Origin of the sequence: Schaedlerella arabinosiphila (assembly GCF_003885045.1) — a bacterium.
In the GTDB taxonomy this organism is placed as follows: domain Bacteria; phylum Bacillota; class Clostridia; order Lachnospirales; family Lachnospiraceae; genus Schaedlerella; species Schaedlerella arabinosiphila.
Window position 1 is genome coordinate 4,555,930 of sequence record NZ_RHJS01000002.1, and the last position, 57,671, is coordinate 4,613,600.

A 57,671-nucleotide genomic window follows, 5' to 3' on the forward strand; every position below is an offset into this window, starting at 1 on the left:
GAAAAAATTTTGTATCTGCGTAAAAACCCGGATGCTGCATTAAGGCAGAGAGCTGTAGGCGTTACTATGGACAATGTTGCGGAGGAAGAAGCACCCGTTTATGTGGAAGGACTGTTTTTTTCAACAGAGGCAGGCGATTTGGAATCTGTCTGTGAAATTCTTTCCTGGCTTCCATGGGAAGATGAAAGCAGGATTTCTCCCCTGTATCCGCGCCTGGAAGAATGGAAAAAGAAATATCCCCAAATACAAAATGAGATTTTAGCCGGATATGACAGGCTCTATACGAATAATCTCTATGTATGCCTTCAAAAGTGTCTCCATGCAGAAAAGTGCGGAGAAATCCAAAAATCATTGAATCTATGGACGATTTGTGCAGAAAGCTGTCCTCCCGGGTTTCAGTGGGAATTGATCGAAATTGCTGTGCGGAACAGTTTTTCACTGAATCCTCTGGTCAGCCGGATGAGCCCGGAAGTTTGGAACGAATATACCACTGCAACTGCAAAACATAAAGAAACCAAAACACTGGAACAATTTTATGAAAAGATAAACCCATTATTAGAAAAATACCCGTTTTATGCCCGGAAATTAGAACAGTGCTGTTTAGAAAGGCTTCTTACCAGTGAACTTTTGGAATCAGCTCGCCCGGCAGTGCTTCTGGAACAATATTGTGAGAGCGTGCTTACTGATGCGGAGGCATTATACCGACCGGAGGTGCTTGCAGCCCCGGAAACATATGCCCTTCCTTCACAGTATAGATTTGCTGCAATAGTGAAAGACGCTTTAGTGCTTTTCAATAAAGGTGACCTGACTGGCTGTATACCACTCTTAAATGCGGCAGTCCAGGTTTATCCCCGGATGTCTGTTGCCGTAAGCCAGCTATTACGTTCTCTGGAGGAACAAATGCATTCTTCACAGCGAACTGTTCCGGAGGAATTTTTGATCCTTGGAAACCAGGTAAAACAGGTACTTCATGACCTGATGGAAGAGAAACAGTGGGAAGAAGCCTATGGCGTATCGGCCCAGCTTGTCTCGCTGCTGCCGGATGATCTGGACGTCTTACGTATGAAACAGGAAATTCTGCATCATGGGACACCGCCCGTCAGAAAAAATTGGTAATAAGGAGCGTGAAAAAATGAGAATTGCATTATTTTATTCAGAAGTAGAATCTTTTAATTGCTTTACAGATTTGTTGGCTGCTGAATTGCATACACTTGGGCATAAAACTTTTATACTGGATCTTAAAAACCCGCCGATGGAAAGCCCCCATTCCTTTGCACATTTTTCAGAATTTATCGCCGAGAAAGTGGACGCAGCTATCTGCTTTGACGGCCTTGGGACCAGGGAAGATATATTTATTGATATCTGGAATGCTTACCGGACAGTTGTCGTAGATATATTGATGGACCCTCCTTTGCGTTTCCATCCCACATTAGAAAAGCATCCCCAGAATTACCTTCTGTTCTGCTGTGATCGGGATCATGTGGAATACGTAAAAAAATATTTTGGACAATCCGTAGCTTTTGTGGATTTTATGCCCCACGTTGGAATCATGCCGGATAAAAACGCTCCCGCTATTCCGTATAAAGAAAAGAAATATGACATTTTGTTTTCAGGTACTTATTACCGTCCGGAAAGTATGCTTGCAAAAATAGAGGATCTGTTTGAAAAAGGTACGGATGTATATAATTTTTATCTTTCTATTTTTGAGTGTCTTATAAAAGACAGCAGCCTTACAATAGAACAGGCTTTTTATAATGTGGCAAAGGAAAAAAATGTTTCACTCGGAGAGGAGAACCTGAAAATCCTGTTAGGCTGCTCGGAATCTATCGACTGGGCTATCCGCATGTATCAGAGGGACCGTGTAGTAAAAGCCCTTGCCGATGCCGGCCTTGAACTGCACCTTCTTGGACGCGGCTGGGAAAACCACAGTTCAGCCGGATATCCAAATGTACACCGAATTGATGACCGTATCCCCTATATGGAAACACTGGCTTATATGGCAGACGCCAGGATCAACCTGAATGTATTTCCATGGTTTAAGGCAGGAACGCATGACCGGATCTTTAATACACTGCTTCAGCATTCCCTGCCCCTTACCGATTCCAGCAGATGGATCACAGAAAATTTTACAGACGGAGAGGACATTGCCCTGTATGATCTCAAGCACCTGGAATTGCTTCCGGGGATTGCGGAAAAGCTTCTGCATGATACCGAACATGCAGAAGCGATTATCACCAGAGGGTATGAAAAGGTACTTCGCCATTTTACCTGGAAAAACTGTACGGATTGGATTTTGAATGCGATTCACGCAGCGTCCGAAGCCTATTCAGCCCCTCTCTCCTCTGCCTCGAGAATCCAGTCCATACGCTGAATATACACGCGGTAATCCCGAATCCCCATCTGCTCCAACTGCTTCTGGATTTCCTTGTAATAGAAGCTGCAGATGATCAGCCGGCGTTTCTCTTCCGGTATTTTCAAAATTTCCTCCGGCGGCCTGACAGGAATCCCCAGCCGCTTCCGTCCCCAGCGATTCTTATCATTGTCTGCCAGGAACTCCGGAGGATACTTCTTCCCCCACTTTTCCATGTAGTCCTCGAACATCAGCCCTGTACCGAATAAAATAACCTTCTTTCCTTCCGCGCCGTCCAGCATGTGGGTCAGCATCCGCTGGTAGTCCGTATAGGGCCTGTCCGGGTTGAAGATCCCGGAGTGTTTTGGCTTCCGCTCCTCTTCCGGAGGATACTTCATATAGTCCTTTCCGAGCGTCATAAACAGGTAATTGTCATACCCTTTTGGAGCCGGAAACTTACGGTTTTCAAAGTCAAGCATCGTAATTTCACGGAAGTCCTCTGCATTCAGCCTTCTGTGCTTATGGTAGCCGCTAAAAAATGCCACATCCTCCGAATTTTCATCCGTATACAGACGCATTGCACCGTTCAGCATGCGGCAGAGCTTTTCATGGCTATAAAGGCTGGCAAGCATCCGGTAGTTTTTCCATTGCCATGCGTTCATGTCGCCGTATGCCTTATAATCCTTCCCATAAATCTTTGCCAGTAAAAGGCGGTGGCAATGCAGTATCAGCTTTTCCTTTTCCTCGAACTTTTTATCATCCATGGTGCATACATCCAGCGGCAGGATATCGATCCAGATTCCCAGATTGCCTTTATGCTCCAGTTCCTTCAATTCAATTCCCGTCGTCCGGCTGTTCCGCACCCGCGCAAACCCTCCCCAGAATATATCCTTTTCCGTCTCTGGAGTGTGGAGAGACAAGGGCTCCTTAAGTTCCTTCCGGGCATATTTTAAAAATTTATTATAATCTTTTCTAGGCATTGCAATATCAATGTCATCATCCCATGGGATAAACCCTTTGTGTCGGACAGCACCCAGCAGGCTTCCATGCACCATAAACCAGGTAAGTCCATGTTCTTTGCAGATACGTTCCACATCTTCTAACATGGCAAGCTCTATCTTCCAGATTTTTTTCATCTTGTCGGAAATTTTATAATCCGCAATAACTTCTTCCTCTGTACTCAGATGCTTTACATTTTCCCGGATTTGATTTTGGTCTACCGCTGCCCAGCGATAAAACTGCCTGTATTTTCTGTGGTTCCTCACTTCATCCAGAAAGCGCTGTTCCTCCTGCATATAGATGTCCCAGGTCTGCTCCATACCATATTTTTCAATCAGCTTCTTCTTTGGGTAATACTGCTCCGCATTCGGGGTAAAGCAGTAAATATAGTGTATAGCACGGAACAGGACATATTTCGCTGGATAATTTTCCCGTACAAATTCCTGGTCAAAATAAAGAAATTCCTTTGTATCCGGGTTATAAAAGCAATTCAGAGGAATCAGTTCCATGTAAGCCTTTTTTAAGATCGGACCGCAGTCCAGATCCTGCAGCCCCGGCAGTTCGGCATCTGTCCCTGCAGATACAGTTTCGGATGCCTGCAGGATATATTCATAAATCCGGTCTATCAGAGATAAAAATTCCTCCTGGTCTTCCCTTATAATTCCCTTCATATAATTGGATAACGTAGGCCATGGTACAAAAGGCAGTTCCAGGCTCCCATCCGGCAGTATTGTATGCTCCGCTGCAGGAATCAGGTGCTGCTTCAGATCGCTTATATTCTCATACAGACGGCGGGCATTTTCTTTTCCCTCCGGAAACAGCGGTGCTTTTCTCACTATGCCGTTCTTTTGGATCGCAGTCGCATACCCCCGCTCACGTCCCCGATCTGTGGAAACTGCAGCATAGATTACACGATTCCTCTCTGCAGAATGTCCAGCGTCTGCCGATATGTTCTCTCCCTGGTTCACTGTCTCATAGTCAGAAATTTCCTGTGCCCGGAGTCCCTCCCTTCTGCCGCATTCCACGAGAAATGAATTTGCAAAAAAAGGAAATGTCCCGTTTTCCACTACATCCCGATACAACTCCTGCTCCGACGCCACCAGCGTATTATGATCCAGGTAATATGGAATCAGCCGCTCTTTTAAGTTCTGCTCCGGCAGAAAATCATCCGAATAGATCAGCTGGGGCAGTTTATAGTCAGGCAGCGGATAATAAAACTGCATCTGTACAAGCCCCGCCCGGTTTATGATGTCCTTCAGTTCACTTCGGCTGAAAGAGTAGGCGCGTGTCCCCTGCGGATAATGCGCAATTCCTTCGAACGCTTTTCCTCCGTGGGATTCTTTTGCCCCGCAGAAATATTTCAGCCCCAGACGGTTGTCAACTGCCAGAAGCAGAATGCCGTCTTCCTTCAGAAGGCCTGATACCTTTTTCAAATACCGCGCGTAATCATTCCTGTCTGCCGAACCGCCACAGGCACGTTCCATGATTCCGGTGATCACAATATAGTCAAACTTTTTTCCAAAGGCGATCTCACTCCATTCGCCGGCATAAACATGCAGGTTCTCCTTCGATCCCCAGCGCCTGGCAATCGCAGACGCGCGGTGGGCAGAGCGTTCTGTAGCAGTCACTGTCATGCATTTATCACACAGCATTCCCGTCAGGGCGCCGAATCCTGCTCCGATCTCCAGCAGGTCTGCATTTTTCCGGAAAGGATACCAACTCAATAAACCCGTCCTCAGGCTGGAGAGCTGATACCACACCGGAAAACGGTATTCATCGGAAATCTCCTCGTCATAATAATCCTTTGTCTGCACGTCCAGATAATTGAAGATGATCTGATCCATCTGCGTGCGGCGCTGGGTACTTAACTGTTCTTCATTTACATGCAATGTCGCCATGTTTTCCTCCCTGTGATCCGAAAGTAGTTTTTGGGTGTGCTCTCCCTGGTTCACTATCCGATCAAAACTTTTTTCCCTTCAAATGCGAATCCATACTTTCTGATTCGTTCCGGCGATATTCCCCTGGCTTCCAGTGAAGCAGCATACTGCATCTCATCGATCTGTGCTAATGCTGATTTCACCGTATCTTTCAGTGAGCCTTCCTCCTCAGGGTCATACACTTTAAATTCCAGGATAATGGCATCGTCCTTACTATGAAGCGGCTCCAATATGACATCATAACGGCCAAATCCGCTTTCCCGGTTCGAAGTCACCATATATCTGTCTGCCAGGTCTACGATCAGGCCAAGAACGAAGCCATGATAAAACTTTTCAGGTTCAGCTGCTTCTGAAGGCTTTTTTCCCGTATCAAAATAGCTGATCGTCTCAAGCGCAACCTTGTTCATATAGGCATTCATACTCTTCAAATCCGCGCGGAGCAATGCGCGGATAAAATCATTGTAGGATGGGGTAAAATCTGAAAACCATCCTTCTATCATCTGTTCAAACATCATGCGGACTTCCTGATTTGTCAATACAAGGTCATATCCATGCTTTCCTCTTTTCTCATTCGGAATAAATCTCTCCACCTTTAGATACCCGCTTGCCAGCAGCAGACTCCATACTGCACTTTCCCTGGTGTCCAACAGGCTGAACACCATCTGCTCATCAATATACGTATGAAGTTTCCCGCCTTTGAGCAAGTCTTCCATAACCATTTTCACGTCCCGACTTCCTTCACGGATCAGCTTTCCCACCAGGCTGTTGCTGCTGGTGTTCACCCAGTATGAAAAAAAAGTCTTTTTATCTAAATAGTTAATGATCGACCACGGATTATAAATATCTGTTTTTTTCCCAAACGTAAAGCCATCATACCAGGCTCTTACTTCCTCCTCCTTATCTGACAGCCCATATTCCCTTAATGCCTCTGAAACCTCATCCTGTGTAAAGCCAAAGGAATCCTGATATTTTTCCGAAATAATCGTAACTGCTTCCAGATTATTCAAATCAGAGAAGATTGATTCTTTACTCACCCTGGTAATCCCCGTCATGATCGCACGGCCGAGATCAGGATTTGTCTTAAAGGCTGAATTGAATATGCTCCTGGTAAATTCTGCCAGTTCTTCCCAATACCCATATACATACGCTTCCTGCATGGGAGTATCATATTCATCCAACAGAATGACCACTTTCTTCCCATAAAATCTGCAGAGATATTTTGACAATTCATGCAGCGCCAGAGTTGCCTCTGCATCTCCCATATCTGCAGAAACTCTTTTGAAAAAAGCCTCTTCCGATGGCGTTAAGATCCCGCTTCCTAACAAAAAAATATTTTCTGAATATAAATTTTCCAGCAAATAACAGATCTCCCCTGTCCGCATACTTTAGTGAAAAGAACTTTTCTACCATGTCAAGAGTAAGCGTCTTGCCGAAACGGCGTAGGCGGGTGATCAGGGTAACCTCATCCTTATTCTCCCACCACTCCTTGATAAACAGCGTCTTATCCACGTAAAAATTGTTTTCCGTAATCACCTTTTCAAAGTCCTGCATTCCAATACCAACTGGTCTTGACATAATATTGTGCCTCCTTTCCCAAATGCTAAATCCGCTTTCTTAAAATAATAGCATAAGAAAACAAAGGCGCACAATCGTTACTTTCTTCCTGCTGCCGGTTCTTTCCTTTCATCTGTCTCCGAGATCCATCTTCCCCCGGATAGCAGTCGAACTGGTAGCCATTGTATATTCAAAAAATTCCATATCCGCCCCCACTTCCCGAAGCTGCTCCAGGTCACGTGTCCAGTCCGCACCATGATCATTGCCGGAAAAGTGGCAGTCATAATGATATCTTTTCCAAGCGTCAATCTTATAAGTGTTGGAAAAGTCTACTGGTACTACACGATCTACATAGGAAACCGCTGACACGATCGCCGCCCTTTGTTCGTAAGGGATCACCGGCTTTCTCTTTTTAAAGTGTTCAAACAGCTCATCTGTAAGTACCCCGGCAATCAAATATTCACATCGGGATTTTGAGCGGCGCAGCAGGTTCAGGTGTCCCACATGGAACAGGTCAAATGCTCCCGGGACATAACCGATACGGTAGGGCTTCTGTTCTTCTTTACAATATCGAATCTTCTATCGGAACGGGCCTGTAATAAGGTAACCCGTAATTTCACCTGGTCGCATTGTACAGACTGGATTTTGAACGCGATACATAATGAAATGGGGCTGTCGGGAAATAGATAGCCCTACACAGTGGGAGGTGTGATCCATGCGGATCACACCTCCCACTGAAATTTATCCATTAAAAAAGAAAAAAGATGGCTAACAACAACCATCTTTTCTCCGCTCCATGTTATAATGGAACTATGCTAAAACAAGATTATTATAACAACTTTTTTGATATAGGGCAACAAAAAATCAACTTCAGTTTCTATGAATTGGGTTTACCCGACGACGATCCAGTCTATACCCTGAAAAAAGTAATGGAGGAATTAGATTTTTCAGGCCTTCTGGCCTGCTATTCAGATAAGGGAAGAACCGGGTATAATCCAATCATGTTGTATGCTGTGGTTACTTACGCAAATATGCGTGGAGTCCGGGCGGTTGACCGTATTGTGGATCTGTGCCGGAGGGATCTTGCCTTTATCTGGCTGACCAAAGGGCAGAAGCCCCATAGAGATGCTTTTTATGACTTTAAAGGAAAAAAACTGACGGGCGAAATCCTGGATGAATTGAACCATCAGTTTATGCGCCGCCTGCAAAAGGAAGGACTCATTACGCTGAAAGAACTCTACATTGATGGGACAAAGATTGAAGCGAATGCAAACCGATATACGTTTGTCTGGCGTGGAAGCATAAACTATCATCTTGCCGGTCTTTTGGACACCATAGATGCCCTTTATACAAAGTACAACGCATTTTTGTATGAGAATGAATATGGACCAAAATACGATCTTGGAGAAGCACGGATGTTCATGATCGAGGGGATGGAAAAGGTCAGGAAAGTGATCGAAGAAAACAGGCGGCGGAAACTGACAAAGCATAAGAAAATCTCGAACAATACCCTCATTGAGATTGATCACTGTTCTCCGCTTGAAATCTTAAAACTGCAGAAGAATCTGGTGGAGATTGCAAAAGGCGAAGGGATTCTGTTAGTCAGCGGAAAGGGAAAGCATAAATCAGAGCTCCAGAAGCTTTATGAGGAACTGGAAGAATGCGGCAGGCGTCTTATGGAATATAAGGAATGCTTTGAAATTATGGGGAAAGACCGTAACAGCTATTCCAAGACGGATCTGGAAGCAACGTTCATGCGGATGAAAGAGGACCATATGCTGAATGGGCAGTTGAAGCCGGCATACAATGTCCAGATCGCGGTAGAGAATTACTTCATTGTCCATAGTTATGTGAGCAGCGACCGGACGGATTACAATACGCTGATCCCTGTTTTGGAGAAGCATCAGAGAGCATTCGGAGATACCCTGGAGGCAGTGACTGCCGACAGTGGCTACTGCAGCGAAAAGAATCTGATGTATCTGGAGAAGAACGGAATCCGAAGCTATATCAAACTCCAGGATCATGAGAAACGGAAGACCCGGGCATACAAGGACGAGATCGGAAAGTATTACAACATGACATACGCCGTCTTTGAAGATGAGCATTATTACATCTGCCATGATGGAAGGGAGCTGCGCCATATCCGGACAGAAAGCAGAGAACAGGCTGGATATACCCAGACACTTGAGGTATATGAATGTACGGACTGCAGCGGCTGTGAGCACAAAGCGAAGTGTCTTTATAAATATGATGCCGAAAAGAAACCGGATCGAAGCAAGGTCATGAAGATCAACGAACGATGGGAAAAACTGAAAGAAGAATCCAATGCGAACATCCAGAGTGAGACGGGTATCCTGAAACGGCAGACACGCTCCATCCAGACGGAAGGACACTTTGGGGACATAAAAGAAAACGAGGACTTCCGAAGGTTCAATTACCGTTCAGCGGAAAAAGTATATAAAGAGTTTATGCTGTATGCAATCGGTCGAAACATCATGAAATACCACCGATTTATCCATCATGAAATTGAAAAATATGAAGGAAAAAAGGAGCAGAAAGCCGCTTAGCCAAAGGAGCGCTTCTCAAAATCCAAACAAGGGGATTTTGCGCCCTAAAATAGATGCTGCTGAAAGAAGGAAACAGTCCGGTAAAAATCCAGGGCCTTGAAAAAGCCTGAATTTTTACCGGACTGTTTTTTCTTACCTATCAGGGGCATAAATCGTTATTTCCCGACAGCCCCATCCATTGTCATTCCTGTCCCATGATATAATTGTACACTTCCGAGGATATGCTGACAATGGCCTGTCTTGCTGATGCTGTGTCCCCGAGATTTTCAGACATCACGCACAAAATATAGGGACTATTTTCCGTAACCACGACCGCGGCATCATTCTCTACACGATCCAGCTCACCGGTCTTATTGGCCACGGTCACACCGTCCGGTATCCCTGCCGGTATTTTTTCCACTCTTTCCTGCTGCTTCAGCAGGTTCATCATTTCCTCTGCACAGGGAATTTCTTTATTGTAAACGCGTTCCAAAAATACCGTACAGTCCTTTGCAGAAGTATAGTTCTCGGAATCTGTCCCTGTCTCCAGCAGCATCCTCCCCATGCTGGAATCGGCATAGCCATTTCTGGCACAGTAATCGCTGACCGCAGCCCGGCCTGCTGCCGCGTCGCCCTGGCCAAGCAGCTCCGTCAGAGCATTTGCAGCATTGTTGTCGCTGACCGTGATCATGCCGCGGAGAAGAGCATCAATATAGTCTTTTCCGTTTCGGCCTGTCAATGCATCGTAATTCTCATATACGGCGCCCATGATATAAAGCTTTATCAGGCTGGCGGCCGTCATTTGTCCGCTTCCGACTGCTTCTTCCGCATGGTCGGAAAGCCTGCGCACAGATACCTGCCAGTTTTCCCCGGAGTTCATCCGCTCTGAAATGACTGCCAGGATACTCTCACGGACCGGCTCTATGCCTGCCGGAACAGAAATGCTATTTTCATCCTGCTCCCCGCTCCCGCCGGCATCCAGGGTATGGCCACGTTCCTGTGAATCCAAAGCTTCTCTGGTTTTCTCCAGCTCCTCCTGCAGTTCTTTCTGATCCGCAGCAGCCTGCTCTTTCTTCTCCTCAAGGACCTGCCGCTCTTTCTCCAGTTCCCTGACCTGAGTCCTTTCCTGCTCCAGATTTCGATGCAGGTATACATTTCCTGCCAGACACAGCAGGATCAAAAATAATAAAATCACGATACCCTTGAATGCATTTCGATTATTTTTTTTCCTCATCCCTGTATCACCTTATCAATTGCCCGCGGCAAAGTACTGGTCAATCCCATTTGCAATCCCCTGTACCATCAGCACTTGAAAATCTGCGTTCTGCATATTCACGTCATCGCTTTCATTAGTCATAAATCCCATCTCTAAAATCATGACCGGCATCTGGCTCCAATTGATCCCCGTCATATTATCAGAAAGCTGTACTCCCAGATTGGCAAGTCCGCATGACTGGCAGTATGCATTGATCACATGTTCTCCCAATGCATAGCTCTTCTCATGGAGATGGGACACATATGGATTTTCCATGGACGGGACCATGGCAAGAGCGCCGTTCGCGCCGGAATCCTCGCTTCCGTTTGCATGGATCCGCACGTAGATATCCGCCCCAAAATCCGCTGCCAGAAGAGCCCGCTCGCTGTTGCTGACCGCCGTGTCGTTATCCTGTCTTGTGAGCAGAACCTCGTAACCGCGCGTCTCCAATTCCTGTCGAAGCTGCATGGATACTGCAAGGGTCAGCTCGTACTCCGGGACTCCCGTAAATCTTCCCTGAGTCCCTGACGTAGCTTTTGCTTTCATTTCCTGGGAGCCCGGTCCCATTGGCTCCAGGTCGCTCATATCCACATGATAGCCCTGATGCCCCGGGTCGATCGCTACCTTTTTCCCATTCGCACTGACCGGCGCCGCTTCATTCTGCGGTACTTCCTCCGAGTGATCTGCGTTTCGGGATTCCCCCAGCTTTCCTTTTGCAAATGTGATCTCTTCCTGGAGCTGCTTCCCTGCTTTCTCCTGATCCTCTGCTTCACTTTCCATCTGCATGACCTCTTTTTCCAGCTTTGCGGCCGTTTTCCGAACACTGACCGTCTCTTTTATGATATAAACAGAGAATCCCGCCAGAGCGATCAGAATGACCACCAATATCCCTGTCACAGCCTTATCCACTTTTTTCATCTTGTCTTTCTCCGATCACATACAGCATCTCAGTTCTGCTTTGCCCCGCACTTTGTACAAAATGCTGCCGCTCCTGGAATCTTGCTTCCGCAGCTGATACAGAATTTGCTCTCCGGCACGGCGTTGTTCTGAGCCGGAGCATTCTGATTCTCTATCCTGGTTCCGCAGCCGACGCAAAAAATCGTATCGTCGTCCAAAGGTGTTCCGCATACCGGGCATGTCTTTGTATTTTCAATCACCTTGATTGCTTTATCGATCTCATCGATCTTGTAATAACTGCTTTTGATCATTGCAACCAGCTCCTGAAGCTCCGGGAGCGGTTCATCACGCTTGAGGTCATAATACAGCTTCCCCAGGTTCTGATAATACTTCTCAATCTTTTTCTGCTCATCTGCTATCTGGCTTTTCATGCCTGTAATATCTGCTATCCCCTTCGCCTTATGCACCATAGTCTGACTGGTAACTGTAATCTTTTTACTGAAATCGCCGAATAACGCCATCCCTCTCCACTTCCTTTCTCTTTTTCAATCGCCGGAAACGCAGGTGTTTCCATACCTGTGCTGTCCGGCAAAAATGTGTAAATCTATTTTCATTTGTAACTGTTCAAAACAGCAGGCTGTCCAAATCCGATATCAATAAGAAATCCTGCTACTGCCGAAGAGGTATCTCACATCTTCGTCCAGATCGATCAGTTCTTCTTTTCCTCTATAAAATTCCAGGCTTCCTCTGTATGCTTCCATGCTGTAGTCTGTCAGCAGTGCCGCCTTGTCCGGTTCAAATGCTTTATATTGATATACATCATCTGCGATCAGCACGCTCTTTTTTCCGTCATATTTTTTCAGCGTAGCGGATTGTCTGGAGCTGCTGAAGTCCACCGCATAAAAGACCGTATCATCTACAAAGTCCAGTGTATAGGACTGCACATCGGAATCAATCTCCTCTTCATCGCAGTACAGGACGCCAGAGTTGTCCTTCATATCTGACATATAATAAACCTTGCCCTCATGAACTGTTTCAATATGATCCACATCCTCTGAGACAACTTCGCATTTTCCGTCTGCTTTGCTTCCCACCGTAAAAGACATCAGCGTTTTTCTGCCTTTATCCCCGCTGTCCTCATCCTCTTCACTGCGTTCTACTTTCAGACCATATCCTTTCTGTCCGTCCTCATCTACCGTTAATGCTTCCGTCAGTACTTCATCCAGCACCACTACTTCCCCTTCGGTACATACACAGGTCTCCACAGATTTTACCAGACTTTCATAATACTGGCTTTCCACATCGCCAAGATATTCCAGATCCGACAATCTGACCTTGGGGATGTCTTCCAGATCATAATGATTAAAGAGCAACGCTTCTGTCTGGCTGAAAGAATACAGATCCGCAAAAGCAGAATCCATCTGTTCTTCTTTTCCATCCTTATAGCGGTACAGCTCTCTTGTCTGGTTGCTGATCTCATACTCGTCCAATTCACTGCGCATATCATCCCTGTTCAGCTTTGCCCGGTATTTATCATATGCTTCATTGTATGCGTCATAATCCGTGGTTTCCGTCTTTTCATATTTTCCGGAATAACGGTTTTTTTCTACTTTTTCAATCTTGAAGTCCTCATACTCCGGCTCCGTGATCTCCTGATCCTGCTTGGCACAGTCATCCTCTACCAGGTCTGAGGCCATCAGCTTATTTTCCGCTTCCTTTATATAGTAAACGCATTCGTCATTATTGGAGACCACGCTCTGTACCCCGGAGGAGATCTTTTCCTTGTCTTTAAAATCTTCAATCAGATAGAGCGTATCCTCGTCCATGACTGTGATCTGCCTGAGATCATTTCCAACAAGAACCATGCCGACATCATCCGCCAGCTTTTTCTTTTCTTTTTTTAATGACAGCTCCTGCTGGTACACACTGATCTTATCTGCGCCTGCTTTTTCTGTCCAAACAATATTGTCTTCCTTTTCATCAATGTAATACTGCAGGACATCCGAAGCGATCTTTTCCTTATTGTCCTTGATATCATTCAGATATAAGGTATTGTTGCCGGATTTTATGTAGACCACCTTGTTATTCTTCAAAACAGTATACCTGCAGACAAAGCTGTCGATCTTGACCCCGCCTTCGCTTTTTCCTGTCTTCTGCATATTCAGAGTGTATTCTTGTCCGTTCTCTCCGAACTCCACATTCGTTGGATAGAAAATGTAGGCCCCGTCTTCCGAATAACATGCTTCCGCATTGCCGCGTCCCTCATAAATGCCTTCCCCTCCGTATCTGCCGCTGTATTCGACAGGTTCTCTTTTATAATGGTCCAGATCTGCCTGCGACACTCTTCCATCCTTCAGATACGCAACATACACATTGCTTCCTCGTGAGCGGCCGCAAGCCACTTTTATGCCGACTACCGCCGCCACTACGATCACAGCCGCTACTGCCAGCCATTTTACGGTCAGCTTCTTTTTAGGTGCGGCACTTTGCATGGCTTCCGGAGGGATGGGCGAAACAGCCGGCGGCATTATCTCCATCTCCATATTTTTCCCGCAGGAGAAGCAGAATACTGCATCAGCTTCGTTCTTCGTTCCGCAGTAAGGGCAGAACTTATCCCCAGCAGGGGTGTCCTCCGGAGTTGTATTTTGCGGTTCCAGCTCTGCTTGTATTTCGGGCTCCTGATCCGGCTTCGCCGGTTCTATTTCATTCACTGCTGGCTCCTCCGGTTCTGTTTCATTCGCTGGTGGCTCCTCCAGTTCTGTTTCATTTGCTGCTGGCTCCTCCGGCTTTGTTTCACTCGCTGGTGGCTCCAGGGCAGCAGTCACTTCCGGCTGCTTTGCGCCGCAGCTAAAGCAGAATTTTGCTCCTTCCGGCAATTCACAGCCACAATTTGTACATCTCATTTCCTTTTCCTCCTCATTTGCGTTCAATTTTCAAAGCTGATTTTAATGCGAGCAGTTCCAGCATCTTTCATAAATTCGCTGGCACTGCTTTTGTACTCTTTGATCACTGATCCAGCTTATAGCCTCCGCTTTCCATTGAAAATTCTTTTTTACTCAGCAGTTCAACATTTCTCTTCTCGAAATCGTTCAGCATGCTTTCCCGAAAAGCCGCCGGATCCACGGTTCCGTTATACCATGACTTGCTGTTAAAATATGTCTGCAGCTCTGCGGACTGAAACCTTCTTCCATGCCTCGCGTAGATTTCATTTTTAGCGTAATTGATCTGCTGTATATTCAGGCCGCTTAAGTCTGCGTCAGACAGGTATCTGCTATTGCTGTCCGGTATGATATATTCGTCCTTCCCCGCCGTATTCTGCACTTCCAGAAGCAGATCAAGAACCGCATTTTTATCATTTACCAGGGATTCGCTTTCCTCCAGCAGTTTAACTGCTTCATCCTTTTTCCCGGCTTTTACCAGCTTCTCACTCTCTGAATCCAGATAAAAAATATACTCCGCATCATATTTTTCAACCAGTTCTTCCAGGAACTCATCATCACCGTCAACCGCTTTTTTCAATGCTGTCAGTTCTTCTATGAGCGGCTTGAAATCCGAATCAGAAGCGAACTTTGCCAGCTTATCCCCCAGGTCTTTTTCAATGGTACTCTGAAATTCCAGAATATCGTCCGCCGCTTCCCCCTCTAGTTCCTCCGCGTCCAGATCCGCCAGAGCGTTTTTGGCTTCCGCATAATCCATTTCTTTCTTCTTATAATCTGCCTTTATCACTGACAGCAGGCTGTCTGATGCCTGTTCGTCATTGTCCGTGCCGTCCTCGCCTTGTTCTTTGTCCATATCCTCCTTTTCCTCTTCATACTCCTCGTCCTCATCTTCCGGATCCTCTTCTCTCTCATTGGATGCCTGAATCGCATATGGCTCATATGGAAATACAAACAGGGATCCCAACGTGCCTGCTGTAAAAAGAACGCTGAACAGAATCCCTGCAATGGAAATAGTCCATATTCCTTTATCCTGTAAGGAAAAAACAGATAGCAGCAATGCAATGATCCCTAAAAATACCGGGATCACATAAAGCAGATATGGGTAGATCTCCTCCAGCAGCAGGCTGTCAGTCAACGGGTCCCGCAGGACTGTTCTTAACAGTATATAAATGAGCAGCAACAATATGCTGATGCCCAGGGACAGATATGCCAGTCCTTTCTTTCCAGCATTGTGCTGCTCCGGAGATGCAGCCGCAGACTGCGCGGCATGTACAGGGGGAATGCTCCTGCTGCCCTCTTCTTTTTGTGCTGTCTGGTCCGGCGCCTGCATCAGAGACGGCTGGCCCGGGGCCTGGCCGTTCTGCTGCCTGCACGAACACACTTCTCCTTCCTGTAACTTTCTGCCGCAGTATTTACAAAACATGCAACCTCTCCTCCTCCGTATACTTTGTCGGACAAAATCCGCCCGTCCCGCAGGGCCGTGAATTGTGGGACGCCCTGAGGGATCGTCTCTCAAATCCCATGGTATAGACCACATTTAAATAATATTTTACAACATCAGACTGTGAGTTACAAGTTATACGTCCTATTTTCCTGCTTTTTCATTCCCTTGTGTTATAGGAAAAAAGCACAAGGAGACCTATTCATGAGAATTGTATTATTATTCAGAAGTAGAATCTTTCAATTGTTTTACAAATCTGCTTGCAGGGGAGCTACTTACCCGCGTGCACAAAACATTTATACTGGATTTGAAAAATCCGCCTGCTGAAAATCTACATTCTTTTGCGAAATTTTCTGCATTTATTGCAGAAAAGGTGGACGCAGCAATATGTTTTGACGGCCTGAGAACCCGTGAAGATATATTTATTGATATCAGGAATTTTTACCAAACGGTTGTTATCGATATTTTGATGGATCCTCCGCTTCGTTTCCATCCATCCTTGGAAAAGCATCCGCAGAATTACCTTCTTTTTTGCTGCGACCTGGATCATGTAGAATATGTGAAAAAATATTTTAGTCAGACGGTATCACATGTAGATTTTATGCCGCATGTAGGAATCATACCAAATAAAACTATTCCAGACATTCCTTATAGGGAAAAGAAATATGATATCTTATTCTCAGGTACGTACTAGCGCCCAGAGACTATGTTTACTAATATAGAAGAGATGTTTGGAAAAGGAACGGATACTTATCATTTTTATCTAAATGTTTTTGAATGCCTTGTAAATGACAGCAGCTTTACGATAGAACAAGCTATTATACATAACATTGAGAATTTAAATGTCGGTATCGACCAGAATAATCTGAAACTTTTGTTAGGCTGCTCTGAGTCTATAGAATGGGCTATCCGCATGTACCAGAGAGAGCGTGTAATAAAGACGCTTACCGATGCAGGTCTTGAACTGCACCTCCTGGGCTGTGGCTGGGAGAATCACAGCTCCGCCGGATACAGGATCGATGACCGGATTCCCTACGCGGAAATGCTGGCTTATATGGCGGATGCCAGAATCAGCCTGAATGTATTTCCATGGTTTAAAGCCGGAACACATGACCGGATTTTTAATGCTCTGCTTCAGCATTCACTGCCCCTTACCGATCCCAGCAGATGGATAACAGAAAATTTTACAGATGGCGAGGATATCGCACTGTATGACTTGAAGCATTTAGAACGGCTTCCGGAGATTGCCGAAGAGCTTCTGCGTGAAGCCGACCGCGCAGAAGCTATGATAAAAAGAGGGTATGAAAAGGTAAGCCGCCATTTCACCTGGTCGCATTGTGCAGACTGGATTTTGAACGCGATGCATACAATAGCAGATTGAAATGATCTGGGGCTATCTATTTCCCGACAGCCCCCTTTGGAAGATCCTTTTCGTCCGCACGCCACAATCCGTGATCCTCAAAAAATCTTAAATCTATACTTCCCTCAGTTCCATCACCATCCTTAAAAGTCACTGTGATGTCTTCTCCCCTCGCCCAAATATAGGCACTATTTTCTGACATATGCTTAAGGCTGGTCCATGAATATTCAGTCCCATCCGCAAGATTCACTTTCACTTCCTGAAGCGGATAGCTAAGTGATGCCGGATCAGTACATTTCTCTGATCCTGATGCAACCTGGGGCTGAGACTGCGACCTGGAAAAATACTATTTTGGCTACCCTTTGTTTCAGTTATCCTGTTATAACAGCAAACTTAGAACAGACATCCCGCTGCTCCTGCGTTTCACCAGCGCAAGGCGCATGATTCGGTCTGCTTCCTTGCTGCTTTCCATGAACTGAAAAAACATATGCCGGCAGTTTCCATTGAAAACATGTATCTGGACTCCGCAATGGACAATTACCCTACCTACTGGCTCCTCAAAAACAGGAACATACGGGCCGACCTGGAGCATTGATGTCCGTGTCGCCGGTAATCTTAAGTGAAAGTGACTTTTATTTACTCTTCCTCTCCTCTTTCTTCCGTCTCCAGTATCCAGTCCATACGCTGAATATACACCCGGTAGTCCCGGATTCCCATCTGTTCGAGTTGCTTCTGGATCTCTCTGTAATAGAAACTGCAGATGATCAGCCGCCGTTTCTCCTCCGGTATCTTCAGGATTTCCTCCGGCGCTTTGACCGGTATGCCCAAACGCCTGCGCCCCCATCGGTTCTTATCATTGTCTACGAGGAAATCAGGAGGGTTCTTTTTGCCCCATTTTTCCATATAATCTTCAAACATCATGCCTGTGCCGAATAATATGATCTTCTTCCCCTCCACGTCATCCAGCATATGGGTCAGCATCCGCTGGTAGTCCGTATAAGGCCTGTCCGGGTTGAAGATTCCAAAATGTTTCGGCTTACGCTCCTCCTCTGGAGGGTATTTCATATAATTCTTTCCCAGCGTCATAAACAGATAGTTCTTGTACCCTTTCGGCGCGGGGAATCTGCGATTCTCAAAATCCAGCGTCACCGATTCCTGAAAATCCCCGGCATTGAGCCTTCTATGTTTATAATATCCTGAAAAAAACGCTACATCTTTTGACTCTTCGTCCGTATGCAGGCGCATTGCGCCGTTCAGCATCCGGCAGAGCTGCTCATGGGTATAAAGTCGGGAGAGCAACCGGTAGTTCCTCCACTTCCATTGATCCATATCGCCATATGATTTATAGTCTTTTCCATAAATCTTAGCTAAGATCAGACGATGGCAGTGACGAATCAGCTTTTCCTTTTCCTCAAACTTTTTCTCGTCCATGGTACACACATCTAAAGGCAGGATATCGATCCAGATCCCCAGGTTGCCCTTGTGCTCCAGCTCTCTCATCTCAATCCCTGTAGTCTGGCTGTTCCGTACACGGGCGTACCCTCCCCAGAATATATCCTTTTCTGTCTCTGGGGTATGGAGCGACAAAGGTTCTTTCAGCTCCCTCCGGGCATATTTCAGAAATTTTTGGTAGTCCTTCCTTGGCATCGCAATATCAATGTCGTCGTCCCATGGAATAAAGCCTTTATGGCGGACAGCCCCCAAAAGGCTCCCATGAACCATGAACCAGGTGATTCCGTGCTCCTTACAGATCTGGTCTACCGCCTCCAGCATGGCAAGCTGCACTTTCCAGATTCTCTTCATCTTGTCTGATATCTTGTAATCCGCGACCACCTGCTCTTCCGAGCACAGGTGTTTGATATTTTCCGGAATCTGGTTCCTGTCCACTGCAGCCCAACGGTAGAACTGCCGATATTTCCCATGGTTACGCACCTCGTCGAGGAAACGCAGTTCTTCCTGCATATATATGTCCCAGGTTTCCTCCATCCCGTATTTTTCAATCAGCTTTTTCTTCGGATAGTATTGCTCCGCATTCGGCGTAAAGCAGTAAATATAATGGATAGCACGGAACAGGACGTATTTGGCCGGATAATCTTCCCGCACAAACTCCTGATCAAAATAAAGGAATTCCTTTGTGTCCTGATTGTAGAAGCAGTTCAAAGGTATCAACTCCATGTATGCTTTTTTCAGGATAGGGCCGAAATCTACGGAGTCTTTTATTCTGGATAATAATGCGTTCTGTCCTGCCGGAACTTCTTCCGATGCCTTTAAAATATATGCATAGATCCTCTCTATCAGCGACAGGAATTCCTCCTGATCCTCCCGGATGATCTCTTTGATATAATTGGAAAGCGTAGGCCATGGCACAAAAGGAAGTTCCAGGCTTCCATCCGGCCGCTTCGTATGCTCCACCACCGGAATCCGGCGCCGCTCCAGATCCTTGATATTTTCATATAAGCGCTCGACATTTTCTTTCCCCCCCGGAAACAGGGGCGTTTTCCTTACGATGCCGTCTTTCCGGATCGTCGTTGCGTATCCCCACTCTTTTCCGCGGTCTGTGGAGACTGCCGCATAGATCACACGGCCTGCGTCTGATGGTTCCGTTGAAAGCGCTTCTATTGCCGAACGTTCCCTGCCGGCCATAAATCCATCTGTCGGCCGCTCCCTTTCTTCCTTTCTGCATTCTGCCAAAAATGAATTTGCAAAAAATGGGAACGCGCCGTTCTCCACCACGTCCCGATACAACTCCTGCTCGGACGCGACCAAAGTATAATGATCCAAATAATACGTGATCAGCCTTTCTTTCAGGTTCTGTTCCGGCAGATAATCGTCCGAATAGATCAGCTGCGGCAATTTATAATCAGGCAGAGGATAATAAAATTGCATCCGGGAAAGCCCTGCGCGTTTCACGATATCCTTCAGTTCCTCCCGGCTGAATGAATATCCGCGTGTCCCCCGCGGATAATGGGAGATTCCTTCAAATGGCTTTCCGCCGTGGGATTCCTTTGCTCCGCAGAAATACTTGAGCCCCAAGCGGTTGTCCACTGCCAGGAGAATACAGCCCCCTTCTTTCAAGAGACCGGATACTTTTTTCAGATATTGTGCATAGTCATTTCGATCCCCGGATCCTCCGCATGCACGTTCCATGATTCCTGTGAGCACAATATAATCAAACTTCCTGCCAAATGAAATCTCGCTCCATTCACCTGCATAGACATCCAGGTTTTCTTTTGCGCTCCACCGTCTGGCGATCGCAGACGCCCGATGGGCAGAACGCTCTGTTGCCGTCACCCCGGCACATTTGTCACACAGAAGCCCGGTGAGCGCGCCGAAGCCTGCTCCAATCTCCAGCAATTGTGCGTCTTCCCGGAAAGGATACCAACTCAATAATCCAGTCCTCAGGCTGGACAGCTGATACCATACCGGAAAACGATATTCCTCTGAAATCTCCTCATCATAGTAGTCTTTCGCCTGCGCGTCCAGATAATTAAAGATTATCTGATCCATCTGCGTACGGCGCTGTATGTTTAATTGTTCTTCATCGATATGCAGTACTGCCATGTTTTCCCTCCCAACGTCGTTTCTTTTATCCAAACGTGAAACCGTCGTACCACTCCCTTACATCCGCCTCTTTTTCCCCCTGTCAGATGGCAAGCCCCTCAATTGTCAGCTCATTTTTTCCTTAATATTTGATGAACTAGTCGCCTTCGTATATTCAAAAAATTCCATGTCCGCCCCCACTTCACGGAGCTGCTGCAAGTCATGCGCCCATTCCGCCCCATGGTCGTTGCCGGAAAAGTGGCAGTCGTAATGATATCTCTTCCAAGCATCAATCTTGTAAGTGTTAGAAAAATCCACCGGCACTACACGGTCGACATAAGAGATCGCCGACACGATCGCCGCCCTCTGTTCGTACGGGATTACTGGTTTTTTCTTTTTGAAATGCTCGTAGAGTTCATCTGTGAGCACCCCCGCGATCAAATACTCACACCGGGATTTGGAGCGGCGCAGCAGGTTCAGGTGGCCCACATGGAACAGGTCAAACGCGCCGGGAACATAGCCGATACGGTAGGGTTTTGAATTCTTTGGGGATTCCCCTTTCTCTTTCTCATTTACCTGTTCCGCGGCGGCATCTTCTACCGGAACCGTCCTGTAGTAATGATAGTCCGTAATCCCCATGGACTCCAGCTGTTTTTCAATCGGCTCTTTCTGTGCGGCGCAGATCACTACATAAAAGGTATCTTTGTCCATTACCCTCAAAACCTCTGGAGACTTCACTTCTACGCCGCGCCGGACGCCGCCTGCCCTGGCAGGGTCGTTATCCACGGCAAACAGCGGCGTCCTCCCCAGTTCGCCAGCCTCACACAGCATGTAATTTTCAAAATATTTTCCTGTACCAAAGAGTATGATATCTTTTTTGACCATTAATGTTCTCCTTGTCTCCCGCTGTTAGATATGTTATATTAAAACAGAAAAGGGAAAGCCATAGACGCGGCTTCTTCAGCAGGCAATTATTATATTTTTTATAAATAACTCTATGAATACTTCTCTATCCGAACGAAATCTTTTTACATTTAACTATTGTTTCCTACTGTTAGATATGCTATTGTTTATCCATACTATAAACTATCAGCCGGAGGAACAATATGTATATTATTCATACTATCGATGAATTAAAAGAACTTTTCTCTTCACAAAAAAAAATTCATTTATACGGTGCTGGCAGCCAGACCGTCAATTTTTTATCCGCTTTAAATTCCTGTGGCATAATACCAAATATCACAGATATATTGGTAACAGATTCATCCAGAACCCCCGGGCATTTACAAAATATTCCCGTAATACAATGCAATAAGCCTACTCTTAGCAGGCAAGATTGTATCTTATTAACCGTAAACGATGTCCTGCAAGATAAAATTTCCGCTTATCTGGAAGATTGTAATGCAGAAATCGCAAATCCTCTGCCCGCAATTTATAACGATGTTTATAACAGCATCAAGCCCTTTGCAGAACATTATCCTGATAACCTCACAGGCTTCAACGCACCTGATCCCCAATATTCTGATAAAATCGTATGGACATGCTGGTGGCAGGGCGAGAAACATGCGCCCGACATCGTCAAAGCCTGCTGGCAAAGCCAGAAGAAACATCTTTCAAATGATATACAACATATCATCATCACTCAAAATAATTATTCCGATTATATAACCATACCGGATTACGTTCTGGACAGGTTTAAAGACGGAAAAAACGGCCTCTCCTATCTGGCGGATTATATCCGAGTAAGTTTGCTATATAAATATGGAGGTGTTTGGCTGGATTCAACTGTTTTGCTCCTAGAATCCCTGCCCAAACAGTGCTGGGAACTCCCTCTGTATACATGGCGGCTCAATGCAACACAATTTTGTTCCAAAACAATTTGGTGCGCCTGGTTTCTGGCCGCCCGCCAGGGAAGTCCTTTATATCAGTTTGTAATGGAGGCCTTTTTGTTCTTTTTTTCTAAATACGACAAAATAAAATATTATCTCACAATAGACTATTTTATATCCATTTGCACGAACATCGTTGACGGGGTATTGGAACAATTCCTACAGATACCATATAACAACGCCACAGCCGCTAATTTAGGATGCCATCTGCATGAGCCTTATTCTGAAGAGCAATTTCAAAAATACTGTAAGGGTTCGTTTTTACAAAAACTCAACTGGCATCTGAATGGAGAATATGCAGAAAATTCTATCCTCACCCATATAATCCGCGAAAATCTTACATAACAGCTAATCTAAGCCCTGGAATGCATCTTGGTAGGACTATACATCAACCTATCGAAATGCATTCCTTCTGACTTTCAAAAAGGCCGTATTAAAGCTTCTTACTTCTCTATGAAACAATATGCTTTTTCAGATAGCATAACATACTGTCTCAAATATAGAATCCGCATACTGGCGGATCACGATTTTATATTCCCTGCACATTTCTTTAATCAAAATGGGAATCTCAAACAAATCTTCTGGTTTATGGTAAATGCAGATTGCAAGTTTTGGTTTATATTTCTGTATGATTTTTCTGCACCCTCTTAACGCTTCTGCCTCTGAACCCTCTATATCCATTTTTATATATGTAGGCGCATCCTCAAATACTGTCTCATCTAATGCCCTTGCCTTCACCTCCGCATTTCCTGTCTCAGAAACATGGGACGCAAGATCACCGCTGGCATCAAATCTCAATACCGTTTCATGACTCCATACACCGTATGGATAAAAATCATACTTATAATCTTTCATACGTTCCCTAATTAAATTCTCTTTCGATATTTCAGGTTCAAAAATAATTATTTTTTTATATCTGCCATTTGTCCTGTCAATAAACTTCAACGCCGTATCACCGTTAAATCCGCCACAATCCACAAAAACTTCTTCGTCCGTTAATATAACTTTCCCGTCAAAATATTCTTCCTGCCCACAGCTTACATTCTGGGAGATTCCGCTATACAAATATGCCTTTTTAATCCGATCCAGATACACCTGTTTTGAAAAATCATCTTCCAGAAAACCGTATACTTTTCTATATTGTTCAACATTTATTTCCAAGAATGATACAGGAAGCCTTTCTACGATCACTTTTACATTAATCAGTTCACTGCTTTCAAAACCAAAATCCAGCAATTGTTGATAAACAGAAGCATAACCTGCGTTATCATAAACTGCAATCAGCACAAAAAACAACTCTATATCTTCTTTTAGTTCCTGCAAACCTGTAATTTCCATTCCTGTACGGCTATCTGTTCTCCCACTGACCAGGTTATCGCAAAAACATTTTACTGATATACCATACTCCTTTAAAATATGATACATCCTGTGCCCCAGTTCCCCAGCCCCAAATATCACGGCCTGCCTTTTTCTGCTTTTTTCCAGAACCGCTTTCATATTATCATTACTCTTATAATAATTTTTAAAAATCTCTTCTATTGCATCATTGAACCTTTGCATACACCTATTCCTCCAGATACAAAGTCTCACATTTTGCCCCTTTATCTTCTATCTGTTTTTTTATCGCAAGAGTTGCATTATATGACGCTGTAACAAGGCAGTTGTATTGTCCAAAACGTGTTAAATATTCATGTAATGTAATAATTCTTTTTCCTCTGTGCATTTTTCCAATCTTGTCTGCTGAATTATCAATAAAAAATTTTACATTTTCTTTTCCTAGAATATCTAATACTATGTCACCAATCCAACCGGCACCAAACAATGCAAAAGGCCTTTTATCATCAAACTTTTTACAAGCCCTACGAACTGCTATTTCCCAAATCCGATATGTGTCAAAATATCCATATGTAGGAACACGGCATTCGTCTATAAATGGATTTCCAATTACGATGGATTGTGCTGGCTCTTTCTGGGCAACCAGACATCCGTCATTCCAATCGTCCATCCATTCCCTATAATTTTCCATTTCGGGCACTCCCCCCACCGACGTATGGTGTACTTTCAACTGTGCCCACTTTGCTAAAGCAGCAAGACCATCAGAGAAATAACGATAGCAATCTTTCGGGGTTTTATGTTCTATCCCCGCATTTGGTGCTATAATCACACAAAATCCCGAGGGACTTAACACCCTCGCAATTTCTCTGATTGTAAGCCATGGATATTCAATATGTTCAAATGCCTGCCCTGAAATGACCAAATCAAATGTTTCATCCGGAATCTCCTCCCAATGATAAATATCTCTCGGCACGATATCAACATTCGACCCTGCTGCCATGTCCAAACCAGTATAACTATATCTGGATTCATCAAATATTTCTCTGTATGTCCCATTCATATCATAGCTTCCTATATCTAGGACGTTTACTTTCTTATCTTTTTTGATAAAAAATGGCTCATATTGTTTTATCAGACATTCCATTCTTAAAAATGATGATTTGTGCATAAGCATTCTCCTCAATTATATTTTACTTATAAATACCCCTGAAGTATGTAGTCATCAATATCTATTTTAAAGCGTAAATATCTCATCATTTTTACGAAATACATAACCCAATACACATCTTCACCCTATCCCCTCGGATTTCCATATTGCCAGCGGATTCGGATATGTATATGGCCTGACCCATGTGATCCGTTTTCCACAAATCCCCATGTGTTCTAAATCCCTCCGAATCCCATCCGCTACGTTTTCATCCATCACCGCAATCACAATCTGCTCATCAGATCCAACATCTATTTGGGATATGTCAGAAACCTCCAAAAGCCCTTTCTGTCTATAGGCTTCCGCATTTTGGTCTACCCACAGCACGACCTCATGTTCCGTATCGTCTTTCAGCCTACGGTAAAGGTCCTGTCCGAATTTCCCGGCCCCATAAAGCACAATCTTTTCCTCCAGCAGACGGAGCGGATAAAATGCAGCCCTTCCGTAGCGCTTGACCAATTCCTCCTGATGCTGTTCCCGGTCCTGCCGATATATCCTGCCAACTACAGAGCCATGTTCCCTCTTGCAGCGTTCGATCAAAGCCCGTTCCTCCTCTGTCGCCCTCAGGACTGAATAATTTAAGTCGGTTCCTTTATAGAAAAACTCAATCGGTTCGTTTGTCCTGCGGAGGAAGATTTCCTTAATCTCCTGTTGGGTAAGCCTAGGCGCATATTCCACAACCTCCTCCCCTCGCCCTGATTCACTGCTGGGCATGGAGGCGAAATATTCCAAAACATCTTTCGAGGGTTCCTGTGCGATATGGCGCAGGTACAATAAGACATTGCGCATGGAGCCAATATTTATGCCGCATGTTTCTGATACCTTGCACATCTCGTCTGCCAAGTCCAATATTCCTTTTTCATATTCATAAAAGCCATACTCGATCAATGCTTTATTCTCTGTTGTTTCCAAATCCGGCACAATATTATCCCCTTTGCGTAAATAGCCTCTTGTCTGTCCATGGGGCGCCCGGCACATCATCTCTATTGTAAGGTTATTGTCCAAAAATCCAGGCATAAATGTATCTGTTATAGAATTTTCTATCAGGTTTACCCTGTCAATCTTAAAGAAAAAAGTATGGATTGGTTTTGGATAGATCTCTTTAAGCAACTGCCAAAGACATCCCTGCGTCAATCCGCCTCCTGACACATCAACAAATGCAAACGCGTCATCGGCTACATCCACCTCCTGCGCCAAATATTGCTGCGCCAACTTCCTCTCTTCAGACAGATGCTTTAAATGATACTTCCTAAAATCATCATCTTTAGATAACCTTCTTGTAATATACTCCAATTCCTGACTTGAAATACAGGAATCTTTTTTCCTTTTTGCATATAGTCCTGGAAGGAAATCATATAACTCTTGTAATGGGACATGCAAAACATAGGATAGTTCACTTAACGACGTAATCCTATAAACATGTGACCACAAAATCAATTGATATAAATTATAATGTTCTTCTGTCAGTGACGGCATACGCCATGCCTTCCTCGAACCGTAAATATATTTTGTCGTAATATCCAGTCCTTTTTCCTTTAAAATTATATCAACTATTTCTTTAACCAGATATCCATCCCTTGCGATAAAATATAACCTTTTAAACTTCTTTTTTACAGCTTGTCCTACAATCCATTCTGCATAACTATACAGGACCGGACCTGCATATCTGCATCCAATGCGGAATGAATCAGCTTGATCAGCCCTGTTTGCAGAAACACGAGTTCTGCAACCGCTTCTCAATGCCGTTCCAACCATCAATTGAAGCCCGCTGTCATCCCCGTATGTTTCCAAAATCCCTTTTTCAAACCCTGTCAGTTCCACTTTTGAATATAATTCCACTTTCATCCCCATCCAATAAGGGATTTCTATATCCTGATGGAGATTATCCCCAATATGAGTCCACTCCCCATAATCAACCCGCTCTATCTCTTGCACCTTACGGTATAAATTTCCTGTAGTTTTACGCACGCCATACTCTGAAGAGACATAAATGGGAATCTCACGGAATACTTCATCCGTCTGCAGCAGCATCCTACGTATCGTATCTGTTGGCAGATACATATCTGAAACAAGGATTACCCTCTCCCCCTGTTCCAGAAGCCGCTTTAGCCTCTGGATATTTTCCTCTATTCCTACTACATTAGCAATTTCTGTTTCTGTTTCCAATTCACATAAATACTTTATCTGATCCTCATCTAGGCAGCCGCAGACAGCCATCGCTGTATAAATATCATAAAGCGTTACCTCTTCTTTTTTCTGGAAAGAGCCTGCTTTACGGCTAAGTTCTTCACTGTGGATTCTCAATTCAAAGAAATTATCAATCACATATTCTTCTAATTGATTCCTTTCATTTTCTATACGCAGCCTGTCTTTTATAAGCGCAAAAATCCCCCATGGATTTGCTGTGGTTCTGGTAATTAAAGTGTCAAATATGTCGAAACTATACATCTCTTTTCTCCGTCAGGGTCTTCTACATATCTACTGTTATTTTTATCAATATATAAATATGCTACTCCTCTTCTAAAGGATAGTAAAATTTCATATCTGTATATGCTGCTTTCAGCCTGCCTGAATTATGCATCACATATATTGATAAAAGATTCTCAACAAGAAAGCCCAAATAGCGATCCTTTCGCACCATTGAGATATTTCTGTAATAGCTGTCTACCTTTTCTAATACCCCAAAAATAAACGAACACATCTCATCAAAATATTTTCTTCGCATAATAAATATATTACAAGAAAAATAGCATTTTTCTTTTTCATATTTCAGCGCAGTTTCGTAATAAGATGAATCATATTCCTTTATATAATGCATCATTAAATCCCAGTCATACTCTAATACAAAACGTTCGCAGAAAGTTTCTTTTATGCCTTTCGGTATATATGTCGGCAACGTCAAAAAAATATCATATTCCTCTAACTTCTTTAAGCTGTCCTTTCCTAATGCCATCTGACGCCTGTAATGAAACAAACCTATATAATCCTGGCCGCTTGTGTTTTTCCATATCCAGTATATTGCCGTTCCCTCAGAGTAGTCTCCATTCTTCCTTGATATATTTTCTCCTTCATCATCTCGAACCGACGCAATCTGCACATCCGTAAGTGCTTTTCCGGCCTGTATCGGTATGATCCAATCTGGCAGAGGAGCCAATTCTGACTTCTTATCTTTATGGCACTTTACCAGATATACTTCAATATTTATATCCTTATTTTGAATTTCACGTAAAGCAACCTCTCTATAAGGCAAATAAGCAAAGCCGGGAAACTGCTTTTCATAATCCTCTACCATTTTACCACTTCGAATCACTTCCAATGACTCTTTCCTGCAAAGTTTTTTATCCCATATAGGAATTCTCCAACGATATATTTTTTGTTCCTGTTCCTTTTGAACTGCATAAAAATTCTTCTCGATATTTGCATTGTCTACAAAGTGAAATCCTGCTCCGATCCTTTCCCACATTAATTTCTTGTCTTCGGACTTCATTTGTTTCAATAGCTTATCGGGTATCAAAATAATATTTTCAAACCCACTATTACGAAGTTTTGTAATAAATTTTCTTTGCCGAAAAGTACTATTCATAGTCAATACAATTGTGCTCTCGGTACTTTTGCTTGTTATCTGTTTATAGTTTATAACAGGAATATCTACTTCCAAGTCCAACACTTCCCTATCTGTACATATTGACTCTATTTCAACTCCATTTTCACTCAGATATCGCGCAATCATTTCTCCTTCTATGTCATTGATATAAACTATAATATCCTTTCTTTTGTCTAACGCGTCACATAAATTTTCCACAGAGTCTTGATCAATCACAAAGTTACAGTAAATATCATTTACAATACTTGGTGATACCATAATAATATTTTTTACCTGTCTGGAAAGCAAAAAGTTCGTTGTATTCTTCATATCTTCTTTTTTTTCAACCCCCACAACAATACCAGATAATTCCTGTGGCTTAAGACTGTCCAATCCTATCACCGGTCTATGCAGGAGTTCATGAGGGTTTACTTCCGTATCCGTCACTACAAAAGAATCTACTATAATATAGTTTTTATCAAATAAATAGCACAAAGTCTTTGCAAATTTTCCGGCTCCAAATATTTTTACCGATTTTTCTTCCTTAACCCTATTTAGAAATGCTTCATATAACTCTCTCATGCCAAAATTAACCTCCAGAAAAAGCGTTCCAATACTTTACTTTCCCTCACAATATTAATCCACACACCTACTCCCACACCATATCTTATCTCTCCAATAATTTAGAGCATCTGCCAATATCTGCTCCAATCCTAATTTAGGCATCCACCCTGTATGAGCAGTCAACTTATCATGATTACCGCAAACCACAGGTGTATCGCACAGCCTCATCCTTTCCGAATCCTGCTTAACATCTATTTTTACTTTTGCCATATCAATCAGCTTGTCGAGTATCTCCTGAGCCTTGTATGTCGTACCGGAACAGATATTGTAAATCTCTCCGGCACAGCCTTTTTCCGCAATCAGCCTGACTGCTCTGCAAGCATCCTTTACATGAGTAAAGTCACGAGCAGATTCTAGATTGCCAACTGACAAATATTCTTTTTTTCCTGCTTCTACCTCTGCAACGCCAGATGCAAAATCTGAAATCAAATAGCCTTTAGTCTGTCCAAATCCACCAAGGTTAAAGAGACGAATCATACATATATCCATACCATAAGAACGCACATAAAGCTGAGCAAACAACTCCTGTGCCAGTTTGGAAATAGCATATGGCGTGATAGGCTTTACAAGCATATCCTCTGTGACATTTGCTCCCCGCTCTTCCAAACAGCCGTATTCATCAGAAGAGCCAACTGCTATAACTCTAATTTTTGAACGAACGTTTTTCACAGCTTCAAGGATATTCATAAGCCCAATCGTATTCAACTGGACTGTAAATTGTGGTTTTTTCCATGACAGCCCAACATCTGCCTGCCCTGCCATATTGACTATAACATCTGGCTTGCGCTCCTCAAGCACACTTTGAATCATTTCTAGATTCATGATGTCCATTAACGTTGTTCCATCAGAAGAGTCTAGATCACAACGGATAACCTCATATCTGTTTGCTTCAAATTCAGCAGTCAGATGAGATCCAATAAAGCCAGAACTCCCAGTGATTAATACTTTCATCCTACACCCGCCTCTTTCTTTGCCAGCTGAAGATCATGTTCAGCCATGATTCTGCATAGTTTCTCATATGATGTCTTCTGTGGATCCCATCCGAGCTTTGTCTTTGCTTTTGTAGGATCACCCCAGAGATTTACAACGTCGGTCGGCCGATACCATTTCGGATTAACACAAACAAGCATCTTGCCCGTCTTCTTGTCATACCCCTTCTCATCAATGCCTTTACCACGCCACTCCAACTCTATACCATCATTCTTAAAAGCAAGAGTAGTAAATTCACGAACAGTATGCTGCACACCAGTAGCAATAACATAATCATCTGGCTCATCCTGTTGAAGAATCAGCCACATGCATTCCACATAGTCTTTGGCATAACCCCAATCACGGAGAGAGTCAAGATTGCCAAGTTCAAGTTGCTCCTGAAGACCGCAGGCGATGCGGCCAGCAGCAAGAGTTATCTTTCGAGTTACGAAGTTATCTCCACGACGCTCTGACTCGTGATTGAAAAGAATGCCGTTGCAAGCAAAAATGCCGTAGGCTTCACGGTATTCCTTAATCATCCAATAGCCATACTGTTTGGCAACCGCATAAGGTGAGTAAGGATGGAACGGCGTATTCTCATTCTGAGGAGCCTCTTCCACTTTTCCGTACAACTCGCTTGTGCTAGCTTGATACACTCTTGTCTTTTTGTCTAATCCGGCCGTATGAACAGCTTCAAGAATCCTCAATACACCCAAAGCATTCACGTCGCTTGTATATTCTGCTGCATCAAATGAAACTTGAACATGGCTCTGAGCAGCAAGATTATAGATTTCATCTGGCTTAACTTGGAGAACGATACGGATTATGCTGGAAGAGTCCGAAAGATCACCCTCGTGAATAATCAGTTTATTGAGGATATGATCAATACGTGTAGTAGTAGAGACAGACGCCCTTCTTACAATCCCATGCACTTCATAGCCTTTCTCTAACAGAAATTCTGCAAGGTAAGAACCGTCCTGTCCAGAAATGCCTGTAATCAATGCTTTTTTCACTATATTTTCTCCTTTTATACTCTTGATATTATAAGGGAGCATTTCCCTTTTATAACCATTGTGTTATCTGTTGCCGGGATAAAGAACGTATCTCCTTCCGAAATAATCACATCTTCATCTATTTGTATCTTTCCCTCACCTTTAATGCATGTCACAGAATAGAAACTATCATCCGTCAGATGAATTTTTTTCTCTTCATACACATCAACGATGCTGACTTCAAAGTATTTACATCTGATTTTTCCATCTGTTTCTTCTAACTCAATCGGTTCATACGCTTTGTAGTTCAAAACATCAAGCGCTTTCTGTAAATGCAACTCTCGTGGATTGCAAAACTTATCGCAACGTCCATAGTCATATAGACGATAGGTACAATTACTGCTCTGTTGTATCTCACAAATCAAATTACCCGCTCCTATGGCATGAACTGTTCCTGCAGGGATAAAAAACACATCGCCGGGTTTTGTTGGACAGAAGTTGAGAATATCCATAATTGTATTGTCGGCTATCCTCTTTTTTACTTCATTCTTTGTGACATCTCTATTAAATCCCACATACAGACCAGATCCCGGTTCAGAATCAATGACATACCACATCTCGTTCTTTCCATACTCATTTTCATTTTCAAGAGCATAATCATCATTTGGATGAACTTGAACGGATAGATTATGTTTAGCATCTATAAACTTTATTAATAGCGGGAATGCTTGCAATGCTGCGCATTTCCAACCTAGCACCTGCTTCCCGACTATCTCCAGATATTTGCTGAAACTTAATCCCTTATGGCGACCTGATACAACTACACTATTCCCGGCGGGATGCGCCGATAGTTCCCAGCTCTCTGCAATCACATCAAAATCGCAAAGTTTGCCATAAACGTCCCGAAGCTTTGTGCCACCCCAGAGGTAATCCTTAAAGGCTGGCGAAAGTTTGATCATTGAATCGAGTTGCAATCCTAAATCCGTCTCTGTAACGTTCCCGAAACTATTCGAAAGAGTATCTCCTCCATGAAGCACGTTACCAACTGCAGTTTCAATGAACATAGCCAACTGCTCACCAACATTAGAAATCCTATGTGCTATACCAGGCGGTATGTCGATGTTATCTGATGAATAATAGGTTTTACTCTCGCCATCCAATGTGATCAGCACTGTTCCTTGAACTACTGTCCAATTCTCTTTGCGTTCCTCATGCCTGTGTTCATATATTGTCTTCCCTGGAAGCAGAAACACTTTTCTTATTCTATAATTTTTTTCTTCGATTAACTGTTCATAGTAACCCCAAGAACGATAGAATGTTGTTCCCTCATCTGTGAATGCTCCTATTTCAGGATTATCATGAATTATCTGCTTCAGCAGATGAGACTTACCTCTTCGGCCAATATACACAGCATCAGATGTGTTAACCACAAGAATGTTATCCAAATCATTTACAACAACTGCTTGCCGCGGTGACAGATTTAGAAGAACTGTATTTGCACTTTCGTTCTGGATGGCTATGCCGTCAGACTGATACCCTGTCTTGCTGAGATCTTCCAGACTTCCGACATCATTCCATCCAAACCCAATCTCAATACTATAAAGCTTATCGGTTTTTTCTATTACTGACTTTTCAATAGATATCGGCGTAAGCAGTTCTTGTACCTTTGCTTGATACAACACTCCATCCAACACCGCTTTACGCTTTCCATACGCAATTTTACTTTGATCATAGAGCATAGGCTCAATGCGATTCAGTTCATGAAGGAAAACACCATTCTGGAAAAGCATCATTCCAAGATTCTGAAATACATCAGTTCTTAGACTCAGTTCCTTAATAATTCTCCTGCCAGGTTTCTCATAAAATTGATCCGCCGTTATATATCCAAAACGATCAACAATCTCTTCGGCTCTTTTACCAAACAGAACGATTCTGCCTTCTGTAGCATATTCTTTCGCTTTCAAAATCGAAGTTTTATAGCTTAGACCATTACAGTCTGCTACATCGATCAAGTGGTCTGCAGCAACAACAAACACATATTCAGATGGCTGTAAACTAAGACAGGATAAAACAATTGCAGCAGTTGTATTCCTTGGCTGTTCTTCATAAACACATCGATAAAGTACCCCCTGAAACACCTCCATCTGATTAGCAATAATCGAGCGATACTCATAGTTAGTAACAATGATGAATTCATCACAGTACACAATATTTCTCGCAATTGTCTCTTGAAAAATGGAGTGATTTTTTTGTACCTTTATGAACTGCTTCGGGAAGTTTTTTCTGGAAAGCGGCCACAATCGTTCACCTCTGCCTCCTGCAAGAACGAGACATTTCATAACAATTCTTTTCTCCCCGCATCATTCAAAGCGTCAACAATCTTTTTCACTCCCTGAGCCTTATCTTTTCTACAAACCATAATGGCATCAGGGGTTTCTACGATAATTAAATTTTCTACATCCACAGCGGTAACTGTTCGGGAAGATGAATAAATCACAGTATCTTTCGTATCAACAGCAACCCCATCTCCAAAAATGATATTGCCATCCTCATCTGGGGCATGGAGAGTTTCCATCATGTCCCAAGAACCTACATCATTCCAGCCGCAGTCACTGGGGATGATAACAAGGACATCACCTTTTGCCGCACTCGGCTCCATAACTGCATAATCAATACTGATTTTCCTAATATTCGGATAAACCTTGTGGAGGACTTCCTGTTCATTCGGCGTGTTCATCGAATCACCTATAGTTTTAAAATCCTCATAAATATCCGGCACATATTCTTTCAGTTTATTCAGGACTAAACTTGCCTTCCAGATGAATATGCCACTATTCCAGACATATTCTCCTGACCCCACGTATCTCTTTGCCGTCTCTTCATCTGGCTTTTCCTTGAACTCTACAACTGGCTTTACATCGCTTTCTGCACTTGTCTCATATTTAATATAACCAAAACCTATTGATGGGAACGTCGGCTTAATCCCAATTGTCACTAATTTATCGTAATTCTCTGCTGTGAGGATTGCTGCTTTAAGAATCTCTGTCAATGCAGGAACATCCTCGATATAATGGTCAGCAGGAGTTATGATCATCACCCCATCGCCGTATTTACGGACTATTTCCATCGCGGAATATCCGATACACGCAGTTGTATTTCTTGCCGCCGGTTCCGCCAGAATATTCCTTGGAAATACTTTGCCTTGAGTTGCTCTAATCATTGAAGAGGCTTGAGATTCAGCCGTAACTATAAAAATATTGCTCTTTCCAATAACTGTAGACATACGCTCAACAGCCTCATTAACCATAAGTTCTTTCCCTGACAGGTTTAAAAGTTGCTTCGGTGTTTTTTGTCTCGACAGCGGCCAGAAACGTGTACCTCCTCCTCCTGCCAAAATAACTCCATAGGTATTCATCTGTATATTCCCCTATAATCCCATAATACTTTATTTTTATATCTTAGCCAGTCTTTTAGGCTATCCTTAAATTTTCGCTATCTACAGCTTACTAAGCACAAGTTGTTCTTTTTTGTTGAAAGGCCCAATCCCACTATCAACCATTTTTTTATCTTTCAGTGCGTCTATGTAGGATTGTTTTAAAGTATAATATGTCTTTCCATGTTCCTTTTCACCACACTGTATTGACGTCAGTGTTGAATCTTGATATCTGGAATACGTACTTTTTTGTCTATTTCGATCAAATGTAGGGTGACATCTATGTCCTGTATCTACCAATTTTAAATATTGTGCTGTTTCAGCATGAGCCCAAAAATCCTCGTTATTAACGTCTGGCCGTTTTCCATCACAACCATTAATATATATCTTATCGCAAAACGTATGTACGATAGGCAGCATATGAATATTCAAAGTGCTGTCTAACTTTGGAAGTGCAAACTGGTCTAACAAATTATAATTTTGTGTATCTAATTGCTGTTCAACAAGAATTATTTTCTTTTCAATTGCTGGACATTGTTCGATCAAAAGATACCCAAACGATGCTGTCGTTAAAAAATACACTTGACTGTCCGTCATATAGTTTAATAAATCTTTTCTGAATTTTTCAGCATAAAGGCATACACCTAAATGCGACACGACATCTCCTGCCGTAACAAAAAAAGGGTTAATATGATTTAGCAATTTCTTATTCTGAACGATAGAATTACATACAATACACAGACAATCCGAAAAATCATATTCATAGGAACTTTCCAAAGAAGGTCCCGTTCCAAAAACACAGCCCACATGTAAATTTCTCGCTTTTATCTGCTTTGCTGCATCGCAAAATTTTCTATAACTTTTTTCTATAATATCTTTTTTTTCTTGTTCTGTTTTAAAAAATTGCCAAATCAAACTACAATATCGTCCGTATTCCTTTGCCTCATCGTTCTCAGTGTCTACATCAACCACTATACCTCCCTTTAACTCCAGTTCTAGCCTTTCCTCATCCGAAATGTTCCTCCATACTAATATAACTTTAGATTTTTCTAAGTTCTCTTTATAATCTTTTACATCTTTCTCTATCACAATATGTTTTGTAGAAACATTACTGCTTCCCATGTAATCCGGTTTGCTTAATAAGTTACAGTCCTCAGCATATAAATAAACACTTTCTAATGAATTATTTTCCTTTGGCAAATACCAGCAGGCCCTATAATAATGGTTTGTAAGTTCATAATCATTATCAAAAACAGGATAATATATCACTTGTTCCCTTTTCACTTTCGTAGCATGACATATACTCTGCAGAATTTCATTAAATAAATATATTTTCTCGGGTAAAATCCCCATTGACAGCAACTGTAATTTTATTTCATCCGGATATTGATTCGCCACTATAAAAATACTATCTATACTTTTTATCATCTCCTTGTCTGGAAGATACACCTGTTTCCCTTGAAATAATGTTCCTGCTTTCCCTGGGGCATTGTCCAAAAAAAATAATGGTTCTATACCTAATTTCTTACAAAAATAATATGCCGATTTTCCCATGTTCCCGGCTCCAAATATTATAACTTCACTTTTTTGTATGAATCTTTTTAGTTTTTGATATTTTTCCATATTTCGCCTATACTTTCCCTCTTTTTTGTGTATACAATCTATATATTTTACCTTCTAAAGAATTAATTTCAATCATACATAAAGAGTGATAATACTTAATCCTATATTTTTTTAATTCTTCAATAATCGTATCTACATTATTCTTATTCGATATCAAAACAACTGTTAAATCCTTATTTTCTTTTCGTAGTATTTCTGGATTCTGAATTATTTTTCCTGACAATTTATCTTCTGTCCCAATTTTATTAGGACTGCTGTCCAAAATCCCTTTTATCTTTATTCTTTTATAGTATTTCGGATATAAGTCCAGATAAGCTCGTCCACATCCCCAGATATAAATATCTTTTCCTTTTATCTCCTTTCTAACCTTTTTCCAGGTTTCATTACTACACGTTAAAATTTGTGATATTTCAGCGTCAATATTAATACAATATTTCACCATTTCAGGAATCTCCTTTTTGACGGTAACGTAGTACCATTTTTTTATTTTCCCCCATAATTTAACACTGAAATTCCTTTTAGTTTTTAACTTTTGATTTGTAAAGTTGTCTTCCAAAATATGATGCAGACGATCTGCCTGTTTAAAAAAATCTGCGGTATCAACACATATAGGTTCTATTCGCTTTTCTTTCAAAAGCATCTGCATACTCTCACGTAACATAGATACATTTCCCATCTCACAGTAGGTTAACGCATCACCAGATATTTCACGTAAAACTGGCAGATCATAAACCACACACATGGTTCCACAATAAAGCGCCTCCACTGGCGGATATCCATATCCCTCAAAATGAGAAGGAAACAATAAAAGCTTTGACCTCTTAATTTCCTGAAATTTTCGATAGTCGCTTAAACCCTTTTCAAATTTTAGTGTTATCCCGTATTGATTTGCCTTTAACTTCGCCTGAGCCATAAAATCTTGTGGTATTTCCCCATTCCCCACAACACAAACACATGTCATTCCCCGTAAGTATTCTCCTAATAGTTGTAAAAAGTCATCTCCACCCTTATGTTTGTCTCTAATGCGTAGAAAAATCAAAATCTGATTTCCTTTTTCCTCTTTTACCTTATCTGCCATAATTGAGTTAATTGGTGGCGACCATACACAATACTCTGTCTGTTTGGGGAATTTATTATAATATTCCAACGCGTATTTTTGGGACTCGTTAGCTAAGCTAAAAATCAAACAACCATATTTACACATTCGTTTCAAAATTTTGTAATCTTTTTCCGGTCGTTTTATTTCCGTGCATGCCTGATACCAGTTTGGCGTTTCAAAGTTAACAAAAGCAAATCTGGCTTCTTTCATAATTGCGAAATACATACACGCATTATAAAACTTTTCTCCTTTGCCTATTGCTGGTATACATATCACATAATCTAACTTGCTCTCTGTAAATCTAAAATTGTAAAAATCATGAGCTAAAATAACTTTAATCTGCTTATGGTTAGGATACTGTTTAAAATCTTCACTAAACTCCGGTATATCATTAATAATCATATATACTTGATTACCTTCATTTGCTAAAGCCTCGGCCAGGACCCATGCGCAATAGCGCCCGCCAGAATATCCTTTTGCTGGCATTTGCCCCATTATCGCTACCTTAAATCCTCTCATTAGATTTTTCCCTTTTTCCTCTATAAATTTTTCATAACTCTGAGAAAGCATTTCTCTTACCCTATTTAAAAATGCCTGATTAGGCATTTCATAATAAGACCACACAAAATCATCTTGAAAAAACTTTTCATCTTTCGGAAAGAACATTTTTTTTACATTTGCAAAATAAATTTCTCTTAATTCATCTGGAACCATATCCCAAGCCCATGCAACAAGATGTATTTTATATGGAACATACCATCTGGCATATAGGTCATAACTATTAAATTTTTTATAGATCTCATTCATTAATCGAATCGCATCTATCATTCCCATAATACGAGGACTTTTGCTCTGTGTCATAGATTTATTATGAATCCTGAAATTGTATAACTGGCCATTATATACATACACATTTTGAGCAGAAAATAATACTTTAAGATTATGTGGATTATCGTCAAAATTTGAACAGTCTAAATCAAAATACAACTGGTTTTCCAAAACCAAATCTCGCCTGATTAATTTTGCCCATGGAAACGGATACTGTATAAAAAATTTATAATACTTTTGCTCCATTTTAAATACCTGGTCATCCGGGAAAAAACGTCTGTAACTATACCACCTGGGTCGTGGCCTAACAGTGTTTAAATCTGTCCTTACCTCTCGAAAAAAGAAGTAAACCAGATCTGCATTTTTATTTTCAGCGACATTTACAAGAGTCTCTAAAGCATTAGCATCCAGGTAATCATCACTGTCTATTAAATATACATATTTTCCTTTCGCATGGGTATATCCCCAATTTCGGGCAGCTCTTTGATTAGGTTCTTCCTGGTAATGTATCCTGATTCGCAAATCGTATGCTGCAAAATAATCCAATATCGCCTGGGAATCGTCTGTCGACCCATTATTTATACATATAAGTTCAAAAGACGTCAGTGTCTGCCTACATATTGAATTAATACTTGCTGATAAATACATTTCCGAATTATATACAGGCATTATCACAGATACTATCGGGTCTTTAACCGCCTCAATTCGATTTTCCCCTATCCGATCACAATAACTGTCAAATGTTAGTCCTTCCGGTAGCTTCAGCCCTTCAGGACAATGCGCCGTAATACCTCTCCATTGGCAAATATTTTTTATTATATTTTCCCATGGTTTTAAAAATCCTAGTATAAAAACCAACTCTGGTCTGTAAAAAGCAAGCATATCTGACAGATATAGAAAAAATAAATTTGTCACTGCCATAGTCTCTCTGACAGTATGATTATTTTCTGTTATAACAGGCCTAATCATCTCTTGATAAAATTCATCTGGAATATTTGGCAATTGCATCCCATAGGTTCTTACTAAATATTGATCTTTTATTATTAAATTAATATCTTGAAGAATAATAGGAAAATCTTCATATACTATATTCGGATTTTTTTCAATAATATTTTTTCCTGTTACAACAATATCATATAAATCAAAATCAATATTGTTCGGCACAGCCTCAATATTTGATACTATTAGTATTTTTCTCTTACCATTTTTTGCTAATTTAATCCATTCTCTTCGCGCATTAATTTTTGATTCTTTATTTTGTTCTGTAAAATATTTATCTGTAGTGTCATCAAATAAATTCTGAAACGAACCTTTTCTAATAACATCATACTGCTCTTTTAATTCCTGACTAAAATAATAATTATCTGGTTCTATCACATAAGGCGGCTTAATTGAATATGGCTTCCAATTTCCTCCAGCAAAATGAATGACAAAAGGTTTTTCACCTGTTCTTAAATGGTAAAACTCCTGAGGATATTTTTCCTCAACTACTTTCATTCCTCCATTACATATATGTACAATCGCCCCCTCCTGAACTAAAGCATATCTTTCCGGATGCTTCGCCCTATTTAATCTCACCAGATCTTGATCGTGCCATTTATACTTCGTAAATAATTCAATATCCAAGTAAAAAAAATCTATCTTCACATCACAAAACACTTGATAAAGAATGTTGACAGAGCCCATTATAAATCCAATATTTATTTCATTCTTCCCAAACTCTAACTTTGATGCGTCATATCGAGATGAATAGTGAAAATTCTTTTCCCATAAAGAAGTACCTGGCAACATTTCATTTTCTTCCTGCCAGTAATATATCCTGTCTGCATCCTGACTATAATAGTATTCAAACAATGAATGAACATCTCTCTGAAAATATAAATCATTATCGCAAAGTGCAATAAAATCATAGGAATCACCAAACTTTTTCACCCAGTCTAAGATAATAAGTTTGCTCATCCTTTTATTACGATATATTTCAAATGCCTGCTTTAAGCTTTCTTCTCTATCTTTTTCATTTATGAACTCCTCATATTCAGGAATACTTTCTGCAACCAGTTTCCAATTTTTCCATTCATTTAATGAACTTAGTCTATTAATTAAAAACTTTACTCCAATACTGTCAAGAAAATTTTGTGCTCTTACTGATAATCCCGTCGAAATCACCCAAATATCACCTTGAAAATTTCCTTTATTTTCATCTTTTAAAGAATCAAGCATTAGGCTTGCATGAGCCACATGCGGTGTATTTGCTGTAAATACAACAGCAGTCCTTTTTTTATTTAGCATAAAGCATATACTCCCTTTCAATATTCATAAATATTTAGTAGGTAAAGTTTGAATGACTTCTTACTGCACTCAATTTTATCAAATCTTTTCTAAAATCAGAGCAAACGGTTTATCCCTTACAAATTCTCTGAAGTTCTCCAGATAATATATTTTTATATTAAATTGATCTTTAAACTTGTTAAGTAACTCATCTTTCAATATTTTTGCTGAAAAATGTTTTGACTGTCTCTGGCATATTGTTTCATTTATGCTAATTTTCGCCCTGGGATCAAGTTCTGGAGCCTTTATATATACAGAATATTTATTCAACCATACTTTTGGTGATGTCATTATCACAAATTCATCTGCTAAATACAGGGGAATAATACATACTTTACCACCCCCCACCAATAACCTATGGGCTTCCTTAATAAAATCAAAATCTTCTTTGCCTTCAAAATGTTCAAACGAACAATGCAATGTCATATAATCAACGGTATTATCTGGCATAGGAATAGAAGACGCATAACTACCAATAAAATTACCGTTTACTCCCCATTTATATGATATATCCTGTTTATATGCCTTTATTCCGCAGAGTTTTTCAGCAATATAGGGAAATACAGAATGACTACTAGCTACATCCATATAAACGTCATCTTTCTTCATATCCAATAATTTATAGGATATATAATGTTGAAACGTTTTAGCTGACAATCCTTCTTTAAATTCATTTAAATATGCCGGATACCGGTCTTCATAATTTGCCTGATCCAGATAACATTGATAATCATTTTTATCGACATGATATTTTATTACATCAAAACCATATTTTATTAAATCTTCAGTAATTTTTTTATCATTAACTGTTATTTTTATATTTTTGCCAATACATTCATACTTATGGCAAAAGGCCTCATATTCTTTATGAAACATCTCTTTTATAATATCATCCGCAAAAATAATATTATCTTTTGAATATCCTGACTCTAATACACGCTTATATAATTGCTCCTGAGAATCATCTGCAATGATTATTTTCATTGTTTTCACTGCATCTTCTGCCATTAACTCCTCATATGTAATGAATTCAATCCCATTACATTCTTTTTCCAAATTTTTTGCACCATCTTCCACACAATATATAGGCTTATATTCCTCTAATTCTCTAAGACACTTACATACTGTATTTACAACTTCTCCTTTTCCGATTACTACACACTTAGTCATATTAACCTCCTCAAAACTTTTTTATAATTTATTTCCATATACCTTATCAATCAATTCCATAACAGCTACTGCATCTTCTATTGTACCGTTCATGATTGGCTTTTCGCCTTTTATAGCTTTATAAAACTCCTCAATTTCAAAATCCCATGAGCTATCCTCATCAAAGCACATCGTATACTCTGTAGGATTGCCTAATTTCCCACTTTTTTGTTCCAAATCCTTTCTATAATATGTAATACGTTCCTCGCCATAACTTTTAGTGGATGTGAGCAATCCATTCAGTGCAATGTACCCGTTTGTACACGTAATATCCATATCAAATTTATGTTTCCATTGAATTGCACTTGAATGCAGCGTAGCAACTTTTCCAGAATCCGTTTTTAATGTAATGAATGCCGTATCTTCACCTGCCGCTTCTTTCCAGACCAACTTTTCCGTAAATCCTTTTACAAACTTGAAATCTCCCACGAAATAACGTAATAAATCCAGCATATGGATTCCCTGATCCAGTAAAATCCCTCCTCCTGCAATCTCGATGTCATTTCTCCATTCAGATTTTTGGAGATTCCCAGCTTTCCCATATACTCCACGTATATTTACGACTTTTCCCAGAAACCCTGAATCAATCAAAGATTTTGCCTCTATTACTGAATAATGATATCGATGATTAAAGCCAAACTTTAATATCTGATTCTTATGTTTTAGAAAAGCTTTTTTCATAGTCAATGCATCTTCAAGAGTTTTTCCTGGCGGCTTCTCAGCAAATACATGACATCCTTTTTCCAGTGCATAACATACTACCTGAGGAATTACCGCATTCACAGTACATACCACTACAATCTCTGGCCGCTCCTGATCAATACTGCACTTCCAGTCTTCATACTTATTTATATCATATTCGCCAAGCTGACTTATATCATTATCACATAAACCTGTTATTTCAAAATGTCCATGCTTTTTCATTGCCACATATCTTGTTTTTCCCATCCTGCCCATCCCAATTATGACTGTTCTAAACTTTCGCATAAACTTTCCCTCTTTTAGTTTATATATGAATTTTTATCACAAATTTTTTTACATCTTCACATTGCCGGTTAACTGATATTTTAGGACGATGCGCTTCCTCTGGGAAAATCATAGAGAAATATCCAGCAACATTATTTACAGAGACACTCGGAATTTCTGTTTCCTTAAAAAAAACGACATCTTGTTCTTCATTATATTCTTTTTCAATATCAAGTTTTCTCCTGTCAAAAATATCAATTCTTTCAACTCCAATAAGGGATGATTGAATATCAATATAATGATTATGAGCTTCTATCAGGCAATCACATTGTAAAAGAGTAGGATAACTCATCACCCTTGCATAAATATCTTTCCCATCAATCTCATAATAACCTTCCTGCATATCCATAGATACTTTTTTCAAAAAGTTTTCTATCTTATTATATTGTTTATGTTCTATATATTTATTTAAATTTCTAAGTTGATCAAAAACCATATTTTTCTCTCCATAATACACAAATTTAAATCATATTTTTCTCTTTTTTGCTATGACACTCACAAAGGAACTAAGGCATCCCTTCTGAAGAAATCTTTGAAATTCCTGTAGGATAGACTGACTGGATTCTTCCAATAAATATTTTACAAAGTTTTCCTGGTCATCTAATTTATCTTTAAAATCCAAAACATATTTTACATCCATAACTCCAGGAGTGGTTATTTCTAAAATTTCAAATCCATTTTTCTCCAAAAATAAAACCAGTCCTTTTACAGAAGGTAACAAAATATGTTCATATGGGTATATCCGAGCATTTTTTTCTTTCAAAGTAACAATGTCAAATCCACTTCCTGCCCTTGTATTCAAAATTAATATCCCGTCTTCCTTTAGATATTTTTTTAGTTCCTGAATACGTGCAACAGGCTGTATTTCTTGCTGCATCTGATCCAGATAAAGAACCATATCAGCTTTTCCATACTGAATATCATCCACATCTACAGACAGAATTGAAGATTTTAGATCATAATTTCCACATATCTGTGATTTCCTGATACTATCTACATATCCTTCAAAACGATTCCCATAATCAACTATAGACAGATTTCGATTCCTCCTCATAAAACGAAAAGCCCGGACTTCTATCCACTCTAGAAATTCATTCCATGTATCTTGTCTGTTTCGCATAATTTCTTCTTGATACACATCGGAAATTCGCAGTTCCAACAGTTCTGGATTGTCATGATATTCTTCTACTGTGTGCTTATCATATACAGCAAATATGCTTTTACATACGGGACAGCATACATAATCCACTTTCCATTTAGAAAAAAAATAATTCCCTGCAGCTTGTCCGCAGATGGGACACGTTTCTTTCATATCCCTGCGGATTGGATGCATATCCACAAATCTACGTGCTATTCCAATCTGCTTATCTCGAAAAAGGTTGCTCTGAAATGTATATTCAAAATATGATTTCTCCGTATACTGATAAGATCTAAGCATAGTGTCAGTTCCTCCATTTACTGCGCTTTATCCCCCATGCTATATTGCACATTCAATAAAACTTCCTGTTAGCTAAATATTTTTATTAATCCGGTATCATTTTTTCTGGAATTGATTTTGGTATGAACAAAATAATGTATTATTTGCAAATAGTTTACAGATACATTGATATTGCCCAAGCATCTGAATTTGCGCTTCGCCCCCTGCTGCTTTAACAATAGCAGAAGACGCAGCTATATCCCACAGCATAATCTGTTCTTCCGTATAAGCATCAATTTTCCCATCTGCTACTAACGCTCCCATAATTGCGGCAGTACCTAACATTCTGATTTTCTTGAAATTTTGTACTTTAGTAATAAATTCATTTAAACTTTCCTGATCATAATTACGCTTCACAGGGAATCCCGTCGCCAATACTGCGTCCTCCATATGTTCAACATTTGATGTATGTATGGCTTCACCGTTCAGCCATGCGCCCTCTCCCACAATTCCAGAATATATTTCTTTTTGATAGAACCGATTAACTACTCCAAGAACTGGCTTCCCATTTTCCCATAATGCCACAGATACACATGCCAATTCGCGTATACCTTTCCAAAAATTAGCTGTTCCATCTAATGGATCTATAATCCACTCTCTTCCATCTTTATATTCGCCTACAAATCCACATTCTTCAGAAAGAACTGGAATTCCTGTTTCCTGCAGTATATCTATGATCAATTTTTCACTTTTTTTGTCTGCCTGTAGTTTGATGTCTTTGCCCTGTTGGCTGTCCACCACCACATCTCCTAAAGCATCCAGATATTGTCCTGCCTGAACTGCTGCCTGCATAGCCAGCTTATACTCCTTTTCATAAATCATAGTCCCAAATCTCCCAACAGATTTTCTACCGCCTGTTTTTCCATAGACGTTCTGCACGATGTAGTATAGGTACAGATGTGCGGCGTCAATATGGCATTTTTACATTCCTTTATAATCCCTTCATAGGGTTCTTCCCAGAGAGCATCCCCCCAGAATGCGGCCACTTTATTCGACTTCAACGCATCATACAATGCCTGCTCATTAACTAGGCCGCCTCTGGCACTATTAAGGATAATCACACCATCTTTCATCTGTTGAATTAACTCCTGAGAGATAATCTCCTCTTTGCCGGATGCATGCAGCGTAATGACGTCTGCTTGGGCAACCCCCTGCTCCAGGGAAGGCACGGATACCTCCGATATATATTTATCATAAATACTGATTTCAGCACCTAATCTTTCCAGTAATTCAGCTGTTTTTTTCCCAATATGCCCATAACCGATTACCAATACTTTCATTCCCTGAATAGATTTTCCCATGCGCTTCTTCCAGATTCCATTATGTATATCATCATTAGCATCAATTAAATTGTGGCAGATTGATAACAACGCTGTTAATGTCATCTCTGCGACTGCACTTGTTGGCCCTTCTGGCGTATTTGACACTTTGATTTTATATCTGGCTGCTGCCTCTTGATCTACATTGTCCATACCAATGCCAATCCTTGCGATAGCTTTTAAATTCGGGCATTGGATAAATACTTCCTCATTTAATGGTTCTAAGCCTGCCAGTAGCCCATCCGCCCCCTGCAGATGTTTGATAATTTCCTCCTGGTTCATTTTACGCCCATAAGGATTTTTTACTATTTCAATCCCTTTACTCTTTAATATATCAATAACCTCTGAGTTCGTATCTCCAAAAGAGGATGCACCAACTACTACTTTCATTAATGTCTGCCTCCCATATATTTATCCAAAAAATAATCTAACGCACCATGAAGCAGCACTGCATGAGCGCTCTCCACCTCTCCAAAAGTATTGAGCGGAACATAAAAATTCAAATCTCCCATTTTGCGAATTTTATTATCCGCTTTTTTTCCAGATACAGTTATCACAAATGCATTGTTTTTCTTTGCCGCCAAAACAGCCTTCACAATATTTTGTGAATCTCCAGATGACGAAATAGCAACCATAATATCCCTATCGGATACAATCCGTTCAATTCGATATGCATAAACATCCTCGTAACCAAAGTCATTGCTGATAGCAGTCACATGCGACACCTCTGCGCATGTCGTAGTATTGATAACCGCATTTTGAAACCAATCATGAGACATGTGCTCTGCCATACTGGCGCTGGCGCCATTTCCGCAGAAAAAAATAAGTCCTTTTGTATTCTGCTGTACATCCCTCGCACGCTCTGCCCAAATATCAAACCCTTCATCTTTTGTAATCTCTTTACCATTATCAACAGTTACTTTCATTTCCTTTAGATTCTTATATATCAAATCAAAATAGGATTCCGAATAACCTTTCATAATTCCATATATCTCCTCTCTGGTTTATTTCTACGTGACATCAATATTCCTTCTGCAATGTTCCAGTCCTCTTCCGTATCCAGATCGCAGGCCTCATCTTTTGGAATTGCAAATTTCCCAACTTTTCCGCCAAAAACCGGATTTAACCCTTTCTCCTGCATTTCCATAAATGTTGCACGTTTCCATGCCGTCAACGCCCATACTACTGCCTCTGTAGGTTCTAACAATTGGCTGTTAATTTTTTCTGAAAAAGAAAAATTCAGCGGTTTTCCCTGAAAGAAAGTTTCTTCTTTCTCTGCTACCACAGACAATACTGTATCGTAATCGTTGCCCTCTATATAATCCAGAAATCTCTCCATTGTGCTTTGACGCAAAAGCGGTGAAGTGGTATTAACCATAATCACATAATCACAAGCATGCCGCTGTAGGAACTCATATGTAAAATCACGGTTTGTTGCAGAATCCGATGCCAACGTATCAGGACGCCTGTGAAATTGTGCTCCTAGTTTCTCCGCAGCCTTACCCAGCTCTTCACTTTCTGTATTAACCCATAAACTTTCAAATCGATTACTTTGCAAAACTAATTCAATGGAATACTGTATCAGCGGTTTTCCTGCCATATAACGAATATTTTTTTTGGGAATCCTTTTAGAACCTAGCCTTGCCGGTATCATAGCAATATACCTGTAATTATCTATACTCATACATCTCTTCCTTTATTTTGTAATTACTGCTGTACAATTATCTGGTAACATAACATATCCGATATTCTCTTTTTCTATAAATTCCAAAAGTGCAATCCTTGCGCCTTTATAGTCATCATGTCCGATATTACAATCATGGATGAATATATAGCCGCCTCTCAGCAAACGCGGATAAAAATATTCCAGTCCTGCCTTAAGAGGTACGTATAAATCCATATCCAGGCTTACAAAGCAAAACTCTTCCTCTAAACCTTGCAAAGTATCTGGAAAAAAACCTTTTCGAATCAAAACATTCTCTTTATACTTCATTTTGCTTAGTACAACATCCACAGAAGTGTCTTTATAAAGTTCTGGATTTCGACCTTTATAAGTATAGCCCCTCTCTTTATCCAAATTCATATATTTATCTGGAAACCCCTCAAAAGTATCAAATAAATATAACTTTCTGTCATAAAATAATTCATTAATATGTGATGCAAAACTTCCCTGAAACACTCCCGCTTCTGCACATCCCCCCCCCTATATTCTTATCATAAACTTCTCTTGCCGCTAATTCTAATGACGCCGTTCTGACATTGCTATATGTAAGAGGTTTAAAAGAATACATATCAATTATGTTTTCATTTTTTACATATTTTCTAATATTACTTCTAATTTCATCCCAGTATTTCAAATTATCACTTGTAATGACAAATATATATTGGGACGTATCAATATTTTTTAAATATTCTAACGGTTTAATAGAAGAATTCAGATGATATAATCCATCATCAATAATAAACGCTTCCTCAATACCATACTGCCAATTCAAAATTTGTTTTATTTGCATACCCTGCTTACCAAAAGGATATAAAACCAACTTTCTTTTTTTCTTATCCGTAGAATTTACTATCTCATTAATCCTGAATTTTAAATAGTCATATTCATTCATTTTTTTATTTCTCCTCAACTTTCGGTAAATATTTATTAATAAACTCGTCTATTGGTAAATATAAATCATTATACCGCCTTCTTATTTGTTCCTCCTCCCAATCCCACCACGCAATTTGATTGAGAGCGCATATTTGTTCCTCTGTATATCTGTACCTTATGATCCTCGCTGGTACGCCGACTGCAACCGCATAGTCAGGAATATCTTTTGTAATTACCGCGCCTGCGCCTACAATCACTCCATTTCCAATATTCGCGCCATTTGTAATTATTACATTTTTTCCCAGCCACACATCATTTCCAATTTTTATCCTCGAACACTTTTCAATTTTTCCCTTAGGCCTTACACCTGGAAAATACCAATCCGCCTCTTTACGTTCGTCATATTTAAACAAAGATACCAAATCATTATCTCCGCCACTGAAAATAAATGGATGTACCGTAATATAATTCATAGCATGATTTTGTACAACATCACATCCCGGGCCAATACCGCTGAAACTCCCTACAGATTCTACCAGTCTATGATTGCATAGCGGACCATAACTATACTTTCCCACAATTGTATATTTTTTCTTTTTCTTCTCCAGCTCTTTTTTTATCGTTTCCTTTTTCATCATAGACGGCAATTCTACAATGTTTCTACTGTGTACATATTTAGCTACATCTTTCTTCAGCGTATCATATATACTATAATCCTTAGTAGCCAGAATAACTGAATACGAAGAGGTATCTATGGTCTTTAAAAAAGAAACATTCTTGATTTCCGAATTAAACTTACATAAATAATTGTCAATAATATATCTCTCCTGAATTCCATAACAATTATTTAATATAGACTTTACCTGTAATCCTATATCACCAAATGGACATATAATAATTCCCCCCCCCTAAGCAACATTTTAATTGTTTCTCTATACAGTCCTTGATCTCATTTATCAGCGTCACCGATGCTATATCTCCTCTATCTAAATAATCCAAACTTATCCTATATATCAGATAATCTCACAATTCTTCTTAACACAAATCTTTTAATAGTTTTTCCAGTTCATAAAACCTTTCTACTCTGCCCGTTACTCTACGTCCAAAGCGAATTTCTCTCTCTTGTAGATCATCATAAAGATAATACTTTATTAATTGAGCAATATGTACTAAAAAGGCCTGTCTTTGGTCCTCTGTAAATCCATCTCTGATAGCTCGCTGTATGGCATCCTCAATTTTATTTTTTTCAAACGCTTCATATGTACATCCTTTTCCTTTCGACTGATTAAACCCCAACATCACAACTGGCTTATACCTAATCATAGTAATATAGTTGGTTTGCGATAAAATTGTCACTACAACATCAGATATATCTATCAAATCATTAATATCGCCTGATTCGATATAAATTGTATTGTCTGGAAAATCATCTTTCTTTTCCAGCCTTACACACATAGGATGAGGTTTATATATATAATTCCATTTCTTTCTTTTACATAACTCGGCAATATAAATCCCTGCTTCTATGGAACTCCTGAAAATAGGAGAATGATATTTCTTTGTATCTTCTCTATAAGGAACCATATCCGACAGAATATCGTTCTGGCCTGCAAAAAAAACAGTTGGTTTGTCTCTGTTTATATATTTTAAAACATATTCTATACAGTTATTTTTAGGTTGTATCTTACGGTTAATCCTGCTTTTATATAAATAATTCCATACTTTATCCGCATATTCTAAGTCGTTTTTATCCACCGGAAGTTCTGTAAACTCTTTTGAATATACAGACGGCAGGCTTTTTCCCATTTCACCATCAATATCAAATGACAGAGTTCCTGGCAGAACACCCTGGTGTGTTGATATTAATGGTATTCCTTTTAGTTGACATAACTCCTGTAGGATAAAATGTTGCACTGTAAAAAGAGGATGAGATACTATAAACTTGGGTTTTAACATTTCTAAAACTTTTATTATATACTGATACATATAATAAACCATGTAATCAGCACTTTCCCGTTTTAACTTCGGAAATTCAGCACATAAACATTTGCTACCACTATCGGCATAATTTTTATTTTTTAAAAACTTCGTTTGCTCCTCTGACAGCACACCATCCTTTATATAGATACTCAGATCAAATATTCCTGGCGTAACTAAAGATGGTAGTCCCATGATTTTTTCTGTTTCCTCGCTGGAATACCAAATTGCCTCTGAAATAAGTCCCAGTTTTAAATCTCTATCTTTTGCTTTCCATTCTTGTATAAATTCTTTGAATCCTCTATTTGGAAGAGCCCATCCCCGTCCCCAAAACAAACTATAACCTTTCATATTTTTTTCTTGCATCTGCAATTTTTCTAAAGCTTGAACATAATCATATTCAAAGTCCTTTGCATTAATTGTATTTATATCATAATATTTCTTATAATGCTTTTTTTCTTCTAGTCCATAAATTCTAATCTGTTTTGTTATCTCATCATAAAAATTAAATGGAATATATATATATAACTCGTTCCAATTTTTTATCTCATCTGGAGATAATACTTTTTTTCCAAGAAAATACTGTCCATTTTTCTTTTTATCATTATCTATAAAAAAATCTATTTCCTCTTTTTTTACAATATATGCAAATTCACTTGCATAAAGGCCCGTACCCCAAATAGCTTTTTTCATATTATTCCCCACATCTTTTTATTGCTTATCTAATAACACTTTTAAATTCACTCAAGAAAAAATTTTATTCTCTCTTTTTTGTACAATTATATCATCCCAATAAAAATAATCTTCTATCTCTGATATTAGCGCACTATTTCCAAATATTACCCCAAACATATAATCCACAAAAAGTTCCTCACCCAAACTATTTTTAATGCCGCATTTATTAAATAAATTCATTATATCTTTTATAAATTTTTGTATTCCTTCATTAATAAATAATCTCTGAGTAAAATATTCTTGATTTTTTTCCTTCTTTGAACAGACTTTATGCCCACATTTATCTACTTTTACAATTACACCATATGGGGCTGTAAACATACTCTCTAACAATAATGGATATTTAAATAAAAAAGATTTTTCTGCCATTAAATCTGTGCTGCTTTGAAAACATGGTATCAGTTTGTTTTGTTTATTGCATTCATTTTCTGCTGATAAATCGTTATAAAAATAAAAACCTATTATTGTTTTTTTTAAAATATTTCCCAATTTCCTTTGCGTATTTCCATTATATCCAATATCAACTATTGCAAAAGAATCTTCTAATTGTTTCCCTCTTAAATAACGTATGTAATCCTCTCTCTCTTTCGCTATTTCATCTTTTATATTTTCTTTATATGGCTGTAACCACATTAGAATTTTATTTTTATCATTTGGCATTTGAATTTGAAAATCAAAAAATTCATTATCAGGACTAATTGCAACAGAAAAACGTGACTCCATAAAATCACCAAATTTACCTATATAGGGAAATTCTAACCATTCTTTAAAACTTTTTTCATCCGTAATTGCAGCTATATATGCAATTCTCCTTGATACATATAAATAATCACTTTTCGGCAAATTATTTTTTAATAATGTGCAATAATAATCATAATCTTTTTGAATCAAGTATCCATCTCTTGCAAAAAAAACAAATCTGCTGATTTTGTATATTTTACTCTGTTCCGCAAGCCATTGCACAAAAGAAAAAATAACTGGCCCCCAAATACAATACCCCCACATCTGTTCCGAAAAAAATCTGACTTTCCCTCTTGAAGCACAGAGTGCAAAAGGATTATGAAAAAGTTGTGACACAACCGCTCCCACTAATAAAGACTCTTTTATATTTGTTACCATATTATATAATTCTTTTATCGAAGAATTACAGAGCATCTGAGTTACACTCATGATATAATATGTATTGATTCCAAATCTAGCTGGCATGCGTATATCTCCTTCTATATCGTCGCCAACATGTATCGCATTTCTGCCACATAAAATATTTTCAGAAAAATACTTCCAAATTCGTCCTTGTCTTTTACTACATCCTTTTTCACTTGATACAATTATTTTTTTCACATCAATTACCAAACCTGCTTGAAAAAGAAATTTATGAAGAATATACGCAGGAAAGTACATATCACTTATAACATATATATCCTTTCCAGATTTTATCATTTTGTTGCAAATATCTATAACAACTTTTCTCGGAGCAATGAGGCTTTTCTCAACATTAAGTTCTATCTCTTTTATTCTGACTATTGCTTCATCACTAATCCCGGTTATTTCTTGAATTTTCCAGTATAACTCATCAAAAGAGTAGCACAAATCTTCCATATTATTTAAAGCTTGATTACGCACAGCCACATAATCATATGGGAATTGTATATTTTGTTCATCTATTTTTTCCCGTATAATCTCGAATACATCCTCAGGCCTCAGAACTTTCCGAACTATTAATGTGTCAAACATATCGAATGTAATTACGTCATATTTGAAAAGTGTCTCTTCAAAATTCTCCAAGCTTTTATCCCAATAAGGATTATTTTTATCGTAAATGTCGTTTTTTATTTCTGCTCTTTTTCCGTTTGTAAAAAAAACAGGTATTTTACTATTCTTAATACGTCCATATATCACATTCCAATATGTTACTGGGGCATTAATAATTATCATATCTGCATTTTCTTCTGCTTCCTTCAAACTGAAAATCGGAAGACCATACATTTTTTTCCCAATGTTGGCCTGATCCCTGTCCATTAGGCCTACAAAATGAAACCCCATAGTTTGTTCCGTCAATGTTGCCGTGCGGCGTCCAATTCCATAAAGCACTATTTTCTTATCTTTATAATTAGCAAAATTCCTTGCAAACCTTGTCCGTTCTAACTCAAATGTATTGCTCATTACATTTGCTCTCCTGCCTGTACTATATCAGTGTTATCTTCCCCACATCCGCCACATATCCTACAAAAACTATTATATCCGGGATTTCTGTCTCCCAAACAAAACTCCATAATTGAAATTCCGCTATCTTCTGAGTTCATAAGGCTCCTTAAATCAATATAATCTGTATTTGACAAAGAAAACAATCCACACTCAGACGCACTCCATGCAGAATTACAATAATATAGACACCCATTATTTAATCCATGCCATGCAGTAGCACATGTAAGCATATGTTTCCTGATTTCTTCTTGCGGCCTTCTAAAAGTATTCGATGGGAATCCAAAATCTCGCCAGCGTAATGTAGAAATTTCTTTATAATTTATCTTTGCACTTTTAAAGGCATCTATTACCTGATTATATATTTCTTTATAGTCTATCGAATTAAGATAATTACTAATATTGATCTCTATATTACATTTTTTTATTATATATAAAAGTTTTTCGTTTGGTATAACACCTCCATTTGTTATTATCCTTATTCTTCCTATTCTGCTTCCATATGTATCATATAAATATTCCAAAAAATTTGGTAAATCTTTATTTAAAAAAGGTTCCCCCCCAACAAGTTGATATTTAAAAATATAATCAACATGTCTAAATATCAAATCAATATTTTCCTTAAGACTTTCATATGAATATTGTCTTCTTTGTTTGTAATATGGCATAAACATATTACATTTCTTGCAGTTGAATGTACATACTGTAGTAATAGTAGTATGCATCTCCATAAGGCAGACCTGCCTTAAACGCTTAAAATACCACTCACAAATAAAGCGTTCTAACCCTGTAAAATCAGTATTTTCAATATATCCATCCCGTACCAATATATTGAATATTTCATTATAGGACGTCGTTTCTGCCATAATGACTATTTTTGTATTTTTTATATTTTCTTTTGATTCCATATATGAATAAATAGGAATATCTTTATACCAACAGCCCTTTAATTGCACCGAATTATCTATTATAAATCGAATTTTTACGTTTTTAGTTATATTATCCAGATATATCTGCGCCATTGACCCAAAACCAAAGACTATAATCTCTTCTATTTCATTCCAATCAAAAGATAATCTGCCCCAATCATTTTTTATAGCTGAGTCCATTTTACAAACCTTCTTTTCTAATCATTGCCTTAAAAATATCTAATTCATCATGTGTCGTAAGTTTCAAATTTTTTTCAGATCCCTTTGAAAAATAAATCTCTTCCCCAAGCATCTGCATTAAAACACAAGTTGCTGTTGTATTCTCAATTCTTAACTCTTCTGCCTTTCTATGTGCCCACAACATTTTACCTAAATTATATGTATGGGGGGTCTGTGTTCGAAATAGCTGTTCTCGTGGTATAGTTTCATTAGATGTCCTTCCATTCGCGCTCCTAAATATTGCTTCTATACATGGCATTGCCGCAACTGCACTTCCATACTCTTTGTAAGTTGCCAAACTATCTGATATCAACTCTTCTGACACAAATGGCCTGTTTCCATCATGCACCATCACAACATCATCTTGCCGGCAGTATTTTGACAGTTCATTAATCCCATTCTTTATAGATTCCTGTCCTGTTTTTCCGCCTACCGTAATCCATTTTAATTTATCTATCTGATAGTTCCGGGCATATGCATTAATGTTTTCTTTCCAATTTTCTAAGGTAACTACAATCATTGCATCAATCTGTGGATGTCGCTGAAAAGCCTCCATTGTATATAAAATGATTGGTTTTCCCTCTATATGTAAGAACTGCTTCGGTATATCCAAATGCATTCTGCTTCCCATACCGGCTGCTGTTAGTAATGCTATATTCATAAAAATATCCTCTCTGACATTTTTCTAATCTCCCAAATTAATTTTCACAACCGGATGTATTTTCCTCTTCTCCTGCGGCGGAAAGCACATATAATCACCAAATTCCTGTATAAGCCATGCTTTATAAGATTTATTGACCATAAAACGATATCCTTCAAATTCTAGTTCCGTACTCTCTTCATACCACGCTCTTAGATACCCATCTTTCCCGTTAGGCACTGGAAACATCAGATTACGAACCAATTTTGTTCTTTTTTTATTACTTCTTTCCACCAGATGCTCATATATTTTATAAATATGGTTCCCCATCATTTTATTTAAAATCCCAAACCATATTCTCATATTTTTCTGTTTATGAGCTACCTTTCCCACTTCAGACCACAAACTCTTTCTAACACAAAAACATTGAAATTTATGTAATTTGCGCATAATATAATCGTCTGGCACTCCATCTCTTGGAAAAATATCTATAAATACACCTTGCTCATAGGGCATATGTTCCTGATTTTCCCTCAAAAATAGTGTTCCTTTTTTTCTGAGTTTCCCATATCCCCATCTGTATCCCTGTGTATTTCGCATATCCTGAAAATAAAATTTGCTATCCAACTCTATTTGACATGCTTTTCTAAATCTTTCGTATTCTTCCCTCAGCATTGCCACATCCGCATCATCATCCCACGGAATAAAACCACCATGCCTCACTGCGCCTAACAGTGTTCCTCCTGTCAATGTATATTGGATCTCATATTTCCTGCAAATACGGTCAAATTCCACTAACAACTCCAATTCAATCAATTGTAGTTTTCTTAAATCTCCTTGATTAAGCTCTATCAAAGCAACTTCTCCTACTTATTTTTTAGGCTTTTTAGTATCCTCACCGTCGTTCTAAGGCCGCTGTCAATATCAAATTCTTCCTTCCACCCAAGGGCTCTTAGTTTTTCATTGTTCAGTATCGCCGTTGTCGCTCTGGAATATCCTTGACTTTCCTCTTCCTGTGGTAAATTAAAAATGACTTTCGTTCCAGAAATCTCGGATAATTTTTCTGCAAGTTCTATTAACTTTACATCTGACAATTTAGAAGATACATTATAGGCTTCTCCAGATTTCCCTTTATCCATAATATAAAAAATCGCTTTCACGGCATCAATAACATGAATGTAAGAGTAATATTGCTTTCCATTACTTTTCAAAACAATATTTTCGTTACTTACCGCATTTTTTATAAATTGAGCCAAAGCCTTGCTGTCATCCGGCCACATCGTAGGACCATATACTCTACATAGTCTCGGTATTACAACATCCATCTTATACTTATGTTCATATGCCCGACAAAGGCATTCTCCAACTCTTTTACTTTCCGGATAACCTGAACGTACCTGATTACAATCCAAATATCCACAATCAGTTTCTGAAAATCCTTTTGTTCCGTCCCTATCTTCACCATATACCTCCACCGATGATAAGAAGACAAAACGTTTTGTATGGTGCATTATTGCATACTCAAGGAGATTCTCTGTTCCTATTACATTTGTATTAATCGTCCCAATCGGATCACTGCTATATTCCAATGGATGCGTATTACTTGCAGCATGTAAGATATAGTCTGCCTTTCCCATTTCAGGTATTGAATTGTTTATATCACAAGATATAAACTCAAAATCATTCCTATCAAAATATAATCCCAGCCTGTCCATCGCCCTTTTTCTATTTCTTGCAATGGCAATTATTTTAAATCCTGCAGAGCATAAATCATTCATCTCTAAAATGCAATCAATCAATGTTGATCCAATTAATCCACTTGCACCAGAAATTAGCAGTGTCCCCTCATGGATTCCAATATTCTTATAAAGTTCTGAAACGCAATGCACAATACATTTACGAAATTCATTACTTGGAATCATTTTTACCTATCCTTCTAGTCTTTTATAATATAATTGTGTATATCTGCACCAATTGTCATATTAGTCTTTTTTTTCTGATAACATTCATATATTTGCTTAAATACATCTGCATCCCATGCTGCTATATAATTAATAAACTCAGAAATTGCCAATGCTTTCTCTAATATATTATAAGGCACGCCTTTGGATATCATATTTTTTTCTATCCGATTCTTTTCCATGTTTAATAACTCATCAGTAGGAATACGACACAAAATACTTTTCCATTCATCTGTATCCATACTCCATACATTGAGACTATTATTTTTACAATTAAACAAAACCGCCTTATTTTCCCCTATTGTTTTTGCAAGTGAAAAGCTAATTGTCCTTTCAACTGAATCCCTCTTTATTTTGGCAAGATGACAATCAATTTTTTTTGACCAACTAAATTCGCCAGTTATCTTGCTAAGAAATACCATATCTACCGAAAACGCATAACATATTACAATGTACTCTGCACTGTTAATCAACCAACTAAAAGTTCTATCCATTGATTGCTCTTGCTCTATTGGATATATATATTCTGTTGTCTCCCCTGTTTTTTCATTCCATCTCACTACACAATTTCTACCATATGCTGACAACCAAAAATACTCTCCATCATATACCATATGAGCATAGCCATACAGAAATCTTCCTATTTTTCTTAT

Annotated in this window: 44 protein-coding genes and 1 pseudogene (2 of these 45 only partly in view); 6 read left to right on the top strand and 39 right to left on the bottom strand. The window is 39.7% G+C overall.

What is annotated here, in order from left to right; genetic code table 11:
- Positions 1–1,116, top strand: the 3' portion of a protein-coding gene (locus tag EBB54_RS21520; RefSeq protein WP_125128924.1) for a tetratricopeptide repeat-containing glycosyltransferase. It extends 927 nt beyond the left edge of the window; only the last 1,116 of its 2,043 coding nucleotides appear in the window; the start codon falls outside the window, past its left edge; its stop codon occupies positions 1,114–1,116.
- 16 nt (positions 1,117–1,132) lie between these two features.
- Complete coding sequence (locus EBB54_RS21525; RefSeq protein ID WP_125128925.1) at positions 1,133–2,371, top strand: glycosyltransferase family protein; 1,239 nt, start codon at positions 1,133–1,135, stop codon at positions 2,369–2,371.
- Here EBB54_RS21525 and EBB54_RS21530 read toward each other — a convergent pair.
- From EBB54_RS21530 to EBB54_RS21540, 3 genes and pseudogenes are all read right to left on the bottom strand, one after another.
- A complete protein-coding gene (locus EBB54_RS21530; RefSeq protein ID WP_125128926.1) occupies positions 2,323–5,247 on the bottom strand; it encodes a LicD family protein in 2,925 nt (974 codons plus the stop codon). The two genes, EBB54_RS21525 and EBB54_RS21530, sit on opposite strands and share 49 nt — an antisense overlap.
- Before the next feature lie 53 nt (positions 5,248–5,300).
- Positions 5,301–6,861 (bottom strand): annotated as a pseudogene (locus tag EBB54_RS21535) (AAA family ATPase).
- 108 nt (positions 6,862–6,969) lie between these two features.
- Positions 6,970–7,416, bottom strand: a complete 447-nt coding sequence (locus tag EBB54_RS21540; protein ID WP_125128927.1) for an adenylyltransferase/cytidyltransferase family protein — start codon at positions 7,414–7,416, stop codon at positions 6,970–6,972.
- Positions 7,417–7,652: 236 nt separating this feature from the next.
- Between EBB54_RS21540 and EBB54_RS21545 the strand changes: the two genes are divergently transcribed.
- Positions 7,653–9,407, top strand: coding sequence for an IS1182 family transposase (locus EBB54_RS21545; RefSeq protein WP_193554377.1), 1,755 nt, complete (start codon positions 7,653–7,655; stop codon positions 9,405–9,407).
- A 181-nt stretch (positions 9,408–9,588) separates the two neighbouring features.
- Here the strand turns inward: EBB54_RS21545 and EBB54_RS21550 are convergent, their stop codons facing one another.
- The 5 genes from EBB54_RS21550 to EBB54_RS31360 form a co-directional block, all read right to left on the bottom strand.
- The gene (locus EBB54_RS21550; RefSeq protein WP_125128929.1) at positions 9,589–10,620 is read right to left on the bottom strand and encodes a serine hydrolase; all 1,032 of its coding nucleotides are present in this window, start codon (positions 10,618–10,620) and stop codon (positions 9,589–9,591) included.
- 15 nt (positions 10,621–10,635) lie between these two features.
- Positions 10,636–11,559, bottom strand: coding sequence for an N-acetylmuramoyl-L-alanine amidase family protein (locus EBB54_RS21555; RefSeq protein WP_125128930.1), 924 nt, complete (start codon positions 11,557–11,559; stop codon positions 10,636–10,638).
- A gap of 29 nt (positions 11,560–11,588) precedes the next feature.
- Entirely contained in the window at positions 11,589–12,059 is a 471-nt protein-coding gene (locus tag EBB54_RS21560) for a zinc ribbon domain-containing protein (protein ID WP_125128931.1), read from the bottom strand.
- Positions 12,060–12,191: 132 nt separating this feature from the next.
- Positions 12,192–14,441: a zinc ribbon domain-containing protein gene (locus EBB54_RS21565; protein ID WP_125128932.1), complete on the bottom strand. Its 2,250-nt coding sequence runs from the start codon at positions 14,439–14,441 to the stop codon at positions 12,192–12,194.
- Between the two features lie 103 nt (positions 14,442–14,544).
- A complete protein-coding gene (locus tag EBB54_RS31360) occupies positions 14,545–15,900 on the bottom strand; it encodes a YARHG domain-containing protein (RefSeq protein ID WP_243127762.1) in 1,356 nt (451 codons plus the stop codon).
- A gap of 229 nt (positions 15,901–16,129) precedes the next feature.
- Between EBB54_RS31360 and EBB54_RS31365 the strand changes: the two genes are divergently transcribed.
- Complete coding sequence (locus EBB54_RS31365; RefSeq protein ID WP_243127763.1) at positions 16,130–16,612, top strand: hypothetical protein; 483 nt, start codon at positions 16,130–16,132, stop codon at positions 16,610–16,612.
- 33 nt (positions 16,613–16,645) lie between these two features.
- On the top strand, positions 16,646–17,299 hold the full coding sequence (locus EBB54_RS31370; protein ID WP_243127764.1) for a glycosyltransferase family protein: 654 nt from the start codon (positions 16,646–16,648) through the stop codon (positions 17,297–17,299).
- Between the two features lie 16 nt (positions 17,300–17,315).
- On the opposite strand, the gene EBB54_RS21580 is transcribed toward EBB54_RS31370, so the two are convergent.
- The 3 genes from EBB54_RS21580 to EBB54_RS21595 form a co-directional block, all read right to left on the bottom strand.
- Positions 17,316–17,528, bottom strand: a complete 213-nt coding sequence (locus EBB54_RS21580; RefSeq protein WP_125128933.1) for a hypothetical protein — start codon at positions 17,526–17,528, stop codon at positions 17,316–17,318.
- A 386-nt stretch (positions 17,529–17,914) separates the two neighbouring features.
- Positions 17,915–20,839 (bottom strand): LicD family protein, encoded by a 2,925-nt coding sequence (locus EBB54_RS21590; protein WP_125128934.1) that lies wholly within the window; start codon positions 20,837–20,839, stop codon positions 17,915–17,917.
- 105 nt (positions 20,840–20,944) lie between these two features.
- Complete coding sequence (locus tag EBB54_RS21595) at positions 20,945–21,703, bottom strand: adenylyltransferase/cytidyltransferase family protein (RefSeq protein ID WP_243127765.1); 759 nt, start codon at positions 21,701–21,703, stop codon at positions 20,945–20,947.
- 221 nt (positions 21,704–21,924) lie between these two features.
- Here EBB54_RS21595 and EBB54_RS21600 point away from each other — a divergent pair, with 221 nt between their 5' ends.
- Complete coding sequence (locus EBB54_RS21600; RefSeq protein ID WP_125128935.1) at positions 21,925–23,052, top strand: capsular polysaccharide synthesis protein; 1,128 nt, start codon at positions 21,925–21,927, stop codon at positions 23,050–23,052.
- 126 nt (positions 23,053–23,178) lie between these two features.
- On the opposite strand, the gene EBB54_RS21605 is transcribed toward EBB54_RS21600, so the two are convergent.
- The 28 genes from EBB54_RS21605 to EBB54_RS21740 form a co-directional block, all read right to left on the bottom strand.
- Positions 23,179–24,267: an FkbM family methyltransferase gene (locus tag EBB54_RS21605; RefSeq protein ID WP_125128936.1), complete on the bottom strand. Its 1,089-nt coding sequence runs from the start codon at positions 24,265–24,267 to the stop codon at positions 23,179–23,181.
- Between the two features lie 4 nt (positions 24,268–24,271).
- Positions 24,272–25,210 carry a class I SAM-dependent methyltransferase gene (locus EBB54_RS21610; protein WP_125128937.1) on the bottom strand — a complete coding sequence of 313 codons (939 nt, stop codon included), beginning with the start codon at positions 25,208–25,210 and terminating at the stop codon, positions 24,272–24,274.
- Positions 25,211–25,330: 120 nt separating this feature from the next.
- The gene (locus EBB54_RS21615; RefSeq protein WP_125128938.1) at positions 25,331–27,697 is read right to left on the bottom strand and encodes an HAD family hydrolase; all 2,367 of its coding nucleotides are present in this window, start codon (positions 27,695–27,697) and stop codon (positions 25,331–25,333) included.
- 61 nt (positions 27,698–27,758) lie between these two features.
- Positions 27,759–29,414: a DUF4422 domain-containing protein gene (locus tag EBB54_RS21620; RefSeq protein WP_125128939.1), complete on the bottom strand. Its 1,656-nt coding sequence runs from the start codon at positions 29,412–29,414 to the stop codon at positions 27,759–27,761.
- 54 nt (positions 29,415–29,468) lie between these two features.
- Complete coding sequence (locus tag EBB54_RS21625; protein WP_125128940.1) at positions 29,469–30,407, bottom strand: GDP-mannose 4,6-dehydratase; 939 nt, start codon at positions 30,405–30,407, stop codon at positions 29,469–29,471.
- The gene (gene gmd / locus EBB54_RS21630; protein WP_334295302.1) at positions 30,404–31,441 is read right to left on the bottom strand and encodes a GDP-mannose 4,6-dehydratase; all 1,038 of its coding nucleotides are present in this window, start codon (positions 31,439–31,441) and stop codon (positions 30,404–30,406) included. The genes EBB54_RS21625 and gmd overlap by 4 nt, the downstream gene beginning before the upstream one ends.
- 11 nt (positions 31,442–31,452) lie before the next feature.
- Positions 31,453–33,756, bottom strand: a complete 2,304-nt coding sequence (gene manA, locus EBB54_RS21635; protein WP_125128942.1) for a mannose-6-phosphate isomerase, class I — start codon at positions 33,754–33,756, stop codon at positions 31,453–31,455.
- Complete coding sequence (locus tag EBB54_RS21640; RefSeq protein WP_125128943.1) at positions 33,753–34,832, bottom strand: mannose-1-phosphate guanylyltransferase; 1,080 nt, start codon at positions 34,830–34,832, stop codon at positions 33,753–33,755. The genes manA and EBB54_RS21640 overlap by 4 nt, the downstream gene beginning before the upstream one ends.
- A gap of 81 nt (positions 34,833–34,913) precedes the next feature.
- Positions 34,914–36,473 carry an LbetaH domain-containing protein gene (locus EBB54_RS21645; protein WP_125128944.1) on the bottom strand — a complete coding sequence of 520 codons (1,560 nt, stop codon included), beginning with the start codon at positions 36,471–36,473 and terminating at the stop codon, positions 34,914–34,916.
- A 7-nt stretch (positions 36,474–36,480) separates the two neighbouring features.
- A complete protein-coding gene (locus EBB54_RS21650; protein WP_125128945.1) occupies positions 36,481–40,689 on the bottom strand; it encodes a glycosyltransferase in 4,209 nt (1,402 codons plus the stop codon).
- A gap of 78 nt (positions 40,690–40,767) precedes the next feature.
- Positions 40,768–41,898: a class I SAM-dependent methyltransferase gene (locus EBB54_RS21655; protein WP_125128946.1), complete on the bottom strand. Its 1,131-nt coding sequence runs from the start codon at positions 41,896–41,898 to the stop codon at positions 40,768–40,770.
- 21 nt (positions 41,899–41,919) lie between these two features.
- Complete coding sequence (locus EBB54_RS21660; protein WP_125128947.1) at positions 41,920–42,924, bottom strand: Gfo/Idh/MocA family protein; 1,005 nt, start codon at positions 42,922–42,924, stop codon at positions 41,920–41,922.
- A 19-nt stretch (positions 42,925–42,943) separates the two neighbouring features.
- Positions 42,944–43,420, bottom strand: a complete 477-nt coding sequence (locus tag EBB54_RS21665; RefSeq protein ID WP_205128761.1) for a YhcH/YjgK/YiaL family protein — start codon at positions 43,418–43,420, stop codon at positions 42,944–42,946.
- Positions 43,421–43,429: 9 nt separating this feature from the next.
- A complete protein-coding gene (locus EBB54_RS21670; protein WP_125128949.1) occupies positions 43,430–44,401 on the bottom strand; it encodes a hypothetical protein in 972 nt (323 codons plus the stop codon).
- A 96-nt stretch (positions 44,402–44,497) separates the two neighbouring features.
- Positions 44,498–45,262, bottom strand: a complete 765-nt coding sequence (locus EBB54_RS21675) for an inositol monophosphatase family protein (protein WP_125128950.1) — start codon at positions 45,260–45,262, stop codon at positions 44,498–44,500.
- A complete protein-coding gene (locus tag EBB54_RS21680; RefSeq protein ID WP_125128951.1) occupies positions 45,259–46,149 on the bottom strand; it encodes an NAD(P)-dependent oxidoreductase in 891 nt (296 codons plus the stop codon). Before EBB54_RS21680 ends, EBB54_RS21675 begins: the two co-directional genes overlap by 4 nt.
- Entirely contained in the window at positions 46,149–46,739 is a 591-nt protein-coding gene (locus EBB54_RS21685) for an SIS domain-containing protein (protein WP_125128952.1), read from the bottom strand. The genes EBB54_RS21680 and EBB54_RS21685 overlap by 1 nt, the downstream gene beginning before the upstream one ends.
- A complete protein-coding gene (locus EBB54_RS21690) occupies positions 46,736–47,443 on the bottom strand; it encodes an acylneuraminate cytidylyltransferase family protein (RefSeq protein WP_125128953.1) in 708 nt (235 codons plus the stop codon). The genes EBB54_RS21685 and EBB54_RS21690 overlap by 4 nt, the downstream gene beginning before the upstream one ends.
- 12 nt (positions 47,444–47,455) lie before the next feature.
- Complete coding sequence (locus tag EBB54_RS21695) at positions 47,456–47,938, bottom strand: TylF/MycF/NovP-related O-methyltransferase (RefSeq protein WP_125128954.1); 483 nt, start codon at positions 47,936–47,938, stop codon at positions 47,456–47,458.
- Positions 47,907–48,374: a hypothetical protein gene (locus EBB54_RS21700; protein ID WP_125128955.1), complete on the bottom strand. Its 468-nt coding sequence runs from the start codon at positions 48,372–48,374 to the stop codon at positions 47,907–47,909. Before EBB54_RS21700 ends, EBB54_RS21695 begins: the two co-directional genes overlap by 32 nt.
- A gap of 4 nt (positions 48,375–48,378) precedes the next feature.
- On the bottom strand, positions 48,379–48,993 hold the full coding sequence (locus EBB54_RS21705) for a CatB-related O-acetyltransferase (RefSeq protein ID WP_125128956.1): 615 nt from the start codon (positions 48,991–48,993) through the stop codon (positions 48,379–48,381).
- A gap of 397 nt (positions 48,994–49,390) precedes the next feature.
- Positions 49,391–51,025 carry a hypothetical protein gene (locus EBB54_RS21710; RefSeq protein ID WP_125128957.1) on the bottom strand — a complete coding sequence of 545 codons (1,635 nt, stop codon included), beginning with the start codon at positions 51,023–51,025 and terminating at the stop codon, positions 49,391–49,393.
- Positions 51,026–51,076: 51 nt separating this feature from the next.
- Entirely contained in the window at positions 51,077–53,230 is a 2,154-nt protein-coding gene (locus EBB54_RS21715; RefSeq protein WP_125128958.1) for an HAD-IA family hydrolase, read from the bottom strand.
- Positions 53,230–54,378: a radical SAM protein gene (locus EBB54_RS21720; RefSeq protein WP_125128959.1), complete on the bottom strand. Its 1,149-nt coding sequence runs from the start codon at positions 54,376–54,378 to the stop codon at positions 53,230–53,232. The genes EBB54_RS21715 and EBB54_RS21720 overlap by 1 nt, the downstream gene beginning before the upstream one ends.
- 1 nt (position 54,379) lies before the next feature.
- On the bottom strand, positions 54,380–55,078 hold the full coding sequence (locus tag EBB54_RS21725) for an IspD/TarI family cytidylyltransferase (protein ID WP_125128960.1): 699 nt from the start codon (positions 55,076–55,078) through the stop codon (positions 54,380–54,382).
- Positions 55,079–55,102: 24 nt separating this feature from the next.
- A complete protein-coding gene (locus EBB54_RS21730; RefSeq protein WP_125128961.1) occupies positions 55,103–55,912 on the bottom strand; it encodes a LicD family protein in 810 nt (269 codons plus the stop codon).
- 11 nt (positions 55,913–55,923) lie between these two features.
- Positions 55,924–56,979: an NAD-dependent epimerase/dehydratase family protein gene (locus tag EBB54_RS21735; RefSeq protein WP_125128962.1), complete on the bottom strand. Its 1,056-nt coding sequence runs from the start codon at positions 56,977–56,979 to the stop codon at positions 55,924–55,926.
- Between the two features lie 14 nt (positions 56,980–56,993).
- Positions 56,994–57,671 carry the end of a hypothetical protein gene (locus EBB54_RS21740; RefSeq protein WP_148099392.1) on the bottom strand. It continues 1,623 nt past the right edge of the window, so 678 of the gene's 2,301 nt are visible here — the last part of the coding sequence; the start codon falls outside the window, past its right edge; its stop codon occupies positions 56,994–56,996.

Coding starts and splice junctions, on each gene's coding strand:
- EBB54_RS21525 (WP_125128925.1), top strand. CDS start 1,133: ATGAGAATTGCATTATTTTATTCAGAAGTAGAATCTTTTAATTGCTTT.
- EBB54_RS21530 (WP_125128926.1), bottom strand. CDS start 5,247: ATGGCGACATTGCATGTAAATGAAGAACAGTTAAGTACCCAGCGCCGC.
- EBB54_RS21545 (WP_193554377.1), top strand. CDS start 7,653: ATGCTAAAACAAGATTATTATAACAACTTTTTTGATATAGGGCAACAA.
- EBB54_RS21550 (WP_125128929.1), bottom strand. CDS start 10,620: ATGAGGAAAAAAAATAATCGAAATGCATTCAAGGGTATCGTGATTTTA.
- EBB54_RS21555 (WP_125128930.1), bottom strand. CDS start 11,559: ATGAAAAAAGTGGATAAGGCTGTGACAGGGATATTGGTGGTCATTCTG.
- EBB54_RS21560 (WP_125128931.1), bottom strand. CDS start 12,059: ATGGCGTTATTCGGCGATTTCAGTAAAAAGATTACAGTTACCAGTCAG.
- EBB54_RS21565 (WP_125128932.1), bottom strand. CDS start 14,441: ATGAGATGTACAAATTGTGGCTGTGAATTGCCGGAAGGAGCAAAATTC.
- EBB54_RS31360 (WP_243127762.1), bottom strand. CDS start 15,900: ATGTTTTGTAAATACTGCGGCAGAAAGTTACAGGAAGGAGAAGTGTGT.
- EBB54_RS31370 (WP_243127764.1), top strand. CDS start 16,646: ATGTTTGGAAAAGGAACGGATACTTATCATTTTTATCTAAATGTTTTT.
- EBB54_RS21590 (WP_125128934.1), bottom strand. CDS start 20,839: ATGGCAGTACTGCATATCGATGAAGAACAATTAAACATACAGCGCCGT.
- EBB54_RS21595 (WP_243127765.1), bottom strand. CDS start 21,703: ATGGTCAAAAAAGATATCATACTCTTTGGTACAGGAAAATATTTTGAA.
- EBB54_RS21600 (WP_125128935.1), top strand. CDS start 21,925: ATGTATATTATTCATACTATCGATGAATTAAAAGAACTTTTCTCTTCA.
- EBB54_RS21605 (WP_125128936.1), bottom strand. CDS start 24,267: ATGCAAAGGTTCAATGATGCAATAGAAGAGATTTTTAAAAATTATTAT.
- EBB54_RS21610 (WP_125128937.1), bottom strand. CDS start 25,210: ATGCACAAATCATCATTTTTAAGAATGGAATGTCTGATAAAACAATAT.
- EBB54_RS21615 (WP_125128938.1), bottom strand. CDS start 27,697: ATGTATAGTTTCGACATATTTGACACTTTAATTACCAGAACCACAGCA.
- EBB54_RS21620 (WP_125128939.1), bottom strand. CDS start 29,414: ATGAGAGAGTTATATGAAGCATTTCTAAATAGGGTTAAGGAAGAAAAA.
- EBB54_RS21625 (WP_125128940.1), bottom strand. CDS start 30,407: ATGAAAGTATTAATCACTGGGAGTTCTGGCTTTATTGGATCTCATCTG.
- manA (WP_125128942.1), bottom strand. CDS start 33,756: ATGAAATGTCTCGTTCTTGCAGGAGGCAGAGGTGAACGATTGTGGCCG.
- EBB54_RS21640 (WP_125128943.1), bottom strand. CDS start 34,832: ATGAATACCTATGGAGTTATTTTGGCAGGAGGAGGAGGTACACGTTTC.
- EBB54_RS21645 (WP_125128944.1), bottom strand. CDS start 36,473: ATGGAAAAATATCAAAAACTAAAAAGATTCATACAAAAAAGTGAAGTT.
- EBB54_RS21650 (WP_125128945.1), bottom strand. CDS start 40,689: ATGCTAAATAAAAAAAGGACTGCTGTTGTATTTACAGCAAATACACCG.
- EBB54_RS21655 (WP_125128946.1), bottom strand. CDS start 41,898: ATGACTAAGTGTGTAGTAATCGGAAAAGGAGAAGTTGTAAATACAGTA.
- EBB54_RS21660 (WP_125128947.1), bottom strand. CDS start 42,924: ATGCGAAAGTTTAGAACAGTCATAATTGGGATGGGCAGGATGGGAAAA.
- EBB54_RS21670 (WP_125128949.1), bottom strand. CDS start 44,401: ATGCTTAGATCTTATCAGTATACGGAGAAATCATATTTTGAATATACA.
- EBB54_RS21675 (WP_125128950.1), bottom strand. CDS start 45,262: ATGATTTATGAAAAGGAGTATAAGCTGGCTATGCAGGCAGCAGTTCAG.
- EBB54_RS21680 (WP_125128951.1), bottom strand. CDS start 46,149: ATGAAAGTAGTAGTTGGTGCATCCTCTTTTGGAGATACGAACTCAGAG.
- EBB54_RS21685 (WP_125128952.1), bottom strand. CDS start 46,739: ATGAAAGGTTATTCGGAATCCTATTTTGATTTGATATATAAGAATCTA.
- EBB54_RS21690 (WP_125128953.1), bottom strand. CDS start 47,443: ATGAGTATAGATAATTACAGGTATATTGCTATGATACCGGCAAGGCTA.
- EBB54_RS21700 (WP_125128955.1), bottom strand. CDS start 48,374: ATGAATGAATATGACTATTTAAAATTCAGGATTAATGAGATAGTAAAT.
- EBB54_RS21705 (WP_125128956.1), bottom strand. CDS start 48,993: ATGATGAAAAAGGAAACGATAAAAAAAGAGCTGGAGAAGAAAAAGAAA.
- EBB54_RS21710 (WP_125128957.1), bottom strand. CDS start 51,025: ATGAAAAAAGCTATTTGGGGTACGGGCCTTTATGCAAGTGAATTTGCA.
- EBB54_RS21715 (WP_125128958.1), bottom strand. CDS start 53,230: ATGAGCAATACATTTGAGTTAGAACGGACAAGGTTTGCAAGGAATTTT.
- EBB54_RS21720 (WP_125128959.1), bottom strand. CDS start 54,378: ATGGACTCAGCTATAAAAAATGATTGGGGCAGATTATCTTTTGATTGG.
- EBB54_RS21725 (WP_125128960.1), bottom strand. CDS start 55,078: ATGAATATAGCATTACTAACAGCAGCCGGTATGGGAAGCAGAATGCAT.
- EBB54_RS21735 (WP_125128962.1), bottom strand. CDS start 56,979: ATGATTCCAAGTAATGAATTTCGTAAATGTATTGTGCATTGCGTTTCA.